General features: G+C 47.3%; 40 protein-coding genes (2 of these 40 running past the window's edge). 25 read left to right on the top strand and 15 right to left on the bottom strand.

What is annotated here, in order from left to right; all coding sequences use genetic code 11:
• Both BMZ54_RS00855 and BMZ54_RS00850 read right to left on the bottom strand, forming a co-directional pair.
• Positions 1-2,423 carry the 5' portion of a TonB-dependent receptor gene (locus BMZ54_RS00855; RefSeq protein ID WP_089908158.1) on the bottom strand. 745 nt of this gene lie to the left of the window's left edge, so 2,423 of the gene's 3,168 nt are visible here — the first part of the coding sequence; it begins with the start codon at positions 2,421-2,423; its stop codon lies off the left edge, out of view.
• Between the two features lie 205 nt (positions 2,424-2,628).
• Positions 2,629-3,525, bottom strand: a complete 897-nt coding sequence (locus BMZ54_RS00850) for an SDR family oxidoreductase (protein WP_089906268.1) — start codon at positions 3,523-3,525, stop codon at positions 2,629-2,631.
• A gap of 183 nt (positions 3,526-3,708) precedes the next feature.
• Between BMZ54_RS00850 and BMZ54_RS00845 the strand changes: the two genes are divergently transcribed.
• From BMZ54_RS00845 to BMZ54_RS00835, 3 genes are read left to right on the top strand one after another with little or no spacing between them, the layout of a single operon-like run.
• Positions 3,709-4,272 carry a dihydrofolate reductase family protein gene (locus BMZ54_RS00845; protein WP_089906267.1) on the top strand — a complete coding sequence of 188 codons (564 nt, stop codon included), beginning with the start codon at positions 3,709-3,711 and terminating at the stop codon, positions 4,270-4,272.
• A gap of 27 nt (positions 4,273-4,299) precedes the next feature.
• On the top strand, positions 4,300-4,656 hold the full coding sequence (locus tag BMZ54_RS00840; RefSeq protein WP_089906266.1) for a YciI family protein: 357 nt from the start codon (positions 4,300-4,302) through the stop codon (positions 4,654-4,656).
• Between the two features lie 39 nt (positions 4,657-4,695).
• Entirely contained in the window at positions 4,696-5,925 is a 1,230-nt protein-coding gene (locus tag BMZ54_RS00835; RefSeq protein ID WP_089906265.1) for an RNA polymerase sigma factor, read from the top strand.
• Between the two features lie 47 nt (positions 5,926-5,972).
• Here the strand turns inward: BMZ54_RS00835 and BMZ54_RS00830 are convergent, their stop codons facing one another.
• The 5 genes from BMZ54_RS00830 to BMZ54_RS00810 all read right to left on the bottom strand — a co-directional run bounded on the left by BMZ54_RS00830 (position 5,973) and on the right by BMZ54_RS00810 (position 13,715).
• The gene (locus tag BMZ54_RS00830; RefSeq protein ID WP_089906264.1) at positions 5,973-6,887 is read right to left on the bottom strand and encodes a metallophosphoesterase family protein; all 915 of its coding nucleotides are present in this window, start codon (positions 6,885-6,887) and stop codon (positions 5,973-5,975) included.
• A 4-nt stretch (positions 6,888-6,891) separates the two neighbouring features.
• Entirely contained in the window at positions 6,892-8,652 is a 1,761-nt protein-coding gene (locus tag BMZ54_RS00825; protein ID WP_089906263.1) for a RagB/SusD family nutrient uptake outer membrane protein, read from the bottom strand.
• 19 nt (positions 8,653-8,671) lie between these two features.
• Positions 8,672-11,929: a SusC/RagA family TonB-linked outer membrane protein gene (locus BMZ54_RS00820; RefSeq protein WP_089906262.1), complete on the bottom strand. Its 3,258-nt coding sequence runs from the start codon at positions 11,927-11,929 to the stop codon at positions 8,672-8,674.
• A 110-nt stretch (positions 11,930-12,039) separates the two neighbouring features.
• Positions 12,040-13,068 (bottom strand): FecR family protein, encoded by a 1,029-nt coding sequence (locus BMZ54_RS00815; RefSeq protein WP_089906261.1) that lies wholly within the window; start codon positions 13,066-13,068, stop codon positions 12,040-12,042.
• 83 nt (positions 13,069-13,151) lie between these two features.
• A complete protein-coding gene (locus BMZ54_RS00810) occupies positions 13,152-13,715 on the bottom strand; it encodes an RNA polymerase sigma factor (RefSeq protein WP_089906260.1) in 564 nt (187 codons plus the stop codon).
• 177 nt (positions 13,716-13,892) lie between these two features.
• Here BMZ54_RS00810 and BMZ54_RS00805 point away from each other — a divergent pair, with 177 nt between their 5' ends.
• The 8 genes from BMZ54_RS00805 to BMZ54_RS00770 all read left to right on the top strand — a co-directional run bounded on the left by BMZ54_RS00805 (position 13,893) and on the right by BMZ54_RS00770 (position 24,691).
• Complete coding sequence (locus BMZ54_RS00805) at positions 13,893-14,456, top strand: RNA polymerase sigma factor (protein WP_089906259.1); 564 nt, start codon at positions 13,893-13,895, stop codon at positions 14,454-14,456.
• Between the two features lie 69 nt (positions 14,457-14,525).
• Positions 14,526-15,491, top strand: coding sequence for a FecR family protein (locus BMZ54_RS00800; protein ID WP_089906258.1), 966 nt, complete (start codon positions 14,526-14,528; stop codon positions 15,489-15,491).
• Positions 15,492-15,654: 163 nt separating this feature from the next.
• On the top strand, positions 15,655-19,131 hold the full coding sequence (locus BMZ54_RS00795; RefSeq protein ID WP_238386446.1) for a SusC/RagA family TonB-linked outer membrane protein: 3,477 nt from the start codon (positions 15,655-15,657) through the stop codon (positions 19,129-19,131).
• 11 nt (positions 19,132-19,142) lie between these two features.
• The gene (locus BMZ54_RS00790; protein ID WP_089906257.1) at positions 19,143-20,684 is read left to right on the top strand and encodes a SusD/RagB family nutrient-binding outer membrane lipoprotein; all 1,542 of its coding nucleotides are present in this window, start codon (positions 19,143-19,145) and stop codon (positions 20,682-20,684) included.
• A gap of 12 nt (positions 20,685-20,696) precedes the next feature.
• Positions 20,697-22,232 (top strand): DUF5689 domain-containing protein, encoded by a 1,536-nt coding sequence (locus tag BMZ54_RS00785; RefSeq protein ID WP_089906256.1) that lies wholly within the window; start codon positions 20,697-20,699, stop codon positions 22,230-22,232.
• Between the two features lie 142 nt (positions 22,233-22,374).
• Positions 22,375-23,184 carry a peptidase associated/transthyretin-like domain-containing protein gene (locus tag BMZ54_RS00780; RefSeq protein WP_143080871.1) on the top strand — a complete coding sequence of 270 codons (810 nt, stop codon included), beginning with the start codon at positions 22,375-22,377 and terminating at the stop codon, positions 23,182-23,184.
• 19 nt (positions 23,185-23,203) lie between these two features.
• On the top strand, positions 23,204-24,214 hold the full coding sequence (locus BMZ54_RS00775) for a hypothetical protein (protein ID WP_143080870.1): 1,011 nt from the start codon (positions 23,204-23,206) through the stop codon (positions 24,212-24,214).
• A 30-nt stretch (positions 24,215-24,244) separates the two neighbouring features.
• Positions 24,245-24,691 carry a hypothetical protein gene (locus BMZ54_RS00770; RefSeq protein ID WP_089906253.1) on the top strand — a complete coding sequence of 149 codons (447 nt, stop codon included), beginning with the start codon at positions 24,245-24,247 and terminating at the stop codon, positions 24,689-24,691.
• A gap of 5 nt (positions 24,692-24,696) precedes the next feature.
• On the opposite strand, the gene BMZ54_RS00765 is transcribed toward BMZ54_RS00770, so the two are convergent.
• Complete coding sequence (locus BMZ54_RS00765; RefSeq protein ID WP_089906252.1) at positions 24,697-27,075, bottom strand: glycosyl hydrolase family 28-related protein; 2,379 nt, start codon at positions 27,073-27,075, stop codon at positions 24,697-24,699.
• A gap of 397 nt (positions 27,076-27,472) precedes the next feature.
• Complete coding sequence (locus tag BMZ54_RS00760; RefSeq protein ID WP_089906251.1) at positions 27,473-29,212, bottom strand: amidohydrolase family protein; 1,740 nt, start codon at positions 29,210-29,212, stop codon at positions 27,473-27,475.
• Positions 29,213-29,532: 320 nt separating this feature from the next.
• Between BMZ54_RS00760 and BMZ54_RS00755 the strand changes: the two genes are divergently transcribed.
• The 9 genes from BMZ54_RS00755 (at position 29,533) to BMZ54_RS33285 (ending at position 43,682) form a co-directional block, all read left to right on the top strand.
• Entirely contained in the window at positions 29,533-29,973 is a 441-nt protein-coding gene (locus BMZ54_RS00755) for a MarR family winged helix-turn-helix transcriptional regulator (RefSeq protein WP_089906250.1), read from the top strand.
• A 7-nt stretch (positions 29,974-29,980) separates the two neighbouring features.
• Entirely contained in the window at positions 29,981-30,457 is a 477-nt protein-coding gene (locus tag BMZ54_RS00750; protein ID WP_162277444.1) for a GNAT family N-acetyltransferase, read from the top strand.
• A 22-nt stretch (positions 30,458-30,479) separates the two neighbouring features.
• A complete protein-coding gene (locus BMZ54_RS00745) occupies positions 30,480-31,391 on the top strand; it encodes a helix-turn-helix domain-containing protein (protein ID WP_089906248.1) in 912 nt (303 codons plus the stop codon).
• 98 nt (positions 31,392-31,489) lie between these two features.
• Complete coding sequence (locus BMZ54_RS00740; RefSeq protein ID WP_089906247.1) at positions 31,490-32,368, top strand: NmrA family NAD(P)-binding protein; 879 nt, start codon at positions 31,490-31,492, stop codon at positions 32,366-32,368.
• A gap of 218 nt (positions 32,369-32,586) precedes the next feature.
• Positions 32,587-33,783, top strand: coding sequence for an MFS transporter (locus BMZ54_RS00735; RefSeq protein ID WP_089906246.1), 1,197 nt, complete (start codon positions 32,587-32,589; stop codon positions 33,781-33,783).
• Between the two features lie 484 nt (positions 33,784-34,267).
• On the top strand, positions 34,268-37,417 hold the full coding sequence (locus BMZ54_RS00730) for a SusC/RagA family TonB-linked outer membrane protein (RefSeq protein ID WP_089906245.1): 3,150 nt from the start codon (positions 34,268-34,270) through the stop codon (positions 37,415-37,417).
• Positions 37,418-37,452: 35 nt separating this feature from the next.
• Positions 37,453-39,165, top strand: a complete 1,713-nt coding sequence (locus BMZ54_RS00725) for a RagB/SusD family nutrient uptake outer membrane protein (RefSeq protein ID WP_089906244.1) — start codon at positions 37,453-37,455, stop codon at positions 39,163-39,165.
• Between the two features lie 17 nt (positions 39,166-39,182).
• A complete protein-coding gene (locus tag BMZ54_RS00720; RefSeq protein ID WP_089908153.1) occupies positions 39,183-40,313 on the top strand; it encodes a glycoside hydrolase family 88/105 protein in 1,131 nt (376 codons plus the stop codon).
• Between the two features lie 33 nt (positions 40,314-40,346).
• Positions 40,347-43,682 (top strand): rhamnogalacturonidase, encoded by a 3,336-nt coding sequence (locus BMZ54_RS33285; protein WP_238386445.1) that lies wholly within the window; start codon positions 40,347-40,349, stop codon positions 43,680-43,682.
• 74 nt (positions 43,683-43,756) lie between these two features.
• Here BMZ54_RS33285 and BMZ54_RS00705 read toward each other — a convergent pair whose 3' ends face one another.
• The gene (locus BMZ54_RS00705; RefSeq protein ID WP_089906243.1) at positions 43,757-44,137 is read right to left on the bottom strand and encodes a winged helix-turn-helix transcriptional regulator; all 381 of its coding nucleotides are present in this window, start codon (positions 44,135-44,137) and stop codon (positions 43,757-43,759) included.
• 102 nt (positions 44,138-44,239) lie between these two features.
• Here BMZ54_RS00705 and BMZ54_RS00700 point away from each other — a divergent pair, with 102 nt between their 5' ends.
• Entirely contained in the window at positions 44,240-45,187 is a 948-nt protein-coding gene (locus BMZ54_RS00700) for an NmrA/HSCARG family protein (protein ID WP_089906242.1), read from the top strand.
• A 102-nt stretch (positions 45,188-45,289) separates the two neighbouring features.
• Here BMZ54_RS00700 and BMZ54_RS00695 read toward each other — a convergent pair whose 3' ends face one another.
• Positions 45,290-46,138 (bottom strand): DUF3667 domain-containing protein, encoded by an 849-nt coding sequence (locus tag BMZ54_RS00695; RefSeq protein ID WP_089906241.1) that lies wholly within the window; start codon positions 46,136-46,138, stop codon positions 45,290-45,292.
• A gap of 194 nt (positions 46,139-46,332) precedes the next feature.
• On the opposite strand from BMZ54_RS00695, the gene BMZ54_RS00690 reads away from it, so the two are divergent.
• On the top strand, positions 46,333-48,498 hold the full coding sequence (locus BMZ54_RS00690; RefSeq protein WP_089906240.1) for a glycosyl hydrolase family 18 protein: 2,166 nt from the start codon (positions 46,333-46,335) through the stop codon (positions 48,496-48,498).
• 83 nt (positions 48,499-48,581) lie between these two features.
• Here BMZ54_RS00690 and BMZ54_RS00685 read toward each other — a convergent pair whose 3' ends face one another.
• Genes BMZ54_RS00685 through BMZ54_RS00670 form a run of 4 tightly spaced genes read right to left on the bottom strand, consistent with a single transcriptional unit; the run spans position 48,582 to position 55,033 of the window.
• The gene (locus BMZ54_RS00685; RefSeq protein ID WP_238386444.1) at positions 48,582-50,609 is read right to left on the bottom strand and encodes a kojibiose hydrolase; all 2,028 of its coding nucleotides are present in this window, start codon (positions 50,607-50,609) and stop codon (positions 48,582-48,584) included.
• Between the two features lie 54 nt (positions 50,610-50,663).
• Positions 50,664-51,191, bottom strand: a complete 528-nt coding sequence (locus BMZ54_RS00680; protein WP_089906239.1) for a beta-barrel domain-containing protein — start codon at positions 51,189-51,191, stop codon at positions 50,664-50,666.
• Positions 51,178-53,400, bottom strand: a complete 2,223-nt coding sequence (locus BMZ54_RS00675; RefSeq protein WP_238386443.1) for a peptidase domain-containing ABC transporter — start codon at positions 53,398-53,400, stop codon at positions 51,178-51,180. The genes BMZ54_RS00680 and BMZ54_RS00675 overlap by 14 nt, the downstream gene beginning before the upstream one ends.
• 16 nt (positions 53,401-53,416) lie before the next feature.
• The gene (locus BMZ54_RS00670; protein WP_089906237.1) at positions 53,417-55,033 is read right to left on the bottom strand and encodes a vitamin K epoxide reductase family protein; all 1,617 of its coding nucleotides are present in this window, start codon (positions 55,031-55,033) and stop codon (positions 53,417-53,419) included.
• Positions 55,034-55,444: 411 nt separating this feature from the next.
• On the opposite strand from BMZ54_RS00670, the gene BMZ54_RS32670 reads away from it, so the two are divergent.
• The 3 genes from BMZ54_RS32670 to katG form a co-directional block, all read left to right on the top strand.
• Positions 55,445-55,654 carry a hypothetical protein gene (locus tag BMZ54_RS32670; protein WP_143080869.1) on the top strand — a complete coding sequence of 70 codons (210 nt, stop codon included), beginning with the start codon at positions 55,445-55,447 and terminating at the stop codon, positions 55,652-55,654.
• 107 nt (positions 55,655-55,761) lie between these two features.
• The gene (locus BMZ54_RS00660) at positions 55,762-57,321 is read left to right on the top strand and encodes a DUF6734 family protein (protein WP_143080868.1); all 1,560 of its coding nucleotides are present in this window, start codon (positions 55,762-55,764) and stop codon (positions 57,319-57,321) included.
• 251 nt (positions 57,322-57,572) lie between these two features.
• Positions 57,573-57,671 carry the beginning of a catalase/peroxidase HPI gene (gene katG / locus BMZ54_RS00655; protein WP_089906234.1) on the top strand. The gene runs 2,181 nt beyond the window's last position, so only the first 99 of its 2,280 coding nucleotides appear in the window; it begins with the start codon at positions 57,573-57,575; its stop codon lies beyond the right edge, outside the window.

Raw genomic sequence — 57,671 nt, 5'->3', positions numbered from 1 at the left:
TCTACTACAAAGGCAAACTGGTTCACCTTACCGGCGCTGTTCAGCTCCAGCACACGGCCTACATTGGTGCTTTTACGGCCCTGCATCCAGTCCGTAGCGCCATTGCTTGCTGTAATGGAGGCGGCCGGCACATATACGCCGCGGTTGGCTTCATTGGCCAGGCGGAAGTAAGGCTGGTCAACCATGTTACGGTCTACATACATGTAGTTATTACGTGCAATGGTAGTAAAGAAGGTAACACCCATTTTAAAGCGGTCGGTAAAGAAGTGGTTATAGGAAATATTGGCCTTGTACACTACAGGTATACGCGCATCCTTACCATTCATGTTAATGGTGCCCTGACGGGGCAGGTTCTGCTGGTCGAACATTTCCTTGCCCGGTGCAGCTGCAGGGTTTTTGCGGTACTCTACAAAGTCGGGCCGGGGCACAGCAGCGCCCTGCACATCAATGGTCAATACCTTGGTGCCATCAAACAGCATGTTATTGATCATTGCATAGTTGTTGATGTCGGAGCCGAAGATGGCTGCACCAAAGCGCAGGTAATCCCTGTGCTGTTCATTCACATCCCAGTTGAACTGGATACGTGGCTGCAGCTGGAATGTTTTCAGTGAGTTATCGGTACGCAGGCCCAGCTCATTATATACGGTCTGGTTAAAGTTGGGATGGTTCAGGTAAGTGGTATAATCTGCGCGCAGGCCGGCTATCATTTCAAAACCTTTGAACAGGTTTGTCTGGATCTGTGCATACAGCGCGGCATTAATAATGTTCTGGTTCACGGCGGGATCATCTGCCAGGGCTACTTCCCGCGCATAACGGTAAGGCGTTTGGGCCTCAAAGGCATTGAGGCCGGTGAAATAAAAACGGCCGTTCATTTCACTGCCGTATAAAGAGTTCATATGGCTGTACTGTATGTCTGTGCCAAATGTATAGTTGGCCTTGTTGGTGCTGAAGTACACATTATCTACCACCTGCACTACGTGGTTGTAAAAATGCTCCGGTGAGTAACGTTGGCCGCCCAGCTGTATATCGGTGTATACAGAATCGCTGCCAATGAGTGATCCCACACGTTGTACAATGGCGCGGGGTATATTTTGTTTGGGCAGCTGGCTGCCGGGTGAGCTTTCTTCAAAAGTGTACAGGTGCTGCACTTTCAGCTCGTTGGTTAAGCGCGGATTTAATACGGTGCGCAGGGTGGCCAGTATGCTATTGTTCACCGCTTTGGCATTGGCATATACTTCATACAGGTTAATGGCGGTGTTATCATCGCGGCCTAAAGGAGCACGGTCATTCACATAATTATCGCGGATGGTAAGCAGGTTCTTTTCATTCAGCTGCCAGTCAATGCGCGCAAAAATAGCATCGGTGCCTCTCTTTTTATCAAAGGATCCGAACTGCGGTGCAGCAGATACGCCGTAGCTGCTGCGGGCAATGTCCAGGTAGCGGTCCAGCGAAGCTTGTGTAACGTTGAGCCGTTTTTCATCGGCCGGTGTTTTAATATCAGCCAGCTGCAGGGGGCGCGCATCTTTCTGGTGATCCCATGCTACAAAGAAATGCGCTTTGTCTTTAATGATAGGGCCTCCTAATGAGAAGCCGTATTGGTAGGTAGAAAAATCGTTCTGGCGTTTATTGCCGCGGGTATCATAGGGACTGGATAACCAATCCGTTCTTCCGAATATAAATGCGCTGCCGGAAAAGGTATTGGTACCTGCTTTGGTAACGGTGCTGATGGTGCCGCCGCCGCTGCGGCCATATGTAACATCATACTGGTTGGTTACTACCTTGAACTCGCGGATAGCCTCCATGGAAAGTGCGTACGGGCCGCCGATACGGCTATTGGTGCCGCTGCTGGAAGTTGGGTTCTTGGCAGTGGTGCCATCAATAGTAATGTTGGTGGAAGAGCCTAATTGCCCTGCCAGGTTGCTGCCGCTGCTTAAAGGCGACAGATCAATGAGCGATGTAAAGTTACGGCCGTTCACCGGCAGGCGGTTAATGTCTTTAGCAGTAACGGTAGTGGCTGCACCAAAATTTTCTGTTTTGTTCTTTAAGCCGCCGGCAGTTACCGTTACTTCATTAATATTTACCGTGGAGCTTTTCAGGTCAATGTTAATGCGCACCAGGTCGCCCTGGTTCAGCATATAGCCGGTACGCTTCTGTTCCCCGTAACCCATAGAAGTAACTGTAATGGTGTACGGGCCGCCCAGTGGCAGCTCTTTCAGAATAAACTCTCCTTTTGCATTGGTAACCGTTCTGGTGCTGAAGCCGGTAGATTCATTCCGTATCAGGATGGATGCTCCGGGAATGGCCTGTTTCGCATCATCAGTAATGGTTCCGGTAAATGAGGCCTGTGTAGTTTGTGCAAAGGCATGATGCCGCACAATGCTGCATAGTAACAGCAAGAATAAGGTCGCTAATATAGGTTTCATGGGCGCGAAAATAAAAGAGTGAATATAGGCTTGCAATAATGCAATAAATCATAACGTAAAGTTCACATTTCCCTGCGCTGATGTTACTGTAATAAGTATGTGCGAATAAGTTACAACGTTTTGTGTGGATATAAAAACAGATAACCTGCCGGTTCCTGATGAGGATGGCAGGTTATGCGTTGTTGATATAATTGGTATGGCTGTTTTAAATGGTAGGCATACCACCGGTTACCTGTACTGTTGCGCCCGACATATAACTGCCTTCCTGGCTGGCCAGCAGCACAAATGCAGGAGCAACCTCTGCCGGTTGACCCGCCCTTCCCAGCGGCGTGTTCTTACCAAATTCCTTTACATGATCTGCGGGGAAGCTACCGGGAATTAAGGGTGTCCAGATAGGGCCGGGCGCCACGCAATTCACGCGGATACCTTTTTCGCCCCACAGCTGTGCCAGGGTAGAAGTAAAGTTTTGAATGGCTGCTTTGGTAGCTGTATAAGGTACTAAGGTAGGCCGCGGCGTGTAGGCATTAACGGAAGTAGTGTTAATAACAGCGCTGCCGGGTTTTAAATACGGCTCTGCTGCTTTACACAAATAAAACATGGCGTGGATATTTGTTTTAAATGTGTAATCCCATTCTTCGCTGGGTATTTCCTGTAAGGATTTATACTCCATCTGGTAAGCGGCATTGTTCACCAGTATATCTATTCCTCCCAGCTCCTGCACAGCTTTTTCAATCAGCTGTTTGCAATGTTCTTCCTGGCTGATGTCGCCGGGCACCAGTATGGCTTTACGGCCTACATCTTCTACCCACTTGGCGGTTTCGCGGGCATCTTCATCTTCTTTCAGATAAGAGATCAGCACATCGGCGCCTTCCCGGGCAAAGGCTATTGCAACGGCTTTACCAATACCGGAATCGCCCCCGGTAATAATAGCTTTACGTCCTTCCAGGCGGCCGCTTCCTTTATAAGTGGTTTCACCGTGGTCCGGTTTAGGATCCATTTGCTGTTCAGTGCCAGGCATGGCCTGTTCCTGTGCAGGGAATGATTTGGGATATTGTTGCTTGGGATCCTGTACTTCGGGTCTTTCAACAGTTTTCGTTGCCATGATTAAATGATTTTATGATGAGCAATGTTTTTCTATAGAAGCCGGGCTATTATCATGCCAGTGGCGGATATTAGAGGGAGTGTGGGGAGTACACTTCAGGCTGCTCTACAATATTTTTCCCCACCCTGTCCTATTTTCCTTTTCTCATTTGTTATACTCATATAACATCAAAAACAAAATAACATGAGAAAGCTAACCGTATTCAACTTTATGACGCTTAACGGCTATTACAAAGGCCCCGGCGGTGATATCAGCTGGCATAAGCAGGCAACAGGCGCAGAAGAAACTGAATATGCCAAGGAAGGCGCACAATCCGGATCTGCGCTGCTTTTCGGACGGGTAACCTATGAAATGATGGCCGGCTACTGGCCTACGCCGGCCGCCCTGCAGCAAAACCCCGGGGTAGCGGAGGGCATGAACCATTCGGAGAAGATCGTTTTTTCCAGGACCCTGAAAAGCGCAGACTGGAACAATACTACCCTGGTAAAAGATGACCTGGTTACTGCGGTAAAACAGCTGAAACAACAGCCCGGCGGCCCTATGACCATACTGGGCAGTGGCAGCATTGTAACCCAGCTGGCAGACCAGGGGTTAATTGATGAATACCAGTTTATGCTGGATCCCTTGGCCCTGGGCAGCGGCACACCCATTTTCAACGGCCTGCAGCAGCAGCTAAACCTGCAATTAAAAGATTCAAGGGTATTTAAAAGCGGTATCGTATTGCTTTGCTACCAGCCGGCTAAATAGTATCTTAACTAATAAAACCAAAACAATATGGAAGAGTTTATCGTAATAATGCGCCTGGATATCTTAACCAAAGAAGCGCAGCCTTCCCCGGAACAAATGCAGGTGTATATGCAGCGGTATCATGATTGGGTGGGCGGCATTGCGGCGCAGGATAAATTTGTTGGCGGCACAGGATTATCTAAAGAAGGCAAGGTGTTAAAGTTCAATGATGTGATGACGGATGGCCCTTATGCAGAGACCAAGGAATCCATTGCCGGCTTCATTACCATACGTGCTAAAGACCTGGAGGAGGCCGTGAGCCTGGCTAAAGGCTGCCCTATCTTAAAAGGGGAAGGCAACACCGTAGAGGTTAGACAGATCGTAACCAGACATAATAACCCCTGAGTAAGTTTCCCCCGTATACGTTACGGGGGAAATTCTATTATGCAGCACATAACACTCATACCGCATTTATTCAGAACGGAGTACCGCAAAATAGTATCCGTGCTATGCCGGCATTTTGGCCTGCAGCAAATGGAAATTGCGGAAGATATTGCCAGCGATACTTTTCTCACTGCTGCGGAAACCTGGCCCCTGAAAGGTATTCCGCAGCAGCCTGCTGCATGGTTATACCAGGTGGCTAAGAATAAAACAAAGAACTATTTACAGCGGGGGCTATTGTTCGCCACTAAAATTTCGCCGGATATAAAAAGTAATTCCACTGAAGGCTACGAGGAAGAAATTGACCTTTCCCCGCAAAACGTGAACGACAGCCAGCTGCAGATGATGTTTGCCGTGTGCCACCCTGCTATTTCAAGGGAGGCGCAGATCGGGCTGTCACTACGGATCCTTTGCGGCTTTGGCATAGAAGAAATAGCCGATGCATTTTTAACCAGCAAGGAAACCATTAATAAACGTTTATTCCGCGCCAAAGAAAAGCTGAAAGAGGAGAAGATCGATATTGAGCTGCCACCGCCAGCTGCAATGAATGAACGCCTGGAGGCCGTGCTTACCATCATTTATTTATTATTTAATGAGGGCTATTATTCCATCAGCCAGAACAAAACCCTGCGCAAAGACCTTTGCCTGGAAGCGATGCGCCTTTGTACCATGCTGGTGGAAAATGAAAGCACTAACAAACCGGCTGTAAATGCGCTGCTGGCACTCATGTGTTTTCATGCCTCCCGCTTTGATGCGCGTATCAATGAGCATGGTGAGCATATTTTATACGAAGAGCAGGATGCTAAGCTTTGGAATGCAGACCTGATCAGCAAAGGCGGTTATTTCTTAAACCGGGCGGCCAGCGGTAATGAGCTTTCCAGATACCACCTGGAAGCCGGTATTGCTTACTGGAACACGCAAAAGGAGGATACCAAAGAGAAATGGGTGAATATTTTATACTTCTATAACCGCCTGCTGCAAATAGCCTATTCGCCCATTGCAGCGCTGAACAGAACCTATGCGCTGGCAAAAGTGAATGGTAAACCCGCGGGGATTGCTGCTGCGGAGCAACTGGAGCTAACCAACAATCATTTTTATTTTGCGCTGCTGGGAGAATTATATACAGGCGTGGATGATGCTAAGGCAAAGGAACATTATGAAAAGGCATTAACGCTGGCGAAAACGGAAGCAGATAGGGCCGCGATTAAGAAAAAGATAGAGAAGCTGCTGTAATAATTAATAATAAAGGGGAGGTACTGCGATTAACCTCCCCCTTGCTTTTACGCCTGGTAATTCACATACCATTCCTCAAAACTGCCATCCGCATACAGATCGATTAATCCATACCCGGGTGCTGTTTCCCTTTTATTACCTTTCCACCATGCGCCGCTTACTGCGCCATTACAGATATAGGTTACATTATTATAGATCACTTTATCATGCAGGTGAATATGCCCGCTTAAACACAGCTTTACATTCGGATGCTGGTAAAACAGCCTGATGATCTTTGCCGTATCCGTATGCATATCGCCGCCCAGCATGGTCCATTTATTTACAATATCATCTTCCACCATCAGCGTAGCGGTTAGTATAGGAATGTGTGATATTACGCATATGGACATATCTGCTGCTGTACTTTTTAATTCATTTTCCAGCCAGGAAAATTGTGCGTCGCCCAGTTTGCCAATGTACCAGGTGCCGTCAATATCCAGGTGTACGCTGTCCAGGAAAATGAATTTCCAGCCGTTCTTTACAAGGCTGTAATAAGGCATGGGCAGCTGCAGCTGGTTCAGGGAGTATTGCTTGCCGTAAATGGCCTGGCCTTTATTATTCTCATTCCACCAGATGTCATGGTTGCCCAGTATGTAATGCACCGGCAGGCTGCACTCAGCGGCTGTAACCGCGTGCATAAGCTTCCATTGGGCATTGATGGTGTCTATATTTTCTTTGTTCATGTCAAACACAATGTCGCCGCCATTCAGGATCATATCCACTTTTGGCGTTTGCTGCTGCACATGATGCAAACAATCCCGGTAGTGGCGGGGCGCATCCCATTCATCTTTTAAATGCACATCTGTGAGGTGGGCTACTCTTAAAACCGGCTTTCTCTTAACAAGATCAGGGATCTTGTTAAGAGAAAGCGTGGGAAGCAGCAGCATGCCGCCCATGTTTTTGATCAGTGATCTTCTTTGCATGGTATTACCAGTTAGGATTTTGTTCCAGGTTCGGATTTAGCAGCAGCTCCTGCGCAGGGATGGGGAAAAGATAGTCCCTGCTTTCATTGAAGGTTTTAGGAATGTTGCCGTTAATAACAATATTGCCCCCCGCAGCGCCATTTTCCAGCACTACATCAGTACCCAGCTTTAAAAGCTGCACATTGGGAATATCCGGCGGCGTGTTTGTATAAATGGCCAGATCCGCTTTGCCATCTTCATCCAGGTCATAATTGCCGGGGCCGGGAAAATAAGCGCCCTTATAGGTTACAGCCAGCAGGTGTCCTTCTTTCCAGCGCATCAGGTCATTCCATCTGAAACCTTCCATCACCAGCTCAATGCGCCGTTCCCGGCGTATTTCCAGTATAGCCCCTTTGTTGCTGCCGCTTATATGTGTGTATTGTGCGGCCAGGAAGGGATCAGGGGTAGCATTAGCTGCGGCCAGGTTCATAGGGGGCATGCCTACCCGGTCACGCAGTAGTTTTATGGAACGGTCCAGGTCTTGCTGCGTAAGGGTCCCCAGCTCTGCACGGGCTTCTGCAAAGTTTAACAATACCTCTGCATAACGGAAAATGGGTAAAGGATTTGACGATTTTGCCAGCGCATCATAGGCTGCTGCGGTTACAAATTTTGTCAGCTGGTAACCGGTTACCGTGCTGCTGTAGGATGGCGCTAATGCTACACTGCCATCAATCCGCTTATAACCCGGCGCTCTAACGGTTTGGGCTAAACGGGGATCACGGTTGTGCATTTCCTGCGCAAACTGCAGGGTGGCATACCCGGGAATATCTGTGAACCGTGTACCATCCTTCATCAGGTAACTGTTCACCAGCTGCTTTTCCAGGCCGGGCTTACCGAAAGAGGGTGCGGTGGTATAATAGTTCACGCTGTGAAAGATCTGTTGCGATGCGCTGTACTGCCGCGCCAGGATCACTTCTTCCGGTACCACATTCAGCGCGGCAAACAGGTCGCGGTAAGCATTTTCCGGGCTGCTTTTATACACCGTGTATACCCCGGCATCCATTACTGCGGCAGCAGCATCGGCCGCCTGCTGCAGGAAACGGTTCGCATCCGGCAGATTAAATTCCGTATGGTATTTGCGGAAGCTGCCTTCAAACAGGCAAAGCCTTGATTTAAGCGCCAATGCCGTCCACTTACTTACTTCCGCTACACTTTTAGTGGCGCTTAAATGTGCAATGGCAAAATCAATGTCGCGTAATACGGAATCCATTACCAGCGTACGCGGATCCCGTTTCTTTTGCAGGCTGGCCGTGTCGTTGGATCCAATGGGGGTTGAATACCAGGGCACATCCCCAAAGTGCGCTACCATGCTGAAATAAAAATAAGCACGGAAGAACTTAGCCACAGCTACATACTTATAGGTAATACTGGTATCCAGGCCGCCCCTTTGATAGTTTTGCAAAAAATAATTTACGTTCCGCAGGTTGGCCCATACCCAGCCACCACCGGAAACCGGTATGCTGCGGTTACCGGTAAGCTCCGGCGATAAGCTATTGGTTACAATATTGTTGGCGGATTCTGTATAAAGGCTGATAAAGCCATTATCCTCATTGTCGGCATTCGGCAGCATTTTATCATAAAATGACTGTACGTATAGCTGCAGCTCGCTCTCTGAGCTAAAGCCATTATCCGGCGAGATCTGCGACAACGGTGTTCTGTCCAGGAACTTGGAACAGCCTGTAAAAAGGAATGTAATAATAGCAGTGGCACAAAGTAGCTTATACATCTGTTAATCTTTTTTAGGATCAGAAAGTAATGTCAAAACCAAAGGAGTATTGTTTCACAAAAGGATAGTCGCGCCCACCGGCATCTGTAGCATTGGGACCTACCTGTTCCGGATCAATGTATTTGGTTTTGAGCTTGGTGAACGTAAAGAGATTTTGCCCGGTGAAGTAAAGCCGCAGCTGCTGCATCTTCCACCGCCTTACCAGCGTTGCCGGAAAATTATAGCCCAGCGTCAGGTTCTTCAGGCGGATGTAAGCCAGGTCCTGCATGTACTTGTCGTTATTCACAGACAGCTCGCCACCGGGGTAGGCGGCATATCCCCTCAGCAAAGGAAAATATGCATCCGGGTTGCCGGGGCTCCAGATCTTGCTTTCAAAATCAGCAGGTACAAAAGAAGTATATGGCCTGCCGTAAGGGCCCCAGAATTTTGCAGATTCCACATTCGGATACCAATGCTGCCGGCCTATGCCCTGCAGAAAAACGGTAAGGTCAAAATTGTTCCAGTTAAAACCGGCATTAATACCAAAGGAGTAACGGGGCAGGAAATTACCAATGCGGCGCAGGTCTCCATGTTCCGATAAAGTATTCTTACCATTATTCACCACCTTATCGCCATTCAGATCTTTAAACTTCATATCACCGGCATGCAGCTTGCTCCATTCGCCGGGTGAGGTAACCCGCTGGTCGCGGTCCACGTAATCCTGGTTAATGCCCCATGACTGTGCTTCTGCGTCTGACTTAAAATACCCGTCAATACTATAGCCCCATATTTCACCCAGCTGTTCACCTACATAATGGTTATCCAGCAGGAACTGGGGATTATCGAACCGGGTGATCTTTGCGGTGTAATCAGATAGCACTACGCCAACATTATAGGTAAAGGGTTTGCCCGCCAGCTTGCCGGCATCCTGCCACTTTACAGAAAGATCAAAACCTTTGGTGACCAGGTCGCCGGCGTTTTGTACGGGCGATGCTGCGCCAAATACTGCCGGCAGCGTTTTGCCGGGTATCAGCATATTAGTGGTGGTGCGGCGGTACCAGTCATAGCCTACCTGCAGCCGGTTCTTTAAAAAACCAATGTCGGCGCCAAAGTCAAGAGAGGCTGTTTTTTCCCAGGTAAAGTCCGGTGTTATGGGATTAGGTACGCTTAAGGTTTGTGCCGGGTTGCCGTTAATGATCCATTTACTTTGGCCGCTGTTCATTACCGGTATATAGGGGTACAGGTTGCTGTTGCCCCCATCCTGGTTACCCAGTGTGCCGTAAGAGGTACGTAATTTCAGCTCAGGTATAACGTTTTTGGCTACACTAAAAAAGGGCTCTTCGCTGATACGCCATCCGCCGGATACAGATGGGAAAAATCCAAACCGCTGGTCCGATGGGAAGCGGGAGGTACCATCATAACGGCCATTCAGCTCTAACAGGTATTTGTCTTTATAATCATAGTTGATCCTGCCAAAGAAGCCCAGCAGCGCCCATTCCCGGGCATTGCCGGCAGCTTTGTACGAGCCCGTTCCCAGATCTATCTGGTTCAGGTCATCAGACAGCAGGTTATTGCCGGTAGCGGAAAGTGTCTTATACTTCTGCAGCTCCTGGTTATAGCCACCTATCACTTTTACCGTATGCTTACCCAGCGTTCTTTCATAAGTAGCAAACAGATTTACGGAGTGGTGTTGGTCCAGGTAAGTATTTTCCACCAGCTGGTCATAACCGGCTTTATTAATAATGCCGGGGTTTACAGACCATGGGATATACGCGGTACGCTGAAAATCCGAATGCGGTGTTAGCTCAAATGCATAATTACCGGCCAGTGATAAGCCTTTCAGGATATGCGCATCAAAACCAACGGTATTGGTAAGGTCATAATTCCGGGTGCCACCGTATGATTTACGGTTTTGCAGATCCGCATATTCATACGCGCCATAGTTATTGAGATTGGTGCGGAAGGTAAAAGTACCGTCCGGGTTTTTGGGCACATAAGAGGCCATGGCATGGTTATACAACCCGGTCATGTTGGATGCATAACCCGGCCAGGTATAATCATTGGCGGCAAACTGTGTGTTGCTGTAAATGGTAAGCCAGGGTGCCACATGCGCATTTATTTTTGCGCGGAAATTATAGGCATTATACACATCCTCCCGCAGGTACGACTGGAACATGCCTTTTTGCTGGTAATACCGGCCGGAGATCATAAAGTCTACTTTATCACTGCCGCCTGTCATATTAAAATGGTGCTCCATCCCGGGCTGGCTGTTCCTGAACAGGAAGTGCCACCAGTCTGTATTGCCATAATACACGTATTGTTCCTGGCCATTGCGGTTCTGTAATACTACAGATGGCAGTGATTTATCTGTTTCCCTTTTTTTCATTTCCGCATAGTCGGTGGCATTAAAGCCGGTGTAGCTGCTGCCCACATTCCTGGAAAAAGCAAGATCCACTAAAGAATCCTGTTTGTAACCGTCTGTTATAAAATCATTACGGGTGGTCATACGCTGGGAGCTGTAGCTGGCGCCATAAGTAATGCTCAGCGCACCTTTTTTAGCGCGTTTGGTAGTTACCAGTATCACCCCAAATGCAGCCCTGGCACCGTAAATAGCGGCAGATGCGGCGTCTTTCAGCACCGAAATGCTTTCTATATCCTGGGGGTTCAGCATATTAATATCCCCGGGCACGCCATCTATCAGGATCAGCGGCGGACCGGCAGAATTGTTGATGGAAGCATATCCCCGTATATTAAAGTTGCCTGCGCTGCCCGGGTGGCCATCTCCAAAGGTGATGTTCAGGTTGGGCACTGCGCCCTGTAAAGCCTGTGCTGCATTGGCTACCGGCCGGTCCTGGAACACTTTACTATCCGTCATGCTTACTGCACCGGTCAGGTTCACTTTCTTTTGCATACCGTAGCCTACCACCACCACATCATTTAACCCGATGCGTGTAGCCGTTAACCGTACCAGCAGCGAATGCTTGCCGGTGTTCTTTACCGTATAACCGGGATATTGCTGCTTTTCATAACCGATGGCAGAGAACTGGAAATCGTACTGGCTGCCGGTCTGAAAATCACGGAAAATAAAATCACCGTTGGCATCTGTAACGGTATTGTATTTATGCCCGCTGCTTTTTTCAACTGCCTGTACGGTTACGCCAGGCAGCGCTAACCCGTCTACACTCAGCACTGTTCCATGTACATCCGTTCGTTCGCTTTGCGGAAAGGCCGTCCCATATATAAACAGGAAGGATAGCAGGCATAGAAGACTTTTAAAAAGTATAGTTGCTTTTCCCATTTTTAATAATGTTTTATTGAATGCTTGTCTGTTATAGTTTATGCAATAGCTGTACTGTACACATACAGCGTATGCATTTTCCCTGAAGGCGGTTGTTAAAATATTCCGTACTATTTAATGAGGTACCCCCCGTTTTTGGATTGCAGCGCCAGGTTGTTGATACGGACGATCGTATTTAAGATCAGCTCCAGTGAATCGGCCCTCATTACTTTGCCTGAAAAATAGATCCTTGTAACCGCGCGCTGCTCGTAGGTTATAGGTACATGATATTGCTGCTCCAGTAATGTCAGTACTTCTTTTAGCGGCGTGTTATCAAACACAATACAATCTTCATATTCCTGTACACCATTACGTGGCGGACCTGCCAGCGCCGGTATTTTGTTAAACTTATTAAGATCGCTGACCAGCATTTTACCGCTGTGCGGATCATATACCAGCTCCTCACCCGGCTTTAAATAAACATCATTTACGTGGCTGCCTGTTTGCCGCACCTTTACCTTTCCATTGTATAATCTTACCTGCAGGTTGTTGCCGGAAAGGGAGGCTACCCGGAAGGAAGTACCCAGCGCGGTGGTGATGAAGCTGCCGGTGTTTACGCTGAATGGTTTTGCTTCGCTGGCCGCTACATTAAACAGCCCTTTGCCTTTCAGCATTACTTCCCGGTTAATATTATAAGTAAGTGAATCGTATTGCAGTAAAGCGCCTGGTTCAAGCACTACGGATGATCCGTCTGCCAGCTGCAATTGCAGGGTTTTCCCCGTAGGCGCCTGGTATACTTTCCATACCGGTTTTACAGGTGCGGCAGTGGCAAGCGCAGTTGATGCCGGTGCACCGGTATGTTTTACCTGCTGCCACAGGAACAGGCCTGTTAGTAATAATACACTGGCGGCTGCGGCTATGCTGCGCCAGGGCATTTTGCGGATCCGCGGCTGTTTGGCAAAGGTCTGCGCATATACTTCCTGCAGCATTTCGGCAGTATAAGTATCAGGGTATACGCCCTGTTCAGGGGCCGTTTCCCAATCCTGCGCCCACACAGCAGCATTTTCGTTTTCAAGCAGCCAGTCCATTACCTGCCTGGCCTCCTGTGGTGTACATGTTCCTTTATAAAACTTTGCTAATAATACCTCATCGGGCTTCATGTACTGAATTTATTGTGTATCGTTTATATGTACACTGCCAAAGGCAGTTAACCCCTACGGGTAACAATTCCTTAACACATGCCTCAGGCATTGAGCAGTATAAGCAGGAAAATAAGCAGCCCGGAAGATACCTGCCGCATTTGATGATTGGCTTTGGTGATATGGTTTTCTACGGTTTTTACTGAGATGGATAAGGTTTCCGCTATTTCCTTGTTAGATAATCCTTTCTGTACCTTCAGCATAACAATCCTTTTCAGGGTAGGGGATAAGCGGACGGTCAGCTTTTCGAAGTAATCATTTATTTCAAACTGGCTGGTTGCAGCAGGAGCGGTTTCACCACCCGGGTACTGCTCTTTTGAATATTGCAGCTCTCTTGCTTTTTTCCTGTTCTCCTGGCGGATGTGATTAATGAGGATGGATCTGGCAATAATATATACCTGCTTTTCAAGCGGATGGTGCTCAGACAGGCTTTCCCTGTAATGGTGTATGCGGATAAAACATTGCTGGGTAAGGTCTTTGGCCACTTCAGGCACGCACCTACGTTTAATGAAAAAATTAAACACCTTTCCATTAAACTGTTCATACATTGCTACAAAGGCTTTTTCATCCCCCTTTTTAATAGATAGAATGTCAGTTAGCTGGTCCATTACATTCCTCCTTTACAGAACATGGGAACAAAAATAGAAATATGCAACCGCGCAATGTATTATGGTCTCATTAAGTTTTTCCATCCCCCAAACTTCATAATCTTTTAACATAAAGCATCGCTGCCCTTCTCTAACTTCACACTTTAAAAGCGTTCTCCCAATTGCTCATTAGCCAACATGCGTGAACTAACTGATAAGGAATTACTGCAACGTATCCAGCAGAATGATGTATCTGCATTTGAAACGCTGTACCTGCGCCTGTGGGAATCATTGTTTGTATTTGCCATGAAGCGGCTGGGATCAGAAGATGATGCGGAAGATGTGGTGCAGGAAGTATTTGCCAGCCTCTGGGCCAAACGCCACTCCCTGCAGATCCGCGAAAATTTTGATGCCTATCTTTACTCCGCCGTTAAATATAAAGTGATCAACAAAGTCGCAGCCATGCTGCAAAACCCCGAAAAGCTGGAGCTGGTGCGGGAATCCCTGCTGCCCGCTGTGGATAATGCCGCTGAAACATTACAATCCAAAGAATTACAGGCTATTGTTAACCAGGAAGTACAATCCCTGCCCGAAAAAATGCGGGAAGTATACTTATTATATATAGAACAGCACCGCTCCGTGGCCGACATTGCCCGCGTTCTCTCCCTCTCAGAACAAACCGTACGCAACCAGCTGGGCCTGGCCAGAACCCGCTTAAAGAAGTCGTTACAGCACGCTATGCTGTTCACTTTTCTTTGTTAATATTTCCTTAACATTCGGATATGGTTAAAAGGTGGTTTTACCGGACATATAGGTAAAGACGCTTTTTTAATGGACATAAACGGGTTTGAACAGGTTGTAGAAAGATATCTGAACGGAGAGGCTACCAATGAGGATCTGCTGCTGATAGAACAATGGCTGCAACAAACAGGCAATAAAGCGTACGAGCTAACAGCAGAAAAGAAAAAGATCATTGCCGCGCACCTGCTGCCGCGGTTAAAAGCCATTACCCAAACCGCAGCACCTGAAGCGCGGAAGCCCTTACAGCTGTTCCCCAAACGTTTGGTACGTATTGCAGCGGCCATCCTGGTGCTGATTACAACCGGCACACTGGGCTGGATCTTCCGGCAGCCGCTGGCAAACCGCATTGCACCCGTAGCAATGAACACCATTAAAGCAGGGCCTTATGAAATAAAAAAAGTACAGCTGCCGGATCAGACAATGGTTACGCTGAATACCGGCGCATCTATTAGCTTCCCGGTTGCTTACCGTGGCAAACAGCGCACAGCTACCGTAGAAGGCGAAGCTTTTTTTGAAATAGCAGCAGATAAACATAAACCCTTTATTGTACATACGCCCACGCTGGATGTAACTGTACTGGGAACCTCCTTTGTGGTAAAGGAACAACAACACTTTGCTACCGTAAGCGTAATAACCGGTAAGGTAAAAGTAGCCGCCGCAGAACAACCACTGGCAGCGCTGGAAGCCTGCCGGCAGGTGCAGTATAATAAACAATCGCACAAGGCAGCATTGCAGCCTGTAGATGTACAGCAGGTAATGGCCTGGACCCGGCATAGCTTTTCTTTTCAGGAAGTGCCGCTGGAACAGGTACTGCAGGCCATTGCACAAAAATGGAATGTAAAGCTGGAATTACCGGGCGTAGCATCCGGCAAGGAGTTCTCCGGCGATTTTAGTAATAACGATAGTTTGGATGATATGATGGCAGCCCTGGCGCTGGCCACCGGCATTCATTGGGAAAAAACAGGAACAGGGATCATCAGGATAACCTATCCCTAAGAAAGCCAGCACCTCCAGGTGAGCAAGTTTAAGAACGTAATTTTTTTCATTGTAAGCAATGAACGGGGCATCGCATTTTTAAAAATAAGTGAACGCATAAACAACCAGACAATAAATACTTATGTACCGGACAAAAAAAGTTTTTACAAATTGGGGCAATCGTATGCAGCGCGCCTGCATACTGATGGCAGGTTTGCTTCTATGCCTGCTGCCGGCCATGGGTTTTACCCAAACGGAGAAATTAGCTGAGAAAAGAATATCTATTGAGCTGGCAAATGAAGAGCTGACAGCAGCCATCCATAAAATTGAGAAAAAGATCAACGCTCATTTTATGTATGATGCATCTGAATTAAAAAAGCTGGATAAAAAGATCACCGGCACCTACCGGAATGAAACGGTAGCCATGGTGCTTTCAAACATCTTATCCGGTACCGGTTTTGGATATGAGCAGCTGAAAGAAAAAATTATTATTCATAAGCTGGCCAATACACAGGCGGGCAATAAAACCACGCCGGCCGGCGCCAGCAGGGAAGATATTGTAGTGCGCGGCCGGGTAATGGATGAAAAGGGAGAACCTTTAATAGGTGTGAACATTAAAGCTAAGCATAGCCGCCAGGGAACGGTTAGTGATAAGAATGGTTTTTATACCATTACACTGCCTGCTGACCAGGGTGTGCTGATCTTCTCTTTTGTAGGCTATACCAGCCGTGAGATCACCGTGGAAAGAACACAGGTGGTGGATCTCCGGCTGGCGCCTGACTCAAAAGGCCTGAATGAAGTAGTAGTAACTGCTTTGGGAATAAAACGCGAAGAGAAAGCGCTGGGTTATGCCACTACTGTAGTACAGGGAGAGCAGCTTACAGAAACGCTGCCTGCTAACTGGACAGAGGCTTTATCCGGAAAAGTAGCGGGCCTTAACCTGGTAAGATCAAATGCAGGACCCACCGGTTCCAATAAAATTATTCTGCGCGGCGAGAATAACCTTACCGGCGATAATGAAGCGCTGATAGTAGTGGATGGAGTGGTAATAAACCAGGGCAGCGGCCGCCGTACCGGCGTTGCAGGTGAAAGTGCATATGGCACCGGCAGCGATAATATGCCGGCAGATTATGGCACTGGTTTAAATGATATTAACCCGGAAGATATAGCTACAGTTACCGTGCTGAAAGGCCCCGGTGCAGCAGCCCTGTACGGGCAGCGCGGCGCTAACGGAGCCATTATTATCACTACAAAATCAGGCAGCAGCAGAAGAAAAGGATGGGGCGTTACCTTTACCTCCAACGCATCCAAGGAGCAGGTGAACCGCTGGCCTGACCTGCAGTATGAATACGGACAGGGACTGGCCGGTGCGGATTATTATTCTTATGGCGCGTCTGCTGACGGCGCCAGCACCAGCGGTACCAGCTCTGCCTATGGCCCACGGTTTGATGGACAGCAATTTTACCAGTATGATCCCGTAACACAGGCGCAGGGCACTACAAGAACACCCTGGGTGCCTTATAAAAATATAAACAAGTACTTTAACACCGGGCAAACCCTCACCAACACCATTAGCCTGGATGGTGGTACTGATAAAACCACTGCACGTTTTTCCTTTACCAATGTTGCCAACGATTGGATAGTACCCAATACCGGCTATAAACGGAATACTGTTGCATTGTCTGTAAACTCAAAAGTGAATGATAAGCTGCAGATCTCGTCCAAGATCAATTACACCAATAAGTGGAGCGATAACCTGCCGGGATCAGGCTATGGCAACCAGTCTATCATGTACTGGTACATATTCTGGCAACCCAATGCCAATATAGACTGGCTGAAGAACTACTGGGCAAATGGCCAGGAAGGGCGCGCCATAAAATATCCATATAGCTCCTATCCGGAAAACCCCTATGCAATAGCCTATGAGTTTATCAACAGCTCTAACAGGCACGGGGCCACAGGCAATGTGCAGGCAGTGTACAGCATCACCAATGAATTAAGCCTGCTGGTAAGATCATCTGTAGACTTCAGCTATGAAGGGCGCGAGCAGAAACGTCCTTATGATGCCGGTACAAAATACCCTCATGGCAGCTACCGCACGCAGAATATTTTTTCTATGGAAGCCAGCAGCGACTTCCTGCTGAAATATGCAAAGAAAGTAAATGAGGATTTTGACTTTACCATAACCGCAGGCGGCAGCACGCTTACCAATAACTATAACAGGGATGAGGTGCGTGCAGACTCGCTCGTGTATCCCGGCATCTATACCATGGCCAATGCAGCCGGTCCTTTAGTGACCATGCCCTGGAAAAGTAAATACAAGATCAACAGCTTTTACGGCATGATCACAGCTAGCTATAAAGACTTTTTGTTTGCGGACCTCACCGGCCGCCAGGACTGGAACAGTGTGCTGGCTTCCCCGGACCGTACAGACAATGCAGGATTCTTTTATCCTTCTGTTAGCTTGAGCTTTATTCCATCTGAAGTATGGACGCTGCCAAAGTTCGTCAACTTTGCAAAGGTGCGGTTCTCCGCATCCAGCGTAGGCAGCGGGCAAACCATACCTTACCGTACCGCCTATACGTACCCCACTGCCGGAAGCCAGTACAATGGTGGATTAGACAATCCTACCACATTGGCTAACCCGGACCTGAGACCGCTGCGCACTATTACCTATGAAGCAGGTGCGAATGTAAAAATGCTCAATAACCGCCTGGGCTTTGACCTGGCCCTGTATACCGGCAGTACCAAAGACCAGATCCTGGAACGTATTGTGGACCGTGCTTCCGGCTATGCGAAAGAGATCATTAACGTGGGTAAGGTGAACAACAGCGGCATAGAGCTGGCTGTGAATGGTACGCCCTTAACCATAAAGAATTTTAGATGGAACACCAATATCGTATTCTCCTCAAACCGTAATATCATTAAGGAATTGGCAGATAGCTCAGTGGTATTGCGTACCGGTAACGTAGGCGGCGGCCAGATCGTAGCCAAGCAAGGCGGCACTATGGGCGCGCTGTACGGAAAAGGTTATGTACGCGCACCGGATGGGCAGATCGTATATGACCCTAATACAGGTTTTGCGCTGCTTTCAGAAGATGTGAAATACCTGGGTAATGTTACTCCCAAATGGAAGCTGGGTTTCAGCAACGATTTCCAGTATAAGCAATTTCATTTAGGCCTGCTGTTCGATGCTCAGTATGGCGCCGTAGCGCATTCGCTGATGCATTACAAGATGGTGGAACAGGGCAAGCTGACGAAAACACTGCCCGGAAGGTATAGCGGAATTATCGGCAATGGTGTAATAATGGAGGCTGATGGTAAATACCGTAAGAATGATGTAACGGCAACGGATGTAGATGGCTACTACCGTTCCCACTGGGGCGCGGATAATGCGGAAGGCAGCACCTTCAGCACCGATTTTGTAAAATTCAGGGAAGCCCGCCTGGATTATACCGTGAACTCGCAAATGCTCAGGAGACTGGGTTTGCAGAAGCTGCTGATAGGGATCTATGGCCGCAACCTGTATACCTGGTCAAAATGGCCCATGTTCGATCCTGAATTTGGTACGCTTAGCGGATCGGATATCCTGACGGGTTTTGAGGTAGGGCAGTTCCCCTCCACACGATCCTATGGCATTAACCTGGTTGTTGGACTTTAATCTGAAAAATAATGCAACAGATCATACATAAATTAATGGTGGCTGCAGGCTTGTGCACTATGCTGCTGGCCGCCTGTACTAAAAATTTCAAAGAGATCAATACCGATCCGAATAATACCACACAGGCCCTGCCGGAACAGCTGCTGGCGCCCGCACTGGTAAACACCTTAACGTACAACATGCGGCGGAACCGTGACTTCAACAATGAGCTGATGCAGGTGACCGTGAACATGAACGAGGCAGAAGGGCAGGTGTTCCGGTATGACTACCGTGATAACACATCCGATTATTTGTATAACGGCTGGTATACGGAGCTTACCAATTTTAAGGATATTTATAAAACCGCCAGCCAGGAGCTGAACTACAATGCATCCTACATGGGTATATCATTGATCTGCCAGTCGTGGATCTATTCCATGCTTACAGATACTTATGGTGATGTGCCTTATTCCCAGGCCAACTCCGGCAGGGACTCCTCCATCCTGGAACCTGCTTTTGACCGGCAGAAAGATATTTACCTGGATATTTTTAAGAAGCTGGACTCTGCCAACTCCCTGCTGAGCGCAGGTACTGCTATTAAGGCTACCAGCGACCCGGTATATAACGGGGACGTGAGCAAATGGCGCAAGTTCGGTAACTCCCTGTATTTGCGGCTGCTGCTGCGCCTTTCCGGCAAAGCGGAAGTAGCGGAGCAGTGTATTGCAAAAATTAAGGAAATAGCGGAAACAAACACCGGTAATTATCCGCTGATATCCAGCAATGCGGAATCGGCCATTTTGAAATGGACCGGTGCAGGCCCTTATGTTTCACCTTTCTATGCAAGCGTAAGGGAGCAGGATTTCAGAACGCCTGCCATTGCCAGCTTTTTCATTGATCACCTGCGCAGCTGGGGTGATCCGCGTATTGATATTCCCGTTTATGGCACCGATAATACTTTTAACAGGTGGGGCATTGCCCCTTACTCAGGCTCTTACCAGGGCGTGGCCAGTGGTTATGCGCCGGGTGAGTTCCCGGTAAAAAAGTGCTATTTCTATTCCTATACCTCTGCTGTTTCTTTACAAACCGATCCCCTTACCGGTATGATGCTGAATTATGCCGAAGTACAGTTCATGCTGGCTGAAGCAGCTGTAAAAGGCTGGATAGGCGGCGCTGCAGGCACTTATTACAATAATGGTGCATTGAACAGCATTAAGCTCTGGTTGCCCAACTGGCCGGATACCGTTAAAACGACTATTCACAACATTGATGAGTACCTGGCAGCAGCAGATATCCAGTGGGACGAAGGCGCTTCGCTGAATGACAAGATGGAAAGGATCCATCTGCAAAAATATTATGCGTTGTTCCTGGCCGACCTGCAGCAATGGTTTGAGTACCGCCGCACCGGCCACCCGGTATTGCCCAAGGGAACCGGTTTGAAAAATGGTGGCATAATGCCCGCACGGATGAACTACCCGGTGTATGTGCAATCTACCAATCCCACCAATTATAAACAGGCCGTGGCCGTGCAGGGCCCTGATGAAATATCCACCCAGGTATGGTGGCAAAAACCTTAAAAAAATAATACAATGCAAAAGAAGATAATCATATATGCCTTCCTGTTAGTGGCAGCTGTTTTTTCAGGGGGATGCAAAAAAGATAATTATCCGGGTGGGCAGATCAGCCCTTATATTGCCATATTTGATGTGAGGAACCTGTATAAAGGGCAGGATGTAAACCTTACTACCAACAACCTGTTCGGCTCTGACTACATTACCGGCGTGGTGGTATCAGACCATTCCGGCGGCAACCTGCCGGCGGGGCTGCTGATAGTGCAGGACAACCGCCGTTTATCAAAGCTGAGAGGCATTGCTATTCCTTTGGGCGATGCGGCTGCTGATTTTGTACCGGGTGATTCCCTTGTTATTAAAGTAACGGGCGGCGTGCTGAAAAGAGTGGATGGCATTTTGCAGATCACCGGTATTACAAAAGAAAAAATTAACAGGGTGGCTACCGGAAGTACGGTCCTTGCCAACCAGATCTCTACCAGCACTATACTGGCTAATCCCGATGAGTATGAAAGCAGCTTATCCGTAATTGTAAAAGGCGGTTTTGATCCCCTGCCGGCACCCGGTGAGGTATTGGCGGGTGATAAGATCCTGAACGATGGATTCGGAAATATTACGCTGCATACAGAAGCTGCTGCTGCTTTTGCCGATACTACAGCGCCGGTGCTTGCCAATTTTTACGGGATTATTTTCAATACAGCCGGGAAAGATGGCGCGCTGGTACCCCAGCTCCGTATGCGCAAAGCCAGTGATGTAGTAGTGCTCAGCTCCACCATCACCATTGCGCCGGTGTTGATAACCGGTTTTATGAGCGACGTGGTGAAAGGCAGCAAGGCAGATGGTAATTATGAATATATACAGCTAATGGCCACACGGGATATTGATTTTTCAGTAACGCCATTTTCTGTAGTAACCACTAACAATGCCAATGCCTCTACCCCAACAGGCTATCCTGCCAAAGGATGGGCTACCGGGGGATTACGCACTTATAAATTTAACCTTACATCCGGCAAAGCGGCTAAAGGCACTTTCTTTTATGTAGGTGGCACAGCAAAAATGATCAATGGTGAAGCATCAACGGATATAAGCGCTGCCAACTGGATAAGCCCCTATAATTACGCTACCAACGGCGGGGCAGATTTTGGTACTAAAACCACCAACTTACTGGCCAATAGCGGGAATGCTTTTGGAATGGCCGTGTTTGAAGGTACCACGGTAACCGTTGATACCGAACCTGTGGATGTGATCTTTATATCCACCGGTGGTAGCTTATACACCGCCGGCCCGCCTGCGCAGGGTTACCGCATTACCAATACAGACTGGTATGATGTAAAGAACCCTATTACGCTGAAGGATCAGCCGTTCTACCGGAGCGGTTCCAATACCCTGGCCCTTACCTATAATACCTCTGACCTGGGTATTTTTAATATGCTGGGAGGGGAATACCGTCCGTCTTTGGGACGATGGACAACCGCCAGGAGCCAGCATAATATTACACTCACTAAAACATCTGCGCTGACTGAAATTGAAGCAGAAGGATCTACCAAGCTGAAATGATGACTATCCTGTTATTATAAAAAAGAGCGTTGCAACCCGTGCAACGCTCTTTTTTAGTTAAGCCTGCACGGGTATTGCTTGGAAAGCATGTGGCAGAACTCCACTTATTTTCTTTAGATTTGCTTAGTTATTAAGCCCCAACATGAATAAGAGAGCAACCCCATGGATCTTTGTAACCTTGCTTGGTTTATCCATCGTATTCCTGTTCATTTTAGTGCTGTCAAATTATAGGTCCAGGTTTGAGGTACCGGTAACTACTTTCTTTTTCCTGCTTGTGATCTGTGATCTGGGCGCTACTTATTTACTTACCAGAGTGCTCAGGAGCGCGGCTTCCTATTCCGGCACTGTAATGAAAGGCAACCTGAAATTAACCGGGCCTGCAGTGGTGTTCTTTCTTATACTGCTCATTGGTTACCGGTTCAGGCCGGTTGAAAAAAGCCCGCTTTTTAATATGGCCATTTATGTAGCTGCGCCGGCTGGTGATCCGAACATGGTGGAAGGCATCATCAGCATTCTTGCTAATAACGATGTTATAAACGCTACGATTGATAAGAACGGGAAGGCTATGTTCCCTAACCTGAACCGGGATTACCTGGGAGACTCCCTTCACATTACCTCCAGGATTGAAGGATATAAGATCTCAAAAAATAATGATACGGTGCTGCCGGTGCCCGATGCCAGGGGCATACAGCTTAAGCTGCTGCCGGCGGTAGATTCAACATTGTATGTAGGATATATTTTTAAGCGTAACAATATACCGGTGGCCAATGCAACGGTAAAATTTTCTGATCACCTGAAAAATGTACGAACAGATGAAGAGGGCATGTTCCATGTTTACCTCCGTGCAAAACCCGGGGAGCGGACAGATGTTATGGTTTTCAAGGATCAGGTAATGTGCTATTCAGATAAGATCTATTTAGGGAAGAACATTAAAATTGTTATTGATGATTAACCGGCTGGCCGCGATAATAATGGCAGCGCTGCTATTTTGCAATTTGCCTGCTTTTTCCCAGGCAAAGGAATACGGTTTTCAGTTTGAAGTGCTGCTAAGCGGCGGTAAAACAAAAGCTGCCGCCAACATCACTTTTTTGTTTAACGGCAGCCGGCAATCCACCAACACGCAGGGAATGGCCTACATTACGCTGGACAACCGTAATGCGCCACCCATCAATATACGCCCGGTAGATGAAAGGGAGTACACCATTGTTGGCAATGAAACCATTTACCTGCCACCCAATGCTGATATTATAACTACCGTTACTATTGTGCGCTCATCCCAAAAAGAAGCGGCAGCCGCGGAAGAAATAACCAAATTATACCGGCAGCAGAAAATGGATAGGAAGGAAATGGATAGCATCAGGCGGGTAGACCAGGCCATGTATACCCAAATGCTCAGCAAGCAGGACACCATCCTGAAAACGGTGATGAAAAATTTTAAAGTAACGGAAAGCGATCTGCGTTCTGCACGCGAGCTAATGGACGGCAGGGACAAATACTTTGGCATTATATCCGGGAACCTGGAAGGTTACCTGAACGAAGCAAAGGATGTAAGAGATGCTTTTCAGAACCTGGTGATGTATTCACTGGAAAATCCCAAATCATTCAAGCTGCTGGATTCTACGATAGAAGTATATAACCAATACTACAACCAGCTTAATAATACGAACGCCGAATGTGAAAAAGCCGTGCTGGACTACTGGAAAAGCTATGAGCTGTCCATGAGCTATCATAACCTGGTTGATTTTTCCATTAATAATATACACCGGGCCAGCATTATACCGCTGAATGCTTCCCTGATCAGGAAAATAAATATTTACCTGAATGAGCCATCCAAAAAAAAGCGGAACACTTTAAAACAGGAGCTGACCCTGGAATTAAACAGCATTCTGCCTGTTTTTGATAATAACATTGGGATCCTGGACGTAAAAATTAAAGGCTTTGTAACCAACCTTAGAGCAAAGAGAGATTTTCAGGGAGAATGACAGTTTTTGTTTAACCTCTAAAATTTTTTTATGAAAAGCATCCCCTCTGTACTTTTAGCGGCAGCGCTATTACTGGCTGTTTCCTGCGGTGATTCCCTGGGTGACCTGGGAAACCTGGTAGGCAATTATGTACACAATTTTTCCAATCAATGGGAGGTGGTAAAAGGCAAACCCACCGGCCTTTTTTTCTTTAATGTCTCTAATGTAGATAGCACCAAGGGCACCGGCAACCTGGATATCAATGAAAATACCCCGGGGGAAACATTCCTGCTGAAAGGCACCTTTGATAACCTGAAAGTGAGCATCCATTATCTTACAGACGATGAGCGTAAAGCTATTGATGGCATAGATTCCAATGGCCCGCTGGCCGGCACTGCTTATAGCGGATTGCTGGATACCTTACGCAAGCCGGTGTTATTACGGATGCTGAACACCGCAGACCATACGGATTCCCTGGTGCTTAAACAAGGATTCTAAAGCAATTACTGGTTATTGTTATTGCCCGGGGCAGCAGGTTTCTTCACGGGCGAAGCGCCATCTTCCATGATCATATAGCTGGCCTGTTTAAGCCCCTGGTTGGCATTTACACGTTTTTCAACATTCCCGTAATGGTTGTTGCGGATGAGCACATTGGAAGTATTGGTACCTACGCCGCCCAGCGTGATGGCCTCTTTGGCGGTGTTGATGCTGTTATCTTCTATAATGACATCCGTAACGGAATTAGGATCTTTACCGGTAGAGGTGATGATACAGCTGTAATCATATAAGCGGTTGCGCCGTACCAGCGCTCCTATGTTTAAACCGGCGCCACCGGAGCCAATGAGATTAATGCTCTGGTAACCGGAATGCTGATCGCCGGTGCCGTACCAGTGGCTGTAATTGCCCTCACGCAGCTCGCACTCCACCACATCATTATACCAGCTGGGCTGCTTGCCATGATACAGCAAAGAGCCCCGGCATACAATACCACCGCTCCTGCGCATTTTTAAACCGGCTATTACACAGTTCTGGGCAGAGCCGTATAACTGGTACGCCCCTCCGTCAGTAACCTCGTTATTTACAAAGTATAAATTTTGCCGCACAGTGGTAATGCTGATCACAGAGCTGGCATCGGGCGCTACCAGGAAGGGCTGATCCAGCTGAACAGCATCGGCCGTATGGCCGGTAATGCGCCTGAACTGCCCGGCACCCCTGCCTTCAATAATAAATACGCCGCCGCCGTTCCATTTATTGGCCGGCGCCTGGATGCTGCCGCCCGGCAGGTTAATGGTATTGCCGTTTGCGCTAGCCACCGGGCCGGCATAAGCGCCACCGCCGCCATCCAGGGTCATTACCTCACGGTCATTGGTATAATCAAAGGGTATAATGTTCCTTGCTTCATACAGGTCCCGGCTTTCCACGATCGTTGCACCGTAGGCGTAACCATCTGCCTGTTTATAACAGTCTTCAAATATCAATCCTTTGGACTGGATGGTCATGTAAGGCTGGTTAATGCCGGTATTGTTCCTTGTGAACCGGCAATGCTGTATAAAGCCGGTACCGGCAACGGTGTACATGCCGCTGGCATTAAAATCGCAGTTACGCACTTTCAGGTTGTCGCCCCGTATTACAATACCGGTTTTGGTCCAGCGGCTGTTTAGCTCTGCATCAACAGAATCACGGCTGGCTTTTGTACGGTACATTTTGCTGCTCATTTGCGCGCTTTGCCGTACTACCAGGTTTTCCAGCAGCACATTGCCCATTTCCTCCATAGGCCCGTTCTGCATAATAATGCCCCAGGCCCTGGTGGCCCATATATTCAGGTCTTTTATGGCAAAGTGATGGGTGCCGCTGATCAGGCTATTAGGTAATTTGCCATAGTCCCAGCCCAGTGAGTTCCAGAACAGCTGTGTTGCAGCGGCGGATTCGCCTTTCAGCATGGTGAAGGGCGGCAGCTGTAATTCAGCGGTTATCATATAGCGCCCATGCGGTACATACACGGTGCCGCCGCCTTGCTGTTTGGCTGCATCCAGGGCCGACTGGAAAGCGCTGGTTTCATTATTCACCCCATCGCCTTTGGCGCCATAATCTTTTACGTTAAAGGTTTTTTTATCCCATTTATTGGGGGAGGGGTTCACTAGGTTTACCTGTAAAGGCTCGCTCCACGCAGTTTTACCTCCCTGGCCGTTATGGTAGTATAAATAGTAAGCGCCGGGGCTTATGCTGCCGGGAATATTCACGCTCACAGAAAAATCGTCAAAAGCATTCGCCACTTTAGCCCTTATTGCCTGCTTGCTTTCTTTTGAGATCAGTACTACCTGCCCGGTAAGGCCTTTTCTTTGCAGGTTTTTACCCTGCACACGCAAGTAGCTGCCGGCAGTTACATTCAATCCTTCTTCACTGATCACCCATTTCACCTGGGGTACATTCACATAAAAATCCGTAGCCTGGCTGCCGGCATCCGTGAGCCTTACGCTATATACGCCCTCCTTCCAGGTGGCCGGTATTACGAATTTGAGGGATTGGCTGTTTTGCAGCAGCTTATCTGCCGGCTGGTATTTATTTTCAGCTGCATCTTTTGCCCTGCGGTCCGTACCGCCATGGTCCAGCGCATCATCTTCCCGGGGAAGGGGCATATAAGCCGGAGGAATATTGTCCACATTATCATCGGTCAGGCGGGCTACCTGTACCTGTGTTACCTTGTCCAGGTCTTCACCCCGTACCAGTACGGCATCTCCCGGCAGTGTTTCTGCGGTGGTTACCTGGAAAAGCTTTGGCGAATTGCTGCTGCCATTCTTAGCGTTTTGCGCCTGTGCGGCAAAAGTGAGCAGCGTACAAGCGGCTATTACTGCGAGCTTGCGATATGGTTTTAATGCTGGCATATGCGGGTCCCCGTTTTTAATGAAATGGTTCTAAGGCCGGAGCGTTATTTAAGCAACCTAATATCAGGCCAAATAACCACCGGCTGCCAAAAATTAACGATCTCAAAATAAGATAATTGCCTGGCGCGGGTTTCCCGGTACTATTTTAATAATATTTTAAGGAAACCGCCTTTAGGCTTGGGGAATAAAGGTTTTATTTTATACGGTCTATGGCCTGTTTTAGATGGATATACCTTGAAAGCCCCGTGCAAAAATGCGGTATTCATAGGCCGGATTATGACGTGGAGTACGAGCCGCAGGATGTGGTGGAAAAAAGGGACCGGGATATGGAAAAGGTGATGAGCCTAATGAATTAATGTGCTGATGTGCTGGTGAATGCACATTAGCACATCAAGCGTTATTTACTGATAAGATACACTTTACTGATCTTCTTGTTTTCCACGGTATAAATAGCAATGCCGTACCGGCCTTTCCGGTCGCGGGGTACGCTTAACCGTTCTTCGTCAATTACTATATTATTGTGTACCATGCGGCTGGTAAGGGTAGCATGCAGCCCCGGTACTTTTTTCAGGAATCCGTACATTTTCCTAATCGCTTCTTTGCCCTTTGCCAGCGGTTGATCCGGGAAGCTGTACACTATGGCATCCTCTGCATAGTATTCCAGGAAGGCATCTATATCATGCGCATTGTAGGCATTTAACTGCCGTTGTACAATATCCGCAGGCGTGCTCTCAACAAGCGTATCCGGCTGCAATATGGCGCCGTGATTTATTACATAAGCTACCTGCTGCAACTGCTGCAGGTCGGTTACCGGGTTGCCTTTCAGGATCAGCAGGTCCGCTGCCTTGCCTGCTGTAATGCTGCCAAATTCTTTTTCCCTGCCCGCGGCTTTAGCGCCGTTAATGGTGGAGGCGGTCAGGAGCTGCCAGTTGCTAAGGCCTGCCTGCTGCATGGCTCTTAGTTCTTTAAAGTAAGAGGAAGCATGCAGGGTGCCAATGTTACCGGCATCAGTACCCGTTGCTACCGGCACGCCGGCATCTGCCAGCTTTTTCAGATTAACCGCGCTAATGGAATCGTTCCTTGCATTAATACCTGCCCGCTTTGCGGCTATGGTTTTATAGGTTTCCCCTGTAGCTGTATCCGGCAGGGCGGCTAATTCCTGCAGGGAGCCTAGCTGCTGCGGGTTGCCTTTTTCAAGATCTTCCGCAGTGGGTGTATAATGTTGCGCAAAGGTTTGGAAATAACTGTCTATCACCGTAAGGGTAGGGCACAGCACTACCTGGTGCTGCAGCAGCAGCTGAATAAAGCTGTTATCCACCACTGCATTATCTACACTGTGCACCAGGTAATTGGCGCCGGCTTCCACGGCCAGGCGCGCCGGCAGCTCATTGGTGGCGTGTACGGCTACACGGTAATGCTGCTCCTGCGCAGATGACACCACTGCTTTTACCATAGCTTCCCGTTTTCTTGCGCTGCCTTCAGGATCCTGCCGGTCTGTAATGTACCAGATCTTGATCATGTCCGGCTTGTAGCTAAATTGCTGCTGTGTGGCTTTGGTAGCCTCTTCAAGAGTATTCACCGGGAATATAGGCGCATCTGATGTATCCAGCTGGTCAAACGGTTTGGGGGTATACGCAGTTGAGATCAGCGGCCCTGCCATCACAATACGCGGGCTATACCATTTACCGGCAAAAGTGTCGCGCATATGCAGCAGATTAAAAGTAGCGCCCAGGTCCAGCACAGTAGTAATACCACAGGATATATAACGGCGCAGCTGTTCTTCCATATGTGTTTTATACCACTCCATTTCTTTTTCATAGGGCTGGTATTTACGCAGGTCTATGGCATCCGGGCGGGTGAACAGTCCCCCGGTTTGAAAAAAATGGACATGTGCATCCACCAGGCCGGGTGTTACCCATTTGCCGCTGGCATCAATAACCGTGGCGCCCTGCGGGACTTTAATTTTTTGAAAAGCGCCTACCTGCTGAATGGTATTACCCTGTATCACAATTGTTTGATCGGGCAGGATCTTTTGTGAGATCACATCTACTACATTGGCATGGGTAATATAGGTTTGGGCGCTGGTTTGTATAGCTGCACCAAGCAGTACGGAAATCATTAACGGGATGATCCTCATAATTTAGATAATGGGTTATTTGAGAAAGTTACAATGCATAGCTGCCAAATTTATATCCTTTTTGGGGTGGAATGATATTTTCTTTTTTTATCGTGAGCCGAAACGTTGAGTTTTCGATTGGGTAGGCTTTATTAATACTTAATTATAAAACCCGCGCAATACCTGGATTTTCGCGGGTTTGTTTTTCGTTCTATAGATCCCGCACCTGGCTTGGGCTTTTTCTCATGTTCCTGCCTATAAATCTACAGCCCATTTTATCAAGTACTAAAAAACCGCCATAATACTTGCCTTTGTCAAGTATTGTGTTTTATCTTTGTTTCATGAAAAAAGAGCTGGTAAATACCCTGCGCGATTTTAACCGGTTTTATACAACGGTGCTGGGCGTTGTCAATAACCACATCCTGGAAAGCGATTATTCACTCACAGAAGCCAGGATTATTTATGAGGTGAACGAACAGGAAGGCATCACCGCAAGGGCCATAAAGGAAAAGCTGCAAATAGATGAAGGTTACATGAGCCGGATGGTGGCTAAGCTGGTAAAACAGGGCATCCTGAAGAAGAATCAGTCCAAAGAAGATAAAAGGATCTTTGCCCTGGCGCTTACCGCCAAAGGCCGGCAAATAGCCGCAGATATTAACCGCCAGTCAGATGAGCAGGTGAAAAGCCTGGTTAAGCACCTGGATACAAAAGAGCGGGAACAGCTGGCAGGGTTAATTATGCAGGTGAAGCAGCTGCTGGAAAAAGGGAATGCGGAAAAATAAAATACAAATGGAAAACATTCATTTTAAAATAGCGGAGACTGCGCAGGACTTTGAGGATGGGAAAAAGCTTTTTGAAGAATATGCGGCCTCTCTTTATTTTGATCTTGGATTCCAGGGATTCAAAAATGAGCTTGCGGCCATAAGCCTGCAGTATCAGCCTCCCGAAGGGGCATTATTAATATGTATTTATAATAAGGAGGCAGTTGGCTGCGCCGGTATCCGCAAACTTTCTGAAAATACCGCAGAACTGAAACGGCTGTATGTAAAACCCGCATTCAGGCGCCTTAAGATCGGGAAGGAATTGCTGGCATTGGCAATAGACACCGCAAAAAAGTTACATTATCAATATATCAGGCTGGACACCGTTCCCGGGCAGGAAAAGGCACAGGAATTGTATCATCACCTGGGATTTTACACGATTGATGCCTACCGGCATAACCCTATTGCAGGAACTATTTATATGGAGAAGAAGCTGATTGATTAATTTTGATGGAAAGTAAATGGTCATGAAAAATACACCGCTTACACATATTAAAACAATCACTGAATATCATGCACTCATCGGGATTGCAAAACCAGCACATCCATTGATCAGCGTCATAAGTTTTGAAGACGTCAAACGCATGGATGAACATGCCTATAGCTTTACCCATAATTTTTACTCCATAGCGCTTAAAAGGAATTTTAATGGCAAAATGAAATACGGTCAGCAGGACTATGACTTTGACGAAGGAATAATGATCTTTATTTCTCCCGGCCAGGTATTTACTATTGAGGCGGAGGAAGAGCTAAAACATTCAGGATGGCTGCTGCTGGTGCATCCTGATTATTTATGGAACACCTCCTTAGCCAAAACAATAAAGCAGTACGAATATTTCAGCTACGCAGTAAATGAAGCCCTGCACCTTTCAGAAAAGGAAGAAGTAATGGTTACCGGTATTATACAGCATATTGAGCAGGAATACCACGCAAATATTGATAAGTTCAGCAAAAAAGTAATTATCGCCCAGCTTGAATTATTGCTAACCTATGCCGACCGGTTTTATCAGCGCCAGTTTATCACCCGGGAAATTACGAACCACAAGCTCCTGGGTCGGCTGGAAGATATTCTTGCGGAATATTTTAACAGTGATGTACTGGCAAAAAAGGGATTGCCAACGGTGCAATATATTGCCGGTGCATTAAATGTATCCCCCAATTATCTAAGCGTATTGCTAAAAGTATTAACGGGTCAAAGCACCCAGCAGCACATACACGATAAGTTAATAGAAAAGGCAAAAGAGAAATTATCCACTACCACTTTATCCGTCAGTGAAATTGCCTATGAATTAGGGTTTGAGCATTCACAGTCTTTCAGCAAATTATTCAAAAGCAAAACCAGCCTTTCGCCGCTGGAATTCCGGCAATCTTTCAATTAACAGGTATACTAAAGAAACGGCTACAACAACCTGAGATTAAGCTACAGGAATAAATCCTGCGGGTGGGACCTTTGTGTACAAACAAAAGCGAAACATTTATGAAAGTTGTAGTAACAGGTTCGTTAGGGCATGTTGGCCTGCCACTGGCAAAGGGGCTGGTACAAAAAGGACACACGGTGACCGTGATCAGCAGTAAAGCGGAAAAGCAAAAGGACATAGAAGCCCTGGGTGCCACGGCTGCTATTGGCTCGCTGGAGAATGTTGATTTCCTGGCAGCTGTTCTCACCGGTGCAGACGCCGTGTTTGCCATGGTGCCGCCAAATTATGCTGAACCTGACCAGATAGCCTATTACAGCAGAATAGGCAGCAATTATGCACAAGCCATTCAACAGTCGGGTATAAAGCGTGTGGTACACCTGAGCAGTTATGGCGCTCACCTGGAAAAAGATTCAGGGTTCATCCTGGGGTCCCATAAAATAGAGGGCATACTGAATAGGCTGTCAGCCGTAGCTATTACGCATTTGCGCGCAGGTTACTTTTATTATAATTTGTACAATCTTGCAGATACAATAAAAGAGCAGGGCTTTATGGCTGCGAACTATGGTGGAGATGATAAGCTGATATTGGTGCACCCGGAAGATATTGCTGCTGCTGCGCTGGACGAGCTGGAAACAGCTGCTACAGGACAGAATGTGCGGTACGTAATAAGCGATGAGCGTACTGCCAATGAAATTGCGGGCATCTTAGGCGCTGCCATTGGCAAGCCGGATCTGAAATGGCTAACCTTTACCAATGAACAAATGCAGGAAAGGTTAGAGAAGAAAGGAATGCCGGTGCATATTGCTGCCAAGCTTGTAGAAACGGGCGCCAGCCTCCATAGCGGTGCATTGATGACGGATTATGAACTGCATAAACCGGCTGCCATGGGAAAAATAAAGCTGGAAACTTTTGCCAGGGAGTTTGCCGCTGCTTTTTAAAACAGGTTATTATATTTATACAGAGGGCTGTCCCAAAAAGGGACAGCCTTTTTAATGTATTATTCTTTTGCCCCGTCCGGATCTCCCCATTATAATGTCTAATAAATACCCTATAACATATAAATTTAGACATTAGCTTTACCTACTTTAACAGGAACGCGTACATGCTGCCCCGTGAGCCATCCAGGTGTAAGGGCTAAATTTGAATAATCACAGCTATGAAAATGAAACAAGGCGAGTTTATTGCGCTGTCGGCCTGCACCATGATCCTGACAGCTTTGGGAATAGACATTATGCTCCCGGTGTTTGCGGAGCTGCGGAAACATTTCGGGCTCCCGCCTGAATCTACGGCTACTGCACAGATCATTACGTTCTTTTTCCTGGGGCAAACTGCGCAGATCATTTTTGGCGCGTTTTCAGACCGTTACGGACGCCTGGCCATCCTGCGGGTGGGCTTTCCACTTTATATCATTGGTGGAATAGCCGCTGCCTTTGCACCCAGCCTGGGGCTTATGTTTGTAGCCCGCTTTGTAGCGGGGGTAGGAGCATCCGCAGTATTTATGACCACCATTGCGGGGGTACGTGACCGTTTTGTAGGAGATCAGATGGCACGCATTATGTCGCTGATCTTTACCATCTTCCTGTTTACCCCGGTGCTGGCGCCCTTCCTGGGAATAGCTATTCTGTCTGTATCATCCTGGCAGATGGTATTTCTTACGCCTCCTTTGTTTGCGGTTATTATTTTTCTCTGGTCATTCAGGCTGGAAGAATCCCTTCCGCCGGAACAACGCAGCTCCCTTAACTGGACCGGTTTCGGTCAATCCATCCGTAAAGTTATCAGCAACCGCACTTTTCTCCGTTATACTACTGTTACTACGGCTCTTTTCACGGGACTAAGCTCGTACATTTCCAGCTCTGAGCATATTGTCGGGGAGATCTACGGCAGGCCCAAACTATTTCCCTGGATCTTTGGAGGTATGGGGCTGGTCATGTCGCTTTGCACCTTAATGAATGCCCGCCTTTCATCCAGGTATGGAGCACGGCGCACCATCCGGGGACTCCTTATTATTTATACGATAGTAGCGGGTGTGTTATTGCTGCTTACCTTCACTCTGGGCGATCCACCCGGTATGTTTTTATTCTTTATTGCGGTTGCCCTGCTGATGGCGCTGAATTTAGCTGTGGAGCCAAACAGCAGCGCATTAGCGCTGGAGCCAATGGGAAACATGGCAGGTATGGCCTCTGCTGTTTATGGCACCTACTTCTTTTGCATTGGCGCATCCCTGGGATCGGTTATTAGTCATTTAATGGTTACAGATGTTTTTCCGCTGGTGCTAAGCTTTTTTGTAATAGGCGTTATTACGTTGCTATTGGTATTTAGCGACCGCCGGCCTTTGAGCAGGAAGGTTGCTTAGTGAAGGATGCCGGCGGAAAAATAACCCCACCGCGGCTGGATAGCATGACAGATGAGAAAAAAGTATGAGTAAATGCTAAAATTGAACAAGCAGCCCGGGGCGTTTTTTCAATACCTTTATTTACCTTTAAAATTGTATTCCACTGTTGATTCATGTGCCGGATCATGACGTTATGACGAATTGATTGTATCAGCCAAACCATTATTCCACCTTCTTCAAATTCAACAATTACTTATGAGGTAAAATTTTGCAACACGTTTTTTTGGTTCCTATATGCAATCGTTTGCATATAGGACAATATCTACAACTCTAATGCTCATTTACAAACAAATGGGACGGGGATTTTTTTTGTCATTATATGCAATCGTTTGCATTAAATCTGACAATCAAAATGCTTCTTCGCCTGGTATTGTAAATGCTGGTGAACGTTTGTCCAAAAGTTCCATCAGTATAATCTCTTTTCCACCTAAAATTTAATTACGTTATGAAAGATCTGATCCGTGCTATCACGCACAATGTCTGTAGAAGGGAGAGGGTGTGTGCCATTACTATAGGGTGCTGCTTAATTTTCCTGTCAGGCACTTTATATGCCCAGCAACCTGGAAACAACAGTGTGCCGGTGTCTGTAAGCGGTACTGTTACAGGTGAGCAGGGAGAGCCGCTTCCGGGAGCAATAGTCAGGGTGAAAGGGGCAACAAATGGAACGGTGGCATCTGCCGACGGCCAGTTTAAGATCAGTGCTCCTCCGGGGGGTACGCTCAGCATATCTTTTACGGGCTATCTCCGTAAAGAGATCGTGATCGGCACTGAAAACCAGACCGGACTAACCATTCCACTGAAAGTAGATAACAAAAGTCTGAATGAAGTAGTAGTGATAGGATATGGTACCCAAAAGAAAACCGATGTAACCGGCTCTATTGTTTCTATAAAGGAAACTGCACTCAGAAATGTGCCGGTGGCCAATTTAAGCCAGGCGTTGCAGGGGCAGGGCGCGGGTATTGATGTACAAAAGAATGGCGGTAACAGTAAGCCGGGCGCAAAGCCTAAGATATTGATCAGGGGAACCCGCTCTATCAATGCAGATAATGATCCGCTGTTTATTGTGGATGGTATTCCTTTTAACGGAGATATTAATGACCTGAACCCGGATGATGTAGTGTCAGTAGAAGTATTGAAAGATGCTTCTGCTACGGCTATTTATGGTTCAAGAGGCGCCAATGGGGTTATACTGGTAACTACCCGCAGGGGTAAAATAGGTAAGCCGGTGATCACTTACAGCGCTTATGCCGGGTTCGTGAAAAATATGGGTGAATATGATGTGATGGATGGGCCCACCTTCACCAACTTCAAAAAATGGGCGCTTATTAATGAAACGCCGGGTAAATATACAGGCCTGGATGATCCTTCCTTTTATACCAACGGCAGCTTTAGCCAGGAGGAAGTGGAAGGCATTAAAATGGGACGCAGCACCAACTGGCAAAAGCTGATCTATAAAACCGGTATGACCACCAACCACCAGCTGGGTGTTACCGGTGGATCTGAAACTACGCAATACGCCTTATCCGGCGGCTACTACAGGGAAACCGGTATTTATACCGGGCAGTCGTTTGAAAGATATTCAGTGAAAGCCAGCGTAGATCAGCTGCTTGGCAAATCAGTAAAAATAGGCCTTAATACACTGAACACTTATTCTATTACGAACGGGGAAAATGCAAACCCCATGGGCCAGGTACTGCGCGCCAATCCGCTGGTATCGCCCTATGATAGCGCCGGCGTATTAATGAATGCTTATGTACCGGGTACTGCCAGCCAGGTATGGAATCCATTGGCGAATGACCTGCCGGGTGCAGTAGCGGAAACGCGTAAAAGATTTGGCACCTTTACCACTTTATATGCAGAGGTGAACCTGGCTAAAGGGCTGAAATACCGGTTCAATGCAGGTGCAGAAATAAGAAATGATGTATATGGTAATTTCTACGCGAGCAAAACAACTTACAACCAGGGTACTTTATCTACCTCCAGCAACCAAACCAAGATGACACTCGACTACACGCTGGAAAACCTGCTGATCTATGATGCCACCATTGCCGAAAAACATAAGATCAACTTCACCGGGTTATACAGCTTGCAGGAATCTGCCCTGCAATCCAACGAGTTTAATAATAATACTATCCTGGCCGACTTTCTGCAGTATTATAATCCGCAGTATTCAGCAAACCTTAGCGGGAAGGGCAAGTATGAAAAATGGGATATCCTTTCCTATATGGCAAGGCTGAACTATGGTTATAATGAAAAATATTTATTGACACTTACCCTGCGTGCAGATGGGTCATCCCGTTTAGCCCCGGGAAATAAATACCATGTATTTCCCTCTGTGGCTGCAGCCTGGAATGTATTTAAAGAACCTTTCCTGGCAGATGCGCATGCCCTCTCCAACCTGAAATTAAGGGTAGGATATGGTTCCGTGGGTAATACGGCCATCTCTCCTTACCAGACACTGGGCGCTTTATCTCCCATTACCTATAACTATGGATCTTCAAATGTTACAGGCGCATACCCCACCAATGTGGCCAACCCGGCGCTTACCTGGGAGTACACATCAACCCTGAATGCAGGGATTGATTTTGGTCTTTGGGATAACCGGGTAACAGGTTCCGTTGATGTTTATGAACAGCAAACACGGTCTTTGTTATTGCCGCAAACCTTACCGCCTACTTCAGGTATTCCCAATGCAATTCTCACCAACGTGGGCAAAACATCCAACAAGGGAATAGAGCTGCATCTCAGTACCGTGAATATACAGCAGGCAGGCAATGGATTTGGCTGGACAACAGACCTGAATGTATTTATTAACCGCGGCAAAATAACGCAGCTGGCAAATGGCGTTACAAAGGATATCACTAACAACTGGTTCGTAGGCTCGCCCATAGGCGTCATCTTTGATTACAAAAAACAGGGCATCTGGCAAAATACAAAAGGAGATTCCCTGCTGGCCAAAAGATATGGACAAACCGTAACCGGTTCGGGCTCTGTTATAGGCCAGATCAGGTATGCAGACACAAACGGCGATTCTGTGCTTAATGCAGATGACCGGGTGATCATTGGATCCAACCAGCCGAAATGGGAAGGAGGCATTACCAACCGGTTTACTTTTAAGGGATTTGACCTGACCGTGGTAGCATTTGTAAGAGTGGGCGGAATGATCGTGAGTAAAATGCACCAGAGTGGTAGCTTTATCAATACCTACCAGAGTAATTATAATAACCTGAATGTGGATTACTGGACACCCGGCAGCGGCGAGAATTTTTATCCGAAACCCAATCATGCCAATACCAATACGCCGAACAGCTCACTGCTAAGCTATTATGATGGCAGCTTCCTGAAGATCCGGACAATAAGCATGGGCTATACCCTGCCACCGGCCACGGTAAAGCGTATAGGCGTTGGCTCTATGCGGATCTATGCCACCGCACAGAATCCATTTATTCTCTTCTCTCCGTACAGGAATAAATACAAGGGCATAGATCCTGAAACCGCTATGGGATCAGGCTCCGGTACCGGTAACCAGGGTGCATTGAACGTGGATACGCCGGGTACCTGGTCTATGATCTTTGGTATTAATGTGTCTTTATAACGGAAAGGCGTATACGACAATCAAAAACATCAGTTATGAAAAAAATTGGTATATATATTATCGCTTTCCTGTTTGTAACAGGACTGTTATCCGGTTGTAAGAAAAAGCTGGTAGAAGAGCCGCACTCCATTCTTACACCTGATTTTTTTACTACCCCACAAGGCTTTGATGCCGGCTTGAACGCCGCTTATGCAGGTAACCGCTGGATCTGGGGACCACAGGACTACTATACCCTGTCGGTAGCGGGAACAGATGAATTCCAGAGAGGCGTGGACGGCAATGCCGACCTGAATTCTTATTCCAGCAATTATACACCGTCAAACGGGAATGTAACGAACGTCTGGAAATACTGCTATACCTACATTAATACCTGCAATGGCCTGGTGGATAATGCACCAAATATAGCCGGCATGGACGAAGCCCTTAAAAAGCGGATGGTAGGGGAAGCGAGATTCCTGCGGGCGAATTATTATTTTATCCTGGTACAGTTCTGGGGTGATGTTACGCTGAATAAGAATTTCCAGAGTACGCCTACCACATCGGCTACCCGCGCTCCAATGGCCGAAGTGTATGATTTTATTATTGAAGATCTCACCGCCGCTATTGCCAGCCTGCCTCCGGGCCCGCTCTCTGCCGGTGTGCAGCCAGGCAGGGCCACGGCTGCTGCCGCACAGCATCTATTGGCGAAGGTATACCTTACAAGAGCCGGATCATCTGCTAAGAAAGCGGATGATTATAAAAATGCCTACACAACAGCATCAACACTGATCAGTAACAGCGCCTCAATAGGACTTGGATTGCTGCAGGACTTCGGAAAAGTATTTGCAGAAGGAAATGAGGCGAATGCGGAAGTTTTATGGTCTATACAGCATACCTCCAACCTGGCCTACAACGGTTCTCCAAAACAGGATAACCGGGATGCAGATAACCTGTTATGCCATTTATGGGCGCCGCAATATGAAAACCAGCCGGGCATGCAGCGGAGCCTTCTTTATGGCCGTCCTTACATACGGGTTATTCCTACCCATTGGCTCACAGATACAGTATTTGCAGAAAGAGTGAATGATACACGGTATGTAAAAAGTTTCCAGGTGGCCTGGATCTGTAACGCGCTGAAATTAATTCCCAACTGGCCAGACCCTTTACCACCGGGCGCGCCGGCAAATGCACAGCCGGGAAAACCTAAGTTCGGGATAGGGGATACTGCTATATTTATGCCCGGTTATGAAATGCCTGATGCACAGGTAAAGGCCACACCCTACCAGGTTATTCCACCCAGCAAATACGCGCCTACTTTAGCACCCACGCTGATAAAATATTTTGATACCAAACGTTCAGACATGAATGCGCCTTCCATCAGACCCATTATCGTTTACCGCTTGGCAGATACCTATCTGATAGCCGCAGAAGCAGCCATCATGGATGGAAGGCCCGCAGATGCGGTTCCTTTTGTAAATGCTGTTCGCAGAAGAGCGGCGTATCCCACCGGCAATCCGTCAGCCATGGAAATAACCGCAGCGGATCTTTCGATCGATTTTATTCTGGACGAACGTGCGCGGGAGCTATGCGGTGAATTAACAAGATGGCAGGACCTGGTAAGGACCGGTCAGTTATTGAAACGGCTAAGGTTGCACAATACGGATGCACAGAAGAATGTACAGGAAAAGCATAAGCTCCGCCCTATTCCGCAGGCGCAGATAGATGCAACTACCACCGGCACTCCATATCCACAAAACCCACTTTGGTAACTTCTAAACAGAAAAATATGAAAAGAACGCGTGTAACCATGCTCGTAGTTATTACGGCCTTTATCCATTGTAGTATCGCTTATTCACAATCCGGTGATCTGAGGCAGTTCCCAAAAGGCAGCTCACCGGAGGAAGTAGGAAAACGGGTAGCTGCCCGTTTTCTTGCCTCTCCGCATCCCAACTTTGGCCGGCCCACACCACCTTCTGTTATCACATACCCGGAGGTGTGTGCATGGTATGGCGCGTTGGCATTTGCAAAGGAAAGCAAGGATAAAGCAATGGCAAATGACCTGGCCAAACGTTTTGAACCGCTTTTTGGAGCAGATACGGGCTTAGTGCCCAAGCCGGATCATGTGGATCATAGCGTATTTGGGGCAGTGCCTTTAGAGCTGTACCGGCAACAGAAAGATTCCCGTTACCTGGCCCTGGGAAAAAAGATAGCGGACAAACAATGGGGCACACCGGAAGGTCCGCATGTGAAACCTGAATCCGCTGTTTATGCGAAGGAGGGACTTACCTGGCAAACCCGTATGTGGATTGATGATATGTTCATGATCACAGCAGTACAGGCGCAGGCCTACCGCGCTACAGGGAATAAGATGTACATAGACCGCGCCGCTAAGGAAATGGTGGTGTACCTGGATTCATTGCAGCAACCCAACGGGCTCTTTTATCATGCACCCGATGTTCCTTTTTTCTGGGGCAGAGGTAATGGCTGGATGGCTGCCGGTATGAGCGAATTATTACGCTCATTGCCGAAAGATAACCCGGACCGGCCCCGTATTATGCAGGGATACAAAAAGATGATGGCTTCCTTATTAAAGTACCAGGCAGCAGATGGTATGTGGCGGCAATTGATAGATGATCCGGCTTCATGGGCCGAAACATCCGGTACCGGTATGTTCACCTTTGCCATGATCACAGGAGTTAAGCAGGGATGGCTGGATGCAAAGACCTACGGGCCTGCTGCACGTAAGGCCTGGCTGGCATTGGTTACCTATATTGATGACAATGGGGACGTACGGGAAGTATGTGAAGGCACCAACAAAAAGAACGACCGGCAGTATTACCTGGACCGCAAACGCATTACCGGCGATATGCACGGGCAGGCACCACTGCTGTGGTGTGCAGCCGCATTATTACGGTAGAGGGATTACATGGCTAACGACAAAAAAAGTATAATGAAAATAGGAACGCTTCTTTGTGCACTGCTGTTTGTATCAAAAGCTTTTGCAGCTGATACAACAGCGGTGACCAGTCCGGACGGAAAAACCAGGTTTAAGCTCTTTATCAATAATCACCAGTTATATTATGCAGTTACTTCCAGGGATGTTCCGGTTATTGATGCATCTCCGATGATCTTATCAATTGATAACCGGGTGTTGACAGAGAATGTAAAAACGGGTGCAGTCAAACCGTATACGATCAATGAACGTTATCCCTGGTCAGGCGTACATGCGGTGGCTGTTAATAACTGTAAGGGCGCCACTATTGCGCTGCAGCAGGCCACTACAGATTATATGCTGGATGTAAGGGTATTTAATGACGGTATTGCTTTCCGGACCGTGGTGCCCGGCGCTGAAACTGCGGCGCGTGTTCCGGACGAAAGCACGGTATTCAATATTCCAACCGGCAGCGAGATCTGGTACCATGACCTGAACATGCATTATGAAAGTGTGTATACTAAAAAGACCATTAATGCTTTACAGGCAGGGGAGTGGGTAGCGCCGCCTGCCACTTTCAAATTGCCGCAAGGCATGTATGCTGCTATTACGGAAGCTAACCTGGTGAACTATAGCGGTATGGCGCTGGAAGCAAATGGCAAACAGGGACTGGTGCTGCGTTTAGCGCACCGGCAGCCGGTTTCATATCCCTATAAGCTGCGCTATAGTGAAGAAGATGTGAAGCGCTCCCTTACACCGGCCGCCATCAGTGGCACTATTACTACGCCCTGGCGGGTAGTGATGATCGGTGAGGATCTGAATGCAATGGTGAACAATGATATGGTGCATAATCTTTGTCCACCCCCTGACCCAAAGCTGTTCCCCCAGGGCATTCAAACAGACTGGATCAGGCCGGGCCGCGCAGTATGGAAATACCTGGATGGCGGCGGAGAAGGTACGCCGGAGGTCATGAAACAATTTTCTGCCAAGGCAGCTGAGCTGGGATTTGAACATAATATCCTGGAAGGCTTTTGGCGGCAATGGAGCGATGAGCAGATCCGGGATGTGGTAAATGATGGCAAAAGCCACCAGGTAGGCATCTGGCTGTGGAAGCATTCAAAAGAGCTGCGGGATAAAACAATACGGCAGGCTTTTTTCAAACGCTGTCATGAACTGGGTATAACAGGCGTGAAGATCGATTTCTTTGACAGTGAGGCAAAAGAGGTAATAGACCTGTATACGGCTATCCTGCAGGAAACGGCAATGAATCACCTGCTGGTGGATTTTCATGGCGCCAATAAACCCACAGGCCTGTCGCGCACCTGGCCGAATGAATTAACGCGGGAAGCAGTAAAAGGAATGGAAGCCAGCAAGCTGGCAGATAGAGCCGTGCATGAAACCACGATCCCTTTCACGCGCTTCCTGGCCGGCCCTGCAGAGTATACGGTGGTACATTTTGGTGAAAAAAGAAAGAACACCACCTGGGCGCATCAAATAGCAAGTGCAGCTATCCTGAGCGCGCCGCTGCTCACTTATGCAGCCCTGCCGCAGCATTTGCTGGATAACCCTGCAAATACTGTGATCCGGATGATCCCTGCCACCTGGGATGAAACCATTGTATTGCCACCATCTGAAATAGGCCGGCTGGCAGTATTTGCACGGCGTAAAGGCAATACCTGGTTCCTGGCCGTTATGAATGGCGCGCAGCCTCAGAAGATCAGCATCCCCCTCTCTTTCCTGCAGGCGGGAAATTACAGGGCCACTGTTGTAAAGGACAGCCCGGATAGCGCAGCAGCGGTGAAAATGGAAGAAGCTTCCTATACACAGAAAGATGTGGTCTCCCTGGAACTGGCGCCAGGTGGTGGATATATAGCTATGCTCGTTACTTCCTCACCGGGAAAGAGCGTATATAATGTGCGTGAGTTCGGGGCTAAAGGCGACGGCTATACGCTGGATGGAGCAGCTATTAATAACGCCATAACAGCGGCGGCTGTTACCGGGGGAACCGTTTATTTCCCTGCCGGTAATTATCTTACCTATACCATCCGCTTAAAAAGCAATGTGGCGCTGTTTATTGATCATGGCGCTACTATACTGGCCGCAAAAGAGGTGAACGGTGTTGGTTATGATGCACCGGAACCCAACCCCCATGATGCGTACCAGGATTTTGGCCATAGTCACTGGCAAAATAGCCTGATCTATGGTGAAGGGCTGCATGATATTGCTATACTGGGCACCGGCATGATCTGGGGCAAAGGGCTTACCCGCAGTACCAACCAGCCTCCTGGCGGCGGCAATAAGGCCATAGCGCTGAAACAGTGCTATAATGTAACCATCAACGATGTTTCAATACTGCATGGCGGGCATTTTGCCTTGCTGGCCACCGGCGTGGATAACCTGAACATACGCGGCCTGAAAGTAGATACCGACCGGGATGGATTTGATATAGACTGCTGCAAGAATGTACGCATCTCCGATTGTACGGTAAACTCTCCTTTTGATGATGGCATTTGTTTGAAAAGCTCTTTTGCGCTGGGCTATGCAAAGGCTACGGAAAACGTAACCATTACCAATTGCCAGGTAAGCGGGTATGATGAAGGCACGCTGCTGGATGGCACTTTTAAAAGGGAGTATAAAAAGTATTCGGATAACACGACCACCGGCCGCATAAAAATGGGAACAGAATCAAACGGGGGATTTAAGAATGTAACCATCTCCAACTGCATTTTTGATTATTCCCGCGGGCTTGCGCTGGAAACAGTGGATGGTGGCTTGCTGGAAGATGTAACGATCACCAACATCACCATGCGGGATATTGTAAATGCGCCCATCTTTATTCGCCTGGGTGCAAGAATGCGCGGCCCGGATACCCTTGCAGTGGGGGCCTGCCGCCGCATCATCCTTAGCAATATAGTAGTGTACAATGCAGATGCCCGTTATGGCTCCATTATCAGCGGCATTCCGGGGCATGCCATTGAAGACCTGCAAATGAGCAATATCAGCATCTATTATAAAGGCGGTGGTACACAGGAAATGGCCGGCCGGGAAGTGCCTGAATTTGAAAAAGATTATCCGGAGCCTTATCGCTTTGGCCTGATGCCGGCTTACGGCTTTTTTTTCCGTCATGTAAAAGGACTAAGCGTACATGATGTAAAGGTGAGCTTCATGAAAGACGAGCTGCGCCCGGCTTTTATGCTGGATCATGTAGCAGATGTATCCATGTATCAGGTTGATGCGCAAAAGATGCCGGCAGCAGCGCTTATCAGTTTAAAGGAGGTGCAGCAATTTAATATTTACCGGAGTAAAGGGATTAAAGATACTACGCTGGATAGTTCGGAAAAGATGGTATTGTAGCCTTAAGCTTTATAAATTTAAAGGGTTTCAGTTTGAACAAACTGAAACCCTTTTTGCGCTAACAATTGATCCACTTATTGCTGTCCAACAGAAACAAACTCACCTTTCTCCCTTACAACCTGGTTGCCCCACGCGGTGATCGCTTCCAGAACCGGTACGAAAGTTTTGCCAAAATCAGTTAAGCCATAGATGACTTTGATAGGTGGTTTCTTCCCATAAACTTTTCTTGACACCAAACCGTCTTTCTCCAATTGCTTTAACTGCAGGCTCAGCGTCATTTCAGTAACAGACGGCATTTCTTTGCGGAGTTCGTTATATCTTTTTGCTTCGTCTTTTAAATGGTAAAGAATGATCGCTTTCCATTTTCCACCCACCAGATCCATCGTAAGGCTAACTGTACAGGGATAAATTTTCCCTTTCAGCTTTACATAATCGCCAATACATTCTGTTTTCATACTGCAATTTTTAACCTATCGGTTTGGATAGTTATTGCAAATGTAGCCCACTAAAAATAGTTTTGCAACTATAATTTTTATAGTTCAAAAACATTTAAGGCAATGAAACAAAAAGATAAGCCACTCATAACCATCACCGGCGTTTTAGGCAAGCAGGGGCGCAGTGCTGCGCATACTTTATTACAGAGCGGCCGTTACCGGGTACGGGGCATCACCCGCCGCACCGATTCACCATTGGCGCTTAGTTTGATCGAACAGGGAGCTGAGCTGGTGAGCTTACCACTGGATCTGGGATACAAAAAAGATTTCGTGAAAGCGTTCCGGGGCTCGGACGGTGTTTTTATGATGACGCCAGGTATTGTACCTCCGCAAACGCACGAAATGGAGTTGGGTAAACAGTTGGCGGACGCAGCGGTTGAAGCAGGGGTTCAGCACCTTATTTTCAGCAGTCTGGAAAATGTAGATAAAATTACAGCGGGAAAAAAGTTTGCTCCTCATTTTACGGACAAGGCCAGGGTGGAAGAATATATCCGCACGCTTCCAATCGCAAGCTCGTTTATTTATATGGCCTTTTTTTACACCAATCTTATGGAGTTTTATCCTCCCCGTGCGGAGGGCGATACGCTTATATTTCCAATTTATTTACCCAGGGATTTCCGTGCGCCGTTTGTTGATCCCCTTACTGCAACAGGGCCGGCTATTTTGGAAATTTTTTCAGATCCAGGTCAATATGCAGGTAAGGCTTTGCCCGTGATCGGCGATATTATTTCACCGCAGGAAATGGTAGATACTTTTGTCCGTGTCACAGGCAGGAAGGCGGTGTACAGTTCCGCATTCACAAGGGAGGAGCTGCTTCATCATTTCCCGGAATTTAGCACAAACGAACTTTTAGTGAATGAGATATTGGGGATGGTAGAATATGCAGTTGACTATGGTTATTTCAGCAAAGACCGTGATCTGCTATGGAGCCGTAAAACAGATCCACATAGCCTTAACTGGGAACAATTTCTGCGCAGTACCGGTTGGCAGGGTCAGAAGATTTCCTATTGATCATGAATTAATGGAGGCAGCGCAACTGCAGTATCCTCTTATTTTCAGGTAACTGCAGCATCCGATACAGCCTGTTTTTTGCCGGTAGATCTGTATCGGTCTTTACATGGTCCATAGTGTGAAAAAGGTAATAACCAGCTTATATACTGTGCCGGTATAGATCAGCAGCTGGCTTATTATAAGGCCTTTTAAAATAGTCCAGGCCCAGTTATTTGCGTAAACACGATGAAGGGCAAGCACCAGGTATACTGTATTCATTACAATGAGCAAACCCCATAACCATTCCCTGTGCTGGTAAAACCAGCCCTGCTGATGATTCATTAGCGGTTCTGCAAAGAACCGGATGTAAAAGAACCAGGAAATGAGGTAAAAGGCAAAATAATGTGTAGCAAATATTAAGTGGGGCACATACTTTTTGTAATTTCTATAAAAGAGGACGAATAAGATTAATGCCAGCACAGGGATTAACATAAAAACAAAAGCTTTTGCATTGTCTTGCGCCGTGTAATTAAAATCATGTATAAATGTCTCTAATGACTTCCCTTTCACAGCTGCCTTGCTTATTGCTAATTCCTTTGCTTTCCGGGAGAAAAAGTCTTGCTGTGTTATAACATACTCCAGATGATTATAAAAAAGATCGAATGACTTCAGGAAGATAAAATACAAGAGTGCAATTACCAGGTATAACTGCAGTGGTTTCATCAATTTAACCCGCCGGCCTGCAAAATATTCTACGGTCAGCTTACCGGGATAGGCTAAAAGATATTTTACCGTTTTAAAGAACTTCCCATCAAAATGGGTAAAGGCGTCCAGTGCATCCGTCAAATATTTTTTGACGGCATGCTCATTGAGGTCCACTGCCTTTTCTCCACAGTGATAACAAAAGTCGCCTTTAAATCTATAGTGGCAGGTGGGGCAATAAAGGGGTTTATTAATAACATGCTTTCGCATACTGCATTAAAAGTACGACTTTCCCGGAAAATGGGAATTAAGTGTAAAAAACCTCCCTTTCAAATGGTACCAAACCCCTTCACAAACGACACCCATTTGTGAACACCGGATCCGTGCGCAAACAATACGACCTATATTCTATCCGCGCAAGCTATTGAGCATGAGAGCCAATTCCTTAAAAAAAACCATATACAATGAAAACAACTCTATGGATAAGAGCAGGCATCCTGTCCTGTGTATTGCTTATCACATCCTTATTTTCTTTTGCACAATTTAAAGTAGTAGGGTACATGCCCTCCTGGTCGGGTGATGTAAATGCTATACAATACAGTAAGCTTACGCACATCAACTATGCTTTTCTGCTGCCAACAACAACTGGTGGTTTCCAGGCTATTGAAAATCCCGGCAAGCTTCAAAGCCTGGTTTCTTTAGGCCATGCCAACGGCGTAAAGGTACTGATAGCGGTAGGCGGCTGGAACGATGGCAACGACGGCGGTTTTGAATCAACAGCAGGTAACAGCAGCTACCGTACTGCTTTTGTAAACAATATCCTCAGCTTTATTAATCAATATGGCCTCGATGGGGTGGATATTGATTGGGAATACCCCGACCAGGGCGCATCTGCTAATAACTATGTGGCCCTGATGACACAGCTGGCTTCTGCTTTGCATGCCCAGGGTAAATTGTTAACATCTGCCGTAGTAGGTACCGGTGGTGAGAGCATTCTCCCCGCTGTATTTTCGCAGGTTGATTTCCTGAACCTGATGGCTTATGATTTTAACAATTATGATCACTCCACCTATACCTATGCATCCCAGTCGCTTGCATACTGGAAAGGCAAAGGATTACCGGCTTCCAAAGCCGTACTGGGGGTGCCTTTTTATGGCCGTCCCAGCTGGGAAAGCTATGCTACGCTGATAGCACGCGGCGCCAGCCCCTATTCCGATACCTACAATGGTGTGGGATATAATGGTATTACCACTATTAAAAGTAAAACGGACCTGGCCTATACCCAGGGCGGCGGTATTATGATGTGGGAGCTTTCACAGGATGCTGTTGGCACCTACTCCCTCTTATCCGCCATTCATGATGAAGTGCTTGCCAATGGCGGTAATGGTGGTAATCACGCACCAACTGTGAATATTACTTCCCCGGCAAACAATGCCAGCTTTACACCTCCCGCCACTGTAAACATACAGGCCAGCGCAAGCGATAACGATGGCACTGTGGCTAAAGTAGAGTTCTTCAACGGCGGTACCAAGCTGGGTGAAAGCACTGCAGCGCCTTACAGCTATAACTGGACCAATGTTGCTGCAGGCACCTACACGCTTACTGTCAAAGCTACTGATAACAAAGGCGCAGCAACCACTTCTGCTGCCGTTACCATTGTGGTAGGTACCGGTAATAACAACGGTTGTAACGGTATTGCCGCATGGAGCGCAACCGCTGTTTACACCAATGGTATGCAGGTTGTTTATAACAGCAAAGTGTACCAGGCTAAATGGTGGACACAGAATGAGCAACCTGATATAAACACTGGCGACGGCAAAGTATGGCAATATGTAAGTGATTGTAGCGGTAGCGGCAATAACGGTGCACCCAGCGTCAGCATTACTTCCCCTGCCAATAACGCTTCTTTTGCAGCACCTGCCAGCATCACCATTCAGGCTACTGCTACCGACAGCGACGGCTCTATTGCGAAAGTGGAGTTCTTTAACGGCGGCAGCAAGCTGGGCGAAGCTACCGGCGCGCCTTACAGCTTTACCTGGACTAACGTGGCCGCAGGTACTTATACGCTCACGGCAAAAGCTACTGATAATGCCAGCAGCGCAACTACATCTGCTGCAGTAACAGTAGTAGTTGGCGGCGGCGGAAATACCGGCAATTGTGCCGGCGTAGCTACCTATGAGCCTTATCCAAAGATCTACAGCAAAGGAGATCGTGTTGTATATAACGGCGCGCTGTATGAAAGCCTGTCTGATGCGCTGTACAACGTAACGCCCGGAACAGCCGACTGGTGGTGGAAGCCGCTGGGCGCATGTGGCGCTGCAAGAATAGCTGCTACCAGTGTTGCGGTGCAACCTGCTGCTGAGGTTAAGACGCTGACAGTATACCCTAACCCCGTTACCGGTTCCACCTTACAGGTAGCGGTAAAAGGAGCTGCTGCTGAAAAGATCTATATTGATGTTTGGAGCGTGAACGGTAATGCCCCTGTGTTACACAAGGAATATGTTACCGGTGCAAAAGGAGGTCAGTTTATCAGCATTGATATCAGTCAGCTGCCGCAAGGCACCTGGATCATCAAAGCCAGCGATGCTACCGGCGCACCTAAAGGTAGCGCCAAGATCATACGCATGTAACATCACGTGTAGTATCAATAAATACGCAGGGCTGATCCGCAAGGTCAGCCCTGTTTTTTTTAACGGGATCTCCTGTAAGAGGGTTATCTGCTGAATGTTTTTTGCTCAACACCCACCCCTGTGATCGTTAGCTTTTTCCAGCCACTAGGCAGGGCTGTTTTGAGCTGTATAATGCCTTTGGGTGTGATCTCTAATCCGCCAAAACCCATGAGCACGGCCTGCAGCAGCCCTCCGGCGCCTGTTGCAAAATAGGGATTAGTGCCTCCTTTTGTTTCTGCGATCACACGGAATGGAGGATTTAAGTTCTGCAGGTATGCATCCTGGAACCAGTGATAAGCTTTACCACCATTGCCCAAACGTGCATATAACAAAGCAAAAACAGCTTGTGTCATAGCAGGCGTTCCTTCATTGGGAACTCTTGTTTCATAATACTCCAGGTCTTTTTGCACCTGTTTTGGATCCGTAATTTCTGCTAAAGGATAGGCAAGCAGGTTCACATCCGCCTGCTTAATGCCTTCACCGTGATAAGCGGCATGTTCCTGCGTAACACCGTTATCCATTTTTAAAATGGGAATGTTGCCGGCGACCACCATCCAATCTGCATTCGGTTTAATGCCAAGGATGTTTGCTGCCTGTGTGGCATATTGCAGATTGGCTTTTGCTGCTGCATTAGTGAACGCATTGTTATCAACATTCTCCGCCCATTCATCTGCTGCCACCACATTCTTTATATCATAGTGGCCGGCCCCATTTCTTTCAACGCGGCTTGCCCAAAAATCTGCTGTAGCGGACAGGATCGGGTAGCCCTTTTCACGAAGCCATTGTTTATCCTGTGTTACGGCATAATAATTCCAGGCTGCCGCGGCAACATCTGCCGTAATATGATGTTCAAAAGGCCCGCTCAGCGCCCACACTGGTGTTTCTTCCACACCGCTTTCCGCACTTTCCCAGGGATACATAGCGCCTTTGAATCCATTTGCAAAGGCATTCCGTTTAGCAGCTTCCAGCCGCTGATAACGGTATTCGATCATACTTTTTGCCAGTTCAGGATGAAGTACCAGCAAGGCAGGATACATCCACAGCTCAGCATCCCAGAAAACATGTCCATTGTAACCAAGGCCGCTTAATCCCATGGGCGAGGGAGAATACGCGGTGCCTGCACGAACAAAGGAGTAGAGGTGATACATCATGCTGTGCACATCCTGCTGCGCCTGCGGATCGCCGTCAATTACAATATCGCTTTTCCAGAGGCTGTCCCAGGCCTGCTGATGGTGTTGCAGCAAACGGTCGTGCCCTTCCAGCTTTGCATAAATAGTTAAGCGTTCTGCTTCATTTAAGGGATCATCATGATGAGCGGAGGTGAGCGAAGAACCTGCAATGGAAAAACGATAAGGCTGCCCGGCCTTGAGCGTTTTTGAGAATTTCATCAGGTGCATGTTGTTGTCCCACATTTCATGGATCACACGGGGCTCCTGTCCGTGCGGCTCGCTAAACAGGAAGGTATTGGAAGCACACATCAGCAATTTACCGGTAGGCGATTTTGCAGTGGATGTTAGCAGGCTAATGACCACATGCGGACGATCAATTTCATTGTAATAATTCTGCACGTCCTTTAATGCATCCGGTGCTTCCATTACACTGGCGCCGGTAATGCTAATGTCTTTTTTAGGGGTGATGCTTACATCCATTAATACCGTGTAGGGCAGCTGGCGCAATGAATAGTAAGTATAGCTGATGGTGGCTTTATCGCCATATTCAAAAGAGGTAGTAAAGGCAGCCTGCCGCATATCCAGCTCCTGCTTAAAGCCGGAAATGCTTTTAGTATCCATTCGGCGGCCATCCACCTCCAGGTACATGTTCAGCAAATTAAAGCTGCGAAGGAAATTGCTCACACGGCCGCGGCCATACAGGTCATACGCACCGGCCAGCACCACATCCTTTACCTTAAACGGCTCCGGCGACGATACAATACCGATCATGCCATTGGCAACGGTAATGCCGTAATAGTTGGATGGATCGATCTGCGCTGCAGTGATTTTCCAGGGATCCTGGGAAAAGGAGCGGGGAGCGATGAGCAATAAAAAGTTGAGGACAAGGAGCGCGCGTTTCATAATATTTATTTTCTATTAGCCTGGCGGCAGGATAAATGTTAAGGTATGAAAAAATCAGTGGCTAACCTGTTTCTTTAAGTCAGCATAGAACCGTTCCAGGAGGGTGGTATGCGCTATAATAATATCAGCCTGGGCCGATAGTCCATTCTGATAGGGAAGGGTACGGTTGGCGCTGGTATGCAGCCCTTTGGGTAACATTACTTTTGCCAGAAAACCGCTGTCAGTGAGCGTAGTGTTAATGGATAGTATTTGTCCCGTTACTGTCCCGAATTGCTCATAGGGGTAAGTCTGGAATTTTATGATCACCTCCTGACCGGTTCTTACTTTGCTGATATTGTAGGCCGGTATCAGCATTTCCATAGGTGCATTCACTGCGTTTAAACGCGCGCTGGCCTTCACCCGCTCAGGGTAGCGGATAAACCGGCACATAAACGCAATGAGGATGAGCAGGATGAAAAAGTAAACCATGCCCCATCGTACAAAGTGGGGAGGCCGTTTTGCAATAAACGCTTCCAGCTCATTGCCCTTTTCAGAAAATGTACCGGCATCTGCGGGCAGGGAATAATGCTTATCCGTTTCCAAGTTCCAGCTGATTTTGTATGAGTTTAAAATATTTCCCCTTTTCCAGTATCAGCTCAGCATGTGTGCCTTCTTCTGCAATCTGCCCGTTTTCCATCACCACGATCTTATCGGCATTTTTTACTGTGCTAAGCCGGTGCGCCACTACCACCACTGTTTTGCCCTTAAAGAACTGCTGCAGGTTTTCCAATATCACCTTTTCATTATTGGCATCCAGTGAATTGGTAGCTTCATCAAAGAACAGGAACCTGGGATTTTTGTAAACTGCCCGGGCTATGGCAAGCCGCTGTTTCTGCCCGCCGCTTATTGCATTGCCGTCTGCGCCCAGCCTGGTATTAAAACCCAGTGGCAGGGATTCAATAAAAGACAGGATATTGGCTACACTGCAGGCATGCTGTAATCTTTCAGTATCTGCTTTATCATCTGTTACCGTAATGTTCTTTTGAATAGTATCGTTAAATATAAACGGATCCTGCATAACGGCGCCGCTTACACTGCGCCAGTATTTGGGGCTGATGCTTTTGAAACTGGCAGCGCCCAGGAACAGATCGCCGTTATAGTTGTCGTAAAACCGCAGCAGCAGCTTTATAAGCGTTGTTTTACCGCTGCCGCTCATACCCACAATGGCGGTGACCTTGCCCTGCGGAATGTTCAGGTTAATGTTTTTCAGCACCGGCTCATTTCCTGCGCCGGGATAGGTGAATGACAGGTCTTTCAGGCTGATATCATGCTCCTGCGGCAAATGATGGCTAAGATCACTGTTTGCCGGTTCTTCATCTTCCAGCACGTGTATATCATTGAGCCTTTCCAGTGAGATCTTTGCATCCTGTGCCTGTTGTGTGAAGCCGATCAGCTGCTCAACCGGGCTGTTTAGCTGGCCTATGATATATTGAATAGCCAGCATCATACCCAGGGTTAGCTTTCCTTCTATGACCAGGCTGGCCACCACAAATGTGATGAGCACATTTTTGCCCTGGTTAAGAAAAAAAGCGCCCATCTGCTGGTACTGAGCCAATGACAGGCTTTTAAAGTTCAATTTGAATAAACCGGCCTGTAAGCGCTCCCATGCCCAACGGTAGGTGTTCTCCGCATTATTAAGCTTTATTTCAGGCATGCCGTAAACCAGCTGCATAGTGGCATTTGATACTTTTGCCGAAATGGTAAAGCGCTGGTAATCCAGCTGCCTGCGGTATTTCAGAAAAACACGGATCCATAACAGGTAGAGCAGGCTGCCGGTTAAAAAAATAAAAAAAATAGTGGTGTTATAAAAAAGCAGCACAAATAGAAATACAACCAGGTTGATCACGGAAAACAAAGTGTTTAAAGCCGTGCCGGTTAAAAAGCTCTCTATGCGGTGATGATCGTTAACGCGCTGCATAATATCACCGGGATGCTTGCTGTCAAAGAATCGCAGCGGCAGTTTCAGCAGCTTGGTCCAAAAGGTTGACAGCAGTGATATATTGATGCGGGTGCTGATGTGCAGCAGGATCCGGCTCCTGATAAATTCCACAATAGTTTGGGAAAACAGCAGCATGAGCTGGGCGGCAAGTATGATTTGGATAAAGGTGAGGTCGCGGGTGTTGATCCCGGTATCAACAATGCTTTGCGTGAGGTAGGGAAATAAAAGCTGAAGCATGCTGCTGATGAACAATCCCAGCAATACCTGGAAAAAAGAGCCGCGGTGCTCCTTTAAATAGCTGAGTAAATAACGTTTCCCTATCTTCCGTTGCATGACCTGCGCATCTCCGTTTACAGCAGGGTTTTCAAAATGCGGGGTTGGTTCCAGCAGCAGCACCATGCCTTTACCTGCCTGCTCCGTTTCCTCCATAGCCGGCGGTACGGAGAGCCAGTATTTTAGAAAATCCTGTTTGTTCAGTTTGAGTAATCCGTCGGCCGGATCAGCCACCACCAGCTTTTTTTCACTGGACGCAGGTGTTAATACCACAAAATGATATTGTTTCCAGTGAAGGATAGCAGGCAAAGGAACCTCATTGATAAGCTGCTCAAACGTAAGCCGGGCGCCAATGGATTTAAGGCCGATGCTTTCCGCCGCTTCCGCTAAGCCCAGCATGGAAACGCCTGTTTTGCCATATTGTGAGCTATTGCGGAGCCATTCCAGCGGGATGGAACGCCCATGATATTTTGCCACCATGCGCAGGCAGGCAGGCCCGCAGTCCATTGCGTCTAATTGTTTGTAAAACGGGAACTTCAATTTCAGTTATTTAAATTCACAGTTCTTCCAGGAGGAAATATTTCAGATCGGTTATATTGTATGTTCCGGGAAGCTGGTACCCGTTTAAAAAAAAGGTTGGTGTGTATTCAATGCCCGATTCATCGCACCAGCGGCGCATGTGCTCTACCTTTTCATCCTGCTGCTGCAGGGCTCCGTTCACCGGGTATTTTCCGGCAAATGCTGCGTAATCTTTTTTATCAGCAAGGTACCAGTCGTCCAATGCCTTTCTGATGGTACCCGGATCGTTCATGGCTGCAATGGCCAGCAAATGTTTTGCAGGTTTACTGCGGATATCCGTTTCCCTGTTGGTGGCATTGAAAATGATCCTGACCTTCAGATCAGGCACGTCTTCAAGCAGCTTTTCAATCTCAGGATGCGCTTTGGCGCAGGGACCGCAATAGGGATTACAAACTTTTATTAACGTGTGCTTTGCTGCAGGATTGCCCAGGTCAATTCCCAGGCTGCCGGCAGGAGCGGCCACCTGCTTTTGTTTCCTGAGCAGGGTGGCAAAAATTTCAGTATTGAACTTTATCCGTAAATAGTCCCGTTTCATATGTTTTGCTTCCCGGAGCTTTAAAATGAAGGGCTTTATAGTGAACCAAACAAGCAAAGGCAAGGCATATAATAAAAAGCTCTGTGCGAATATCGGGAAGCTGATCTCATGTGCAGAGCCATATAAGTGGTTAGCCAGTACATTAATAATACCTGCAATAAGCAGCGCCTGCACGGCAAGGCAAAGTACACACCACTGCTTTATCACCCGCCATTGGTAATAAACTGAAAAAACAGGGTAGGGCATTGCCAGCAGGTTAAACAGCGCAATAAGCGAAAGATAGGGCAGCAGATGCTCCCCGGCGAAAATCATGCAAAGCAGGGCGCCGGCATAATAGCCAACACCCAGCTCGCTCCAGCTAAGCCAGCTGAAAACTTTTGCCCCTTTATGCGTAAGCACGGCTGTGCAGTTTCCGTTGGCAATGCCGGTACATACTTTATTCAGCAGCGGGTTATTCTTATCCATTTCGTACCATAATAACAAGGAGGTTACCAGCAGCCCCGCAAGCGTAATGAAGTACTGCAAAATGGCGCCGGTGGCCGGGAAGATATTTGTTCTGGTATTTACCAGGAAAATGAAAGTGGCCGCAACAGCTACCATAACCGGCGTTATAATACGGATGAATGCAATGACGCTTTCCTTTCGTTTGATCTTTTCATAATCCGGCTCGCCTGCATGGGTGCTGGGTTCTGCAATAAGGTAAATGCCATTCCAGCGCTTTATAAAGTCACTCCTGTTCTCCGTTGCTTCCTTTTTATAACTATCGTAAAGTGAAGAAACCTCGTGGTCATTTATGGCAGTTACAACTGCGAGAGGCGTTTCCCGGTTATCGGTAACCGCAATAAAGGGAAGGGGTAATTCATCCATATTTTCCGGTGCTACTTTTCCTGCGCCATTAGGCACCCCCCATTTATGCAGCACATCACTGACGCTGAGCAGGCTGGGCCAGTCCGGATGATTTTGCAGGGTTTCATTGACGGTGGAAGCGTTTACCCTTACGCGTAGCTGGTTAAGAAATGCAATGGTAGCTTTTACATTGGGCTCGAAAGCAGATAGCATGTTCAGATAAAAATTATTTTGAGTTCAGTAATGATCTGCGCTTGTAATGCAGGTGGCATAGATATAGTAAGAGCGGTGAGCTATTGCACCTTTATGGACCCAAAGAGCGGACGGATAAAATATTGTTGTTGCATAATAAGCTTAGTTTTAGTAGATTTAAAAAGTGAAATTCCACGTACCCGTGCCCGTATGTCAACTTCTTCCAAAGATTAAATTATAAAAATTAAAAGTAAAACACTCAGAAAAACCATGTTGTTTCGAAATTGTGTTAATTAATTCCGTCATGGATTTAATATGAGAAGGTCAGCTGCCGGAACCATTCCGGCAAAGGAACCCGTTTGTTCTCCGGTCTCTTATTTCTTGATATAAAACCCTTTTCAAATGAAAAAGATTGAATTGAAAACGTTAAAAATGAGCGTTAAAGACATGCTCACAAGAGAGCAAATGAGAGCCATAATAGCTGGCAGCAGTGGAGGCCTTTGCACTACTAACTACGCAGAATTGGGCAGCTTAAGAGTGAACTGTAATGCAATCCCGTACTATCACCTGGGTAGGGACGGGGACAAGATCTGCTGCGTGCCTTGCCCCGATCCTACTTCTGATTGTATGGATGAGGCATAATATTTCTGGAGCATCTGCCTGCTGCCTGGCCGGGTCCATTGCGATACGGCCGGCAACAGGCAGCTCTTTTTTAATGGTATCTATATAAAGGACAATTTTAAGCTTCAATGAGAATCGTTCAATCCTTCTGGTCCGCTGATAAGGATATGCTTCAAAATGACTTTGGCTGGTGTTCTGCTCAACATCATTTAATGGCATGGGCGCTCAGCTGCCTGAAATTGAAAACGCACTATGGCGACGTTCATTTATATACAGACACTAACGGATACAGGATCCTCATTGAACAATTAGGGCTCCCATATACCCAGGTAGAGATCTGCTATGATAACATCCCGTACAATGATCTTTGGGTGCTGCCTAAGATCCTCACCTATTCCGCACAGCAGGAGCCGTTCATACATGTGGATGGCGATGTATTTATCTGGGAAAAATTTCCCCGGGAAATGGAGAACGCCTCCCTGTTAGCACAGAATTTTGAAATAAGTACTGAGTACTATGAGAATGCTTTAAAGCACATAGAAAATGATCTCAGTTACCTGCCTGATCTTCTGCGGGAGTCGTTAAGGAAAAATCCCATCCCATCCTACAATGCCGGCGTGCTGGGAGGAAGTGATCTTGCATTCTTTAAAGAGTATGCGCAAACCGCGCTGGACCTGGTTCACCGGAATTACGATAAAAGCAGGGCCGTTCATTCCGGTATCTATAATATTTTATGTGAACAGATACTTTTTGCGTCAATAGCTGCCAGAGATCAAAAAGAAGTAACCTGCTATTTTAAAGAGCAATATAAGGATAACGGGTATTCGGCTATGGATATAGCTGACCTCTCCTCCATTAATTACCGGCTTAAATACATACATCTGCTTGGGCCGCACAAAAGAAGCAGGGATAATTGCGAATTAATGAGCAGGTTCCTGTATAAGGAATATCCTGAGTATTTTGCGAAGGTAGTATCTTTATTCAGCCATGAGCACCGGTATTTTACAACAAAAATTAAAGAGGTCTTTCCCACTCCTGCTGCTGTAAACGGCAGGGAGAAAAGTGCCGGAATACTATATCCCAGGACATCGTATGCAATTTCGTTAGTAGAAAAAAGCAATGAAAAATTACCCGCAGCGCAAATTGAAGAATATGTAACGCACTCCAGCCGGAGCGTGGTAAAAGAAATTTTTAACTATGAGACTGACTTATTAAAGCTGATCGCCGGTTGGAATGCATTGCCGGCAAGCCGGCTCTATTCCATAGAGAATAGCTGTCAGGTTAATTCCGCGTTTTTCTTTTTGCCCAAAGAGGCACAGCTGAGCGCTGTAATAGAAAAGAATGAGCTTTTAACAATTATAGAAACCCCTTTTGACTGGACATCAGGCCTGTCAGGTATAGCAGAAAGCGATTTGGATCCGGAGCTAACCTTTAATATAGCTTGTGCGCCTGAGCTGTTTTTTAATGGCTTTTCCGAAAAATCGATTGACGACCTGGAGTATAATATTTTAGCTTTACTGGATAGCGCTGTTCCCCTGGCAGCATTATTGAAAGCGCTGGAAGTATGTTTTTCTGCAGATGAAATTGAAAATGATCATGACAGCATTTATGAATTGGTGCTGATGAAGATCAAACGTCTTTCACTAAAGAAATTTATTTTCATTAAAGAAGCGTGTCCGGAAATTTAATGTTAACAGCTCTCCACATTTAATAATTTACGAGTATATTTAATCAGGCGTAACAGCGGCCATTTGAGCGCCGGTGATCTCAGCAATATTTTTATACAATTCCACAGGGTAAGTAGCCAGGACTTCCAATAATAGTTTTTGACTATTGAAATATAGAATTAATTGATTTTATCTATAACTTCAATATCCTACTTTTACGAATCTGCACGAATATCAGCAAGTGTTCATTCAATACCCATAAACTTATAAAAATGGAAAAAGAGTCAAACGACATCAGTAAATGCCCCTTTCATAATGGCAGTCTAAAGCAGAATGTTGGCGGCGGCGGCACCAGGAACCGCGATTGGTGG

The sequence above is a fragment of the Chitinophaga rupis genome (assembly GCF_900109685.1).
In the GTDB taxonomy this organism is placed as follows: Bacteria; Bacteroidota; Bacteroidia; order Chitinophagales; family Chitinophagaceae; genus Chitinophaga; species Chitinophaga rupis.
Note: the sequence above shows the minus strand (reverse complement) of the source record. Positions and strands in the feature narration are given on the sequence as shown.

Excerpts from the sequence above, each read along its gene's own strand:
- BMZ54_RS00730 (WP_089906245.1), top strand. The coding sequence starts at position 34,268 with ATGAAAGATCTGATCCGTGCTATCACGCACAATGTCTGTAGAAGGGAG.
- BMZ54_RS00765 (WP_089906252.1), bottom strand. The coding sequence starts at position 27,075 with ATGCCAGCATTAAAACCATATCGCAAGCTCGCAGTAATAGCCGCTTGT.
- BMZ54_RS00725 (WP_089906244.1), top strand. The coding sequence starts at position 37,453 with ATGAAAAAAATTGGTATATATATTATCGCTTTCCTGTTTGTAACAGGA.
- BMZ54_RS00785 (WP_089906256.1), top strand. The coding sequence starts at position 20,697 with ATGCAAAAGAAGATAATCATATATGCCTTCCTGTTAGTGGCAGCTGTT.
- BMZ54_RS00755 (WP_089906250.1), top strand. The coding sequence starts at position 29,533 with ATGAAAAAAGAGCTGGTAAATACCCTGCGCGATTTTAACCGGTTTTAT.
- BMZ54_RS00735 (WP_089906246.1), top strand. The coding sequence starts at position 32,587 with ATGAAAATGAAACAAGGCGAGTTTATTGCGCTGTCGGCCTGCACCATG.
- BMZ54_RS00795 (WP_238386446.1), top strand. The coding sequence starts at position 15,655 with ATGCAGCGCGCCTGCATACTGATGGCAGGTTTGCTTCTATGCCTGCTG.
- BMZ54_RS00770 (WP_089906253.1), top strand. The coding sequence starts at position 24,245 with ATGAAAAGCATCCCCTCTGTACTTTTAGCGGCAGCGCTATTACTGGCT.
- BMZ54_RS00805 (WP_089906259.1), top strand. The coding sequence starts at position 13,893 with ATGCGTGAACTAACTGATAAGGAATTACTGCAACGTATCCAGCAGAAT.
- BMZ54_RS00775 (WP_143080870.1), top strand. The coding sequence starts at position 23,204 with ATGGCAGCGCTGCTATTTTGCAATTTGCCTGCTTTTTCCCAGGCAAAG.
- BMZ54_RS00745 (WP_089906248.1), top strand. The coding sequence starts at position 30,480 with ATGAAAAATACACCGCTTACACATATTAAAACAATCACTGAATATCAT.
- BMZ54_RS00800 (WP_089906258.1), top strand. The coding sequence starts at position 14,526 with ATGGACATAAACGGGTTTGAACAGGTTGTAGAAAGATATCTGAACGGA.
- BMZ54_RS00700 (WP_089906242.1), top strand. The coding sequence starts at position 44,240 with ATGAAACAAAAAGATAAGCCACTCATAACCATCACCGGCGTTTTAGGC.
- BMZ54_RS00695 (WP_089906241.1), bottom strand. The coding sequence starts at position 46,138 with ATGCGAAAGCATGTTATTAATAAACCCCTTTATTGCCCCACCTGCCAC.
- BMZ54_RS00660 (WP_143080868.1), top strand. The coding sequence starts at position 55,762 with ATGAGAATCGTTCAATCCTTCTGGTCCGCTGATAAGGATATGCTTCAA.
- BMZ54_RS00780 (WP_143080871.1), top strand. The coding sequence starts at position 22,375 with ATGAATAAGAGAGCAACCCCATGGATCTTTGTAACCTTGCTTGGTTTA.
- BMZ54_RS00790 (WP_089906257.1), top strand. The coding sequence starts at position 19,143 with ATGCAACAGATCATACATAAATTAATGGTGGCTGCAGGCTTGTGCACT.
- BMZ54_RS00760 (WP_089906251.1), bottom strand. The coding sequence starts at position 29,212 with ATGAGGATCATCCCGTTAATGATTTCCGTACTGCTTGGTGCAGCTATA.
- BMZ54_RS00810 (WP_089906260.1), bottom strand. The coding sequence starts at position 13,715 with ATGGACCAGCTAACTGACATTCTATCTATTAAAAAGGGGGATGAAAAA.
- BMZ54_RS00835 (WP_089906265.1), top strand. The coding sequence starts at position 4,696 with ATGCAGCACATAACACTCATACCGCATTTATTCAGAACGGAGTACCGC.
- BMZ54_RS00690 (WP_089906240.1), top strand. The coding sequence starts at position 46,333 with ATGAAAACAACTCTATGGATAAGAGCAGGCATCCTGTCCTGTGTATTG.
- BMZ54_RS00845 (WP_089906267.1), top strand. The coding sequence starts at position 3,709 with ATGAGAAAGCTAACCGTATTCAACTTTATGACGCTTAACGGCTATTAC.
- BMZ54_RS00670 (WP_089906237.1), bottom strand. The coding sequence starts at position 55,033 with ATGCTATCTGCTTTCGAGCCCAATGTAAAAGCTACCATTGCATTTCTT.
- BMZ54_RS00740 (WP_089906247.1), top strand. The coding sequence starts at position 31,490 with ATGAAAGTTGTAGTAACAGGTTCGTTAGGGCATGTTGGCCTGCCACTG.
- BMZ54_RS00685 (WP_238386444.1), bottom strand. The coding sequence starts at position 50,609 with ATGAAACGCGCGCTCCTTGTCCTCAACTTTTTATTGCTCATCGCTCCC.
- BMZ54_RS00705 (WP_089906243.1), bottom strand. The coding sequence starts at position 44,137 with ATGAAAACAGAATGTATTGGCGATTATGTAAAGCTGAAAGGGAAAATT.
- BMZ54_RS00750 (WP_162277444.1), top strand. The coding sequence starts at position 29,981 with ATGGAAAACATTCATTTTAAAATAGCGGAGACTGCGCAGGACTTTGAG.
- BMZ54_RS00825 (WP_089906263.1), bottom strand. The coding sequence starts at position 8,652 with ATGTATAAGCTACTTTGTGCCACTGCTATTATTACATTCCTTTTTACA.
- BMZ54_RS00815 (WP_089906261.1), bottom strand. The coding sequence starts at position 13,068 with ATGAAGCCCGATGAGGTATTATTAGCAAAGTTTTATAAAGGAACATGT.
- BMZ54_RS00840 (WP_089906266.1), top strand. The coding sequence starts at position 4,300 with ATGGAAGAGTTTATCGTAATAATGCGCCTGGATATCTTAACCAAAGAA.
- BMZ54_RS00850 (WP_089906268.1), bottom strand. The coding sequence starts at position 3,525 with ATGGCAACGAAAACTGTTGAAAGACCCGAAGTACAGGATCCCAAGCAA.
- BMZ54_RS33285 (WP_238386445.1), top strand. The coding sequence starts at position 40,347 with ATGAAAATAGGAACGCTTCTTTGTGCACTGCTGTTTGTATCAAAAGCT.
- BMZ54_RS32670 (WP_143080869.1), top strand. The coding sequence starts at position 55,445 with ATGAGCGTTAAAGACATGCTCACAAGAGAGCAAATGAGAGCCATAATA.
- BMZ54_RS00820 (WP_089906262.1), bottom strand. The coding sequence starts at position 11,929 with ATGGGAAAAGCAACTATACTTTTTAAAAGTCTTCTATGCCTGCTATCC.
- BMZ54_RS00830 (WP_089906264.1), bottom strand. The coding sequence starts at position 6,887 with ATGCAAAGAAGATCACTGATCAAAAACATGGGCGGCATGCTGCTGCTT.
- BMZ54_RS00720 (WP_089908153.1), top strand. The coding sequence starts at position 39,183 with ATGAAAAGAACGCGTGTAACCATGCTCGTAGTTATTACGGCCTTTATC.